The organism is Pseudorhodoferax aquiterrae, from assembly GCF_014652235.1.
Classification (GTDB): domain Bacteria; phylum Pseudomonadota; class Gammaproteobacteria; order Burkholderiales; family Burkholderiaceae_C; genus Pseudorhodoferax; species Pseudorhodoferax aquiterrae.
Genome location: NZ_BMYK01000009.1, coordinates 168,213 through 223,687, shown reverse-complemented (window position 1 = coordinate 223,687; position 55,475 = coordinate 168,213). Strand labels below are relative to the sequence as shown.

54 protein-coding genes (2 of these 54 cut by a window edge) are annotated in these 55,475 nt (G+C 68.7%); 25 read left to right on the top strand and 29 right to left on the bottom strand.

Translation table 11 applies throughout. From position 1 onward, the window contains the following. From fliS to fliE, 8 genes are all read right to left on the bottom strand, one after another. Positions 1 to 187: the 5' end (the start) of a flagellar export chaperone FliS gene (gene fliS, locus IE209_RS16675; protein ID WP_189688070.1), read on the bottom strand. Its footprint begins 233 nt before the window's first position; 187 of the gene's 420 nt are visible here — the first part of the coding sequence; its start codon is at positions 185 to 187; the stop codon falls past the left edge of the window. A gap of 19 nt (positions 188 to 206) precedes the next feature. After that, positions 207 to 1,577, bottom strand: coding sequence for a flagellar filament capping protein FliD (fliD, locus tag IE209_RS16670; RefSeq protein WP_189688069.1), 1,371 nt, complete (start codon positions 1,575 to 1,577; stop codon positions 207 to 209). A 75-nt stretch (positions 1,578 to 1,652) separates the two neighbouring features. Further along, positions 1,653 to 2,087 carry a flagellar FliJ family protein gene (locus IE209_RS16665; RefSeq protein WP_189688068.1) on the bottom strand — a complete coding sequence of 145 codons (435 nt, stop codon included), beginning with the start codon at positions 2,085 to 2,087 and terminating at the stop codon, positions 1,653 to 1,655. Then, positions 2,084 to 3,397: a flagellar protein export ATPase FliI gene (fliI, locus tag IE209_RS16660; protein WP_189688067.1), complete on the bottom strand. Its 1,314-nt coding sequence runs from the start codon at positions 3,395 to 3,397 to the stop codon at positions 2,084 to 2,086. The genes IE209_RS16665 and fliI overlap by 4 nt, the downstream gene beginning before the upstream one ends. Next, positions 3,394 to 4,128, bottom strand: coding sequence for a flagellar assembly protein FliH (gene fliH, locus IE209_RS16655; protein ID WP_308433187.1), 735 nt, complete (start codon positions 4,126 to 4,128; stop codon positions 3,394 to 3,396). The genes fliI and fliH overlap by 4 nt, the downstream gene beginning before the upstream one ends. After that, positions 4,125 to 5,162, bottom strand: coding sequence for a FliG C-terminal domain-containing protein (locus IE209_RS16650; RefSeq protein ID WP_189688066.1), 1,038 nt, complete (start codon positions 5,160 to 5,162; stop codon positions 4,125 to 4,127). Before IE209_RS16650 ends, fliH begins: the two co-directional genes overlap by 4 nt. Beyond that, on the bottom strand, positions 5,146 to 6,849 hold the full coding sequence (gene fliF, locus IE209_RS16645; RefSeq protein WP_373305362.1) for a flagellar basal-body MS-ring/collar protein FliF: 1,704 nt from the start codon (positions 6,847 to 6,849) through the stop codon (positions 5,146 to 5,148). Before fliF ends, IE209_RS16650 begins: the two co-directional genes overlap by 17 nt. 16 nt (positions 6,850 to 6,865) lie before the next feature. Beyond that, positions 6,866 to 7,204, bottom strand: coding sequence for a flagellar hook-basal body complex protein FliE (fliE, locus tag IE209_RS16640; protein ID WP_189688065.1), 339 nt, complete (start codon positions 7,202 to 7,204; stop codon positions 6,866 to 6,868). A 242-nt stretch (positions 7,205 to 7,446) separates the two neighbouring features. Here fliE and IE209_RS16635 point away from each other — a divergent pair, with 242 nt between their 5' ends. Beyond that, entirely contained in the window at positions 7,447 to 8,652 is a 1,206-nt protein-coding gene (locus tag IE209_RS16635) for a hybrid sensor histidine kinase/response regulator (protein ID WP_189688064.1), read from the top strand. Here the strand turns inward: IE209_RS16635 and IE209_RS16630 are convergent. Continuing rightward, entirely contained in the window at positions 8,642 to 9,544 is a 903-nt protein-coding gene (locus tag IE209_RS16630) for a helix-turn-helix domain-containing protein (RefSeq protein WP_189688063.1), read from the bottom strand. The genes IE209_RS16635 and IE209_RS16630 overlap by 11 nt on opposite strands. A gap of 270 nt (positions 9,545 to 9,814) precedes the next feature. On the opposite strand from IE209_RS16630, the gene IE209_RS16625 reads away from it, so the two are divergent. The 11 genes from IE209_RS16625 to IE209_RS16575 all read left to right on the top strand — a co-directional run bounded on the left by IE209_RS16625 (position 9,815) and on the right by IE209_RS16575 (position 19,653). Next, the gene (locus IE209_RS16625) at positions 9,815 to 10,657 is read left to right on the top strand and encodes a FliM/FliN family flagellar motor C-terminal domain-containing protein (RefSeq protein WP_189688062.1); all 843 of its coding nucleotides are present in this window, start codon (positions 9,815 to 9,817) and stop codon (positions 10,655 to 10,657) included. Positions 10,658 to 10,670: 13 nt separating this feature from the next. Beyond that, on the top strand, positions 10,671 to 11,024 hold the full coding sequence (locus tag IE209_RS16620) for a FliM/FliN family flagellar motor switch protein (protein ID WP_189688061.1): 354 nt from the start codon (positions 10,671 to 10,673) through the stop codon (positions 11,022 to 11,024). Between the two features lie 17 nt (positions 11,025 to 11,041). Beyond that, positions 11,042 to 11,803 (top strand): flagellar type III secretion system pore protein FliP, encoded by a 762-nt coding sequence (fliP, locus tag IE209_RS16615; RefSeq protein ID WP_229882894.1) that lies wholly within the window; start codon positions 11,042 to 11,044, stop codon positions 11,801 to 11,803. Between the two features lie 10 nt (positions 11,804 to 11,813). Further along, a complete protein-coding gene (gene fliQ, locus IE209_RS16610; protein ID WP_056668732.1) occupies positions 11,814 to 12,086 on the top strand; it encodes a flagellar biosynthesis protein FliQ in 273 nt (90 codons plus the stop codon). Between the two features lie 4 nt (positions 12,087 to 12,090). After that, the gene (gene fliR, locus IE209_RS16605) at positions 12,091 to 12,864 is read left to right on the top strand and encodes a flagellar biosynthetic protein FliR (protein ID WP_189688060.1); all 774 of its coding nucleotides are present in this window, start codon (positions 12,091 to 12,093) and stop codon (positions 12,862 to 12,864) included. Between the two features lie 162 nt (positions 12,865 to 13,026). Further along, positions 13,027 to 14,160, top strand: a complete 1,134-nt coding sequence (gene flhB / locus IE209_RS16600; protein ID WP_189688059.1) for a flagellar type III secretion system protein FlhB — start codon at positions 13,027 to 13,029, stop codon at positions 14,158 to 14,160. Further along, entirely contained in the window at positions 14,157 to 16,256 is a 2,100-nt protein-coding gene (locus IE209_RS16595; RefSeq protein ID WP_189688058.1) for a flagellar biosynthesis protein FlhA, read from the top strand. Before flhB ends, IE209_RS16595 begins: the two co-directional genes overlap by 4 nt. An 832-nt stretch (positions 16,257 to 17,088) precedes the next feature. Further along, positions 17,089 to 17,703: a hypothetical protein gene (locus IE209_RS16590; protein WP_189688057.1), complete on the top strand. Its 615-nt coding sequence runs from the start codon at positions 17,089 to 17,091 to the stop codon at positions 17,701 to 17,703. 84 nt (positions 17,704 to 17,787) lie between these two features. Beyond that, positions 17,788 to 18,429 carry a hypothetical protein gene (locus IE209_RS16585; RefSeq protein ID WP_189688056.1) on the top strand — a complete coding sequence of 214 codons (642 nt, stop codon included), beginning with the start codon at positions 17,788 to 17,790 and terminating at the stop codon, positions 18,427 to 18,429. Positions 18,430 to 18,507: 78 nt separating this feature from the next. Beyond that, positions 18,508 to 18,927 carry a hypothetical protein gene (locus tag IE209_RS16580; RefSeq protein ID WP_189688055.1) on the top strand — a complete coding sequence of 140 codons (420 nt, stop codon included), beginning with the start codon at positions 18,508 to 18,510 and terminating at the stop codon, positions 18,925 to 18,927. Between the two features lie 339 nt (positions 18,928 to 19,266). Further along, positions 19,267 to 19,653, top strand: a complete 387-nt coding sequence (locus tag IE209_RS16575) for a VOC family protein (protein ID WP_189688054.1) — start codon at positions 19,267 to 19,269, stop codon at positions 19,651 to 19,653. A gap of 56 nt (positions 19,654 to 19,709) precedes the next feature. Here IE209_RS16575 and IE209_RS16570 read toward each other — a convergent pair whose 3' ends face one another. The 6 genes from IE209_RS16570 to IE209_RS16550 form a co-directional block, all read right to left on the bottom strand. Further along, a complete protein-coding gene (locus IE209_RS16570) occupies positions 19,710 to 22,280 on the bottom strand; it encodes a sensor domain-containing protein (protein WP_189688053.1) in 2,571 nt (856 codons plus the stop codon). Between the two features lie 134 nt (positions 22,281 to 22,414). After that, the gene (locus IE209_RS16565) at positions 22,415 to 23,374 is read right to left on the bottom strand and encodes a hypothetical protein (protein WP_189688052.1); all 960 of its coding nucleotides are present in this window, start codon (positions 23,372 to 23,374) and stop codon (positions 22,415 to 22,417) included. A 77-nt stretch (positions 23,375 to 23,451) separates the two neighbouring features. Beyond that, complete coding sequence (locus tag IE209_RS16560) at positions 23,452 to 24,342, bottom strand: flagellin N-terminal helical domain-containing protein (RefSeq protein ID WP_189688051.1); 891 nt, start codon at positions 24,340 to 24,342, stop codon at positions 23,452 to 23,454. Between the two features lie 126 nt (positions 24,343 to 24,468). Next, positions 24,469 to 25,317: a tRNA glutamyl-Q(34) synthetase GluQRS gene (gene gluQRS, locus IE209_RS33890; protein WP_229882893.1), complete on the bottom strand. Its 849-nt coding sequence runs from the start codon at positions 25,315 to 25,317 to the stop codon at positions 24,469 to 24,471. Next, positions 25,314 to 26,393, bottom strand: a complete 1,080-nt coding sequence (locus IE209_RS33885; RefSeq protein WP_229882904.1) for an NAD(P)/FAD-dependent oxidoreductase — start codon at positions 26,391 to 26,393, stop codon at positions 25,314 to 25,316. The genes gluQRS and IE209_RS33885 overlap by 4 nt, the downstream gene beginning before the upstream one ends. Positions 26,394 to 26,451: 58 nt before the next feature. After that, positions 26,452 to 27,405: a LysR family transcriptional regulator gene (locus IE209_RS16550; RefSeq protein ID WP_189688049.1), complete on the bottom strand. Its 954-nt coding sequence runs from the start codon at positions 27,403 to 27,405 to the stop codon at positions 26,452 to 26,454. A 122-nt stretch (positions 27,406 to 27,527) separates the two neighbouring features. Here IE209_RS16550 and IE209_RS16545 point away from each other — a divergent pair, with 122 nt between their 5' ends. The 3 genes from IE209_RS16545 to IE209_RS16535 all read left to right on the top strand — a co-directional run bounded on the left by IE209_RS16545 (position 27,528) and on the right by IE209_RS16535 (position 29,633). Beyond that, positions 27,528 to 28,229, top strand: coding sequence for a pirin family protein (locus tag IE209_RS16545; RefSeq protein ID WP_189688048.1), 702 nt, complete (start codon positions 27,528 to 27,530; stop codon positions 28,227 to 28,229). Between the two features lie 68 nt (positions 28,230 to 28,297). Continuing rightward, positions 28,298 to 28,717: a DoxX family protein gene (locus IE209_RS16540; protein ID WP_189688047.1), complete on the top strand. Its 420-nt coding sequence runs from the start codon at positions 28,298 to 28,300 to the stop codon at positions 28,715 to 28,717. Between the two features lie 37 nt (positions 28,718 to 28,754). Continuing rightward, positions 28,755 to 29,633 carry a pirin family protein gene (locus tag IE209_RS16535; RefSeq protein WP_189688046.1) on the top strand — a complete coding sequence of 293 codons (879 nt, stop codon included), beginning with the start codon at positions 28,755 to 28,757 and terminating at the stop codon, positions 29,631 to 29,633. Positions 29,634 to 29,658: 25 nt separating this feature from the next. Here IE209_RS16535 and IE209_RS16530 read toward each other — a convergent pair whose 3' ends face one another. The 7 genes from IE209_RS16530 to IE209_RS16500 form a co-directional block, all read right to left on the bottom strand. Then, a complete protein-coding gene (locus IE209_RS16530; protein ID WP_189688045.1) occupies positions 29,659 to 30,501 on the bottom strand; it encodes a PhzF family phenazine biosynthesis protein in 843 nt (280 codons plus the stop codon). A gap of 48 nt (positions 30,502 to 30,549) precedes the next feature. Beyond that, positions 30,550 to 31,179 (bottom strand): LysE family translocator, encoded by a 630-nt coding sequence (locus tag IE209_RS16525; RefSeq protein ID WP_189688084.1) that lies wholly within the window; start codon positions 31,177 to 31,179, stop codon positions 30,550 to 30,552. Between the two features lie 199 nt (positions 31,180 to 31,378). Further along, positions 31,379 to 32,890 carry a tripartite tricarboxylate transporter permease gene (locus IE209_RS16520; RefSeq protein ID WP_189688044.1) on the bottom strand — a complete coding sequence of 504 codons (1,512 nt, stop codon included), beginning with the start codon at positions 32,888 to 32,890 and terminating at the stop codon, positions 31,379 to 31,381. A gap of 191 nt (positions 32,891 to 33,081) precedes the next feature. Then, positions 33,082 to 33,567 (bottom strand): tripartite tricarboxylate transporter TctB family protein, encoded by a 486-nt coding sequence (locus IE209_RS16515; protein ID WP_189688043.1) that lies wholly within the window; start codon positions 33,565 to 33,567, stop codon positions 33,082 to 33,084. A gap of 116 nt (positions 33,568 to 33,683) precedes the next feature. Further along, entirely contained in the window at positions 33,684 to 35,051 is a 1,368-nt protein-coding gene (locus IE209_RS16510) for a sensor histidine kinase (RefSeq protein WP_189688042.1), read from the bottom strand. After that, a complete protein-coding gene (locus IE209_RS16505; protein WP_189688041.1) occupies positions 35,048 to 35,737 on the bottom strand; it encodes a response regulator transcription factor in 690 nt (229 codons plus the stop codon). The genes IE209_RS16510 and IE209_RS16505 overlap by 4 nt, the downstream gene beginning before the upstream one ends. Continuing rightward, positions 35,737 to 36,495 (bottom strand): sulfurtransferase, encoded by a 759-nt coding sequence (locus IE209_RS16500; RefSeq protein ID WP_189688040.1) that lies wholly within the window; start codon positions 36,493 to 36,495, stop codon positions 35,737 to 35,739. The genes IE209_RS16505 and IE209_RS16500 overlap by 1 nt, the downstream gene beginning before the upstream one ends. 21 nt (positions 36,496 to 36,516) lie before the next feature. On the opposite strand from IE209_RS16500, the gene IE209_RS16495 reads away from it, so the two are divergent. Further along, entirely contained in the window at positions 36,517 to 37,206 is a 690-nt protein-coding gene (locus IE209_RS16495) for a DUF599 domain-containing protein (RefSeq protein WP_145545937.1), read from the top strand. A gap of 1 nt (position 37,207) precedes the next feature. Here the strand turns inward: IE209_RS16495 and IE209_RS16490 are convergent, their stop codons facing one another. Further along, the gene (locus tag IE209_RS16490; RefSeq protein ID WP_229882892.1) at positions 37,208 to 37,594 is read right to left on the bottom strand and encodes a MarR family winged helix-turn-helix transcriptional regulator; all 387 of its coding nucleotides are present in this window, start codon (positions 37,592 to 37,594) and stop codon (positions 37,208 to 37,210) included. Between the two features lie 118 nt (positions 37,595 to 37,712). Here IE209_RS16490 and IE209_RS16485 point away from each other — a divergent pair, with 118 nt between their 5' ends. From IE209_RS16485 to IE209_RS16455, 7 genes are all read left to right on the top strand, one after another. Further along, on the top strand, positions 37,713 to 38,456 hold the full coding sequence (locus IE209_RS16485; protein ID WP_189688038.1) for a siderophore-interacting protein: 744 nt from the start codon (positions 37,713 to 37,715) through the stop codon (positions 38,454 to 38,456). A 90-nt stretch (positions 38,457 to 38,546) separates the two neighbouring features. Further along, positions 38,547 to 42,068, top strand: coding sequence for a DNA polymerase III subunit alpha (gene dnaE / locus IE209_RS16480; RefSeq protein WP_189688037.1), 3,522 nt, complete (start codon positions 38,547 to 38,549; stop codon positions 42,066 to 42,068). 97 nt (positions 42,069 to 42,165) lie between these two features. Further along, a complete protein-coding gene (gene ppk1, locus IE209_RS16475; RefSeq protein WP_189688036.1) occupies positions 42,166 to 44,265 on the top strand; it encodes a polyphosphate kinase 1 in 2,100 nt (699 codons plus the stop codon). Then, positions 44,265 to 44,726 carry a SixA phosphatase family protein gene (locus IE209_RS16470; RefSeq protein ID WP_189688035.1) on the top strand — a complete coding sequence of 154 codons (462 nt, stop codon included), beginning with the start codon at positions 44,265 to 44,267 and terminating at the stop codon, positions 44,724 to 44,726. Before ppk1 ends, IE209_RS16470 begins: the two co-directional genes overlap by 1 nt. A 77-nt stretch (positions 44,727 to 44,803) precedes the next feature. After that, a complete protein-coding gene (gene clpS, locus IE209_RS16465; RefSeq protein ID WP_189688034.1) occupies positions 44,804 to 45,163 on the top strand; it encodes an ATP-dependent Clp protease adapter ClpS in 360 nt (119 codons plus the stop codon). Positions 45,164 to 45,232: 69 nt separating this feature from the next. Further along, entirely contained in the window at positions 45,233 to 47,572 is a 2,340-nt protein-coding gene (gene clpA / locus IE209_RS16460) for an ATP-dependent Clp protease ATP-binding subunit ClpA (protein ID WP_189688033.1), read from the top strand. A 168-nt stretch (positions 47,573 to 47,740) separates the two neighbouring features. After that, positions 47,741 to 48,826, top strand: a complete 1,086-nt coding sequence (locus IE209_RS16455) for a serine hydrolase (protein WP_189688032.1) — start codon at positions 47,741 to 47,743, stop codon at positions 48,824 to 48,826. Between the two features lie 25 nt (positions 48,827 to 48,851). On the opposite strand, the gene IE209_RS16450 is transcribed toward IE209_RS16455, so the two are convergent. From IE209_RS16450 to aat, 3 genes are read right to left on the bottom strand one after another with little or no spacing between them, the layout of a single operon-like run. Beyond that, entirely contained in the window at positions 48,852 to 49,646 is a 795-nt protein-coding gene (locus tag IE209_RS16450; RefSeq protein WP_189688031.1) for an IclR family transcriptional regulator, read from the bottom strand. Then, positions 49,643 to 50,389, bottom strand: a complete 747-nt coding sequence (locus tag IE209_RS16445) for an arginyltransferase (RefSeq protein WP_189688030.1) — start codon at positions 50,387 to 50,389, stop codon at positions 49,643 to 49,645. Before IE209_RS16445 ends, IE209_RS16450 begins: the two co-directional genes overlap by 4 nt. Beyond that, positions 50,386 to 51,150 carry a leucyl/phenylalanyl-tRNA--protein transferase gene (gene aat, locus IE209_RS16440; RefSeq protein WP_189688029.1) on the bottom strand — a complete coding sequence of 255 codons (765 nt, stop codon included), beginning with the start codon at positions 51,148 to 51,150 and terminating at the stop codon, positions 50,386 to 50,388. Before aat ends, IE209_RS16445 begins: the two co-directional genes overlap by 4 nt. A gap of 276 nt (positions 51,151 to 51,426) precedes the next feature. On the opposite strand from aat, the gene IE209_RS16435 reads away from it, so the two are divergent. Beyond that, positions 51,427 to 53,064, top strand: coding sequence for an HD family phosphohydrolase (locus IE209_RS16435; protein ID WP_229882891.1), 1,638 nt, complete (start codon positions 51,427 to 51,429; stop codon positions 53,062 to 53,064). On the opposite strand, the gene argA is transcribed toward IE209_RS16435, so the two are convergent. Genes argA through IE209_RS16420 form a run of 3 tightly spaced genes read right to left on the bottom strand, consistent with a single transcriptional unit; the run spans position 53,065 to position 55,094 of the window. Then, the gene (gene argA / locus IE209_RS16430) at positions 53,065 to 54,414 is read right to left on the bottom strand and encodes an amino-acid N-acetyltransferase (RefSeq protein WP_189688028.1); all 1,350 of its coding nucleotides are present in this window, start codon (positions 54,412 to 54,414) and stop codon (positions 53,065 to 53,067) included. A gap of 24 nt (positions 54,415 to 54,438) precedes the next feature. Beyond that, the gene (locus tag IE209_RS16425) at positions 54,439 to 54,855 is read right to left on the bottom strand and encodes a PIN domain-containing protein (protein WP_189688027.1); all 417 of its coding nucleotides are present in this window, start codon (positions 54,853 to 54,855) and stop codon (positions 54,439 to 54,441) included. Continuing rightward, a complete protein-coding gene (locus tag IE209_RS16420; RefSeq protein WP_189688026.1) occupies positions 54,852 to 55,094 on the bottom strand; it encodes a DUF6364 family protein in 243 nt (80 codons plus the stop codon). The genes IE209_RS16425 and IE209_RS16420 overlap by 4 nt, the downstream gene beginning before the upstream one ends. A gap of 55 nt (positions 55,095 to 55,149) precedes the next feature. On the opposite strand from IE209_RS16420, the gene hrpA reads away from it, so the two are divergent. After that, positions 55,150 to 55,475: the start of an ATP-dependent RNA helicase HrpA gene (gene hrpA, locus IE209_RS16415; RefSeq protein ID WP_189688025.1), read on the top strand. The gene runs 3,532 nt beyond the window's last position; the window shows 326 of its 3,858 coding nt (coding positions 1-326); the start codon lies at positions 55,150 to 55,152; its stop codon lies off the right edge, out of view.

Genomic DNA, 55,475 nt, shown 5'->3' with positions numbered 1-55,475 from the left:
TGTCCACGCACTTGTCCAGGCTCTGGGCCTTCTCGGTGTAGCGGCGCGCGGCGATGTGGGCGCGCGTACGCGCCAGCTCCTCGAGCAGGCCGTCCAGCAGGATCAGCACCAGTTGCACCGGCGAGGCATTGGCCGTCTGCGCGTGCAGGTTCACGGCGTGGTAGTGGTGGTAGGCGTCGTGGTCCAAGGTCGGTCTCGGCGTGGGTTCAGGTGGTGGTGGTCGACAGCGAGCTGAACAGGTTCGAGGTCTCGCTCATCTGCGCCTGCAGGTTCTGCAACTGGGTGAACTGCGCCAGGTAGCGCTGGTAGGCGTTCTCGTACTGCAGCTCCAGGCGGTCCTGGCGCTGCGTGATGCGCTTCTGCGTGATCTGCACGCTGTCCTGGCGGCGCTTGATCTGGCCCTGGCTGCTGTCGGTCCAGCTGTCGCTGACCGACTGCAGCGCGCCCAGCACGCCCGAGGCAGTGGTCAGGCCGGTGTTGCCGAACAGCGCGTCGAGCTTGTCGGGGTTGGCGGCCAGGGCCTTGTCCAGCTTGGCGCTGTCCAGCGAGATGCTGCCGTCGCGGCTGGTCTTGATGCCGAAATCCGTGAGCCGCACGCCATCGACCTCCAGGCGCAGCGCATTCGCCAGGCGCGAGCGCAGGTTGCGCACGCCGGCATCGGAGGCGAATGCGGCCGAGCCGGCGCCGTCCTTTCCGTAGGCGGTGAGCTCGTCCAGCGCCTTCTCCAGCGCGTTGTAGGCGGTCACGAAGCTTTGCAGCTTCTCGGTGGTGGCGCTGTTGTCGTTGGCCACGGTCAGCGTGGCGGGCGCGCTGCCGCTGGCCATGGGCTGGGCCAGCGTGAGCGTCACGCCCTCGATGGCCGTGAAGGTGTTGGAGGCCTGCTGCAGCCGGATACCGGTGCCCTGGGCGCCGAGCCAGACCACCGCATCCTGCGCCGCCGCGAGGGTGCGGCCGCCGGAGAGGGCGGTCTTCAGCGCGCCGTCGGGCAGGCCGCTGGCGTCCAGCGTGAACGCGCCGGTGGCACCGCTGCTGCCGGCGCTCAGCACCAGGTGCGTCTGGCTGCCGCTGGTGACGGTGCTGGCCACCACTTTGCCGCCGTTGTCCTCGGCCAGGTTGATGGCGCGGGCGATCTCGGCATGCGAGATGGTGCCGTCGCTGTTTTGGTCGGCCATGGCCAGGTCGACCGAGAAGTTGGTGCCGTCGCCCAGTTGCACGACGAGCGGCCCGCCGAGCGCCACGGGCACCGCCGGCAGGTCTTCGAAGGCGACCTGGTGCACGGTCGCGACCTGCTCGACGAAGAGCTGGTGGCTGCCCGGCGCCGCCTTGGCCGTGGCGCTGGCCGCCGTGATGGCGGTGCCGCCGCCGCTCAGCGTTGCGCTGCGCTGCAGCACGCCGGTGCTGCGGCTGGCCAGGCCGCCGAGCGCGGTCTCGAAGGCGCTCAGCGCCGACTGCAGCTTGGTCAGCGCGGTCGACGTGTTCTGGGCGTTCTGGCTCTGGGTGGTCAGCTGCTTCTGGGCGCTGGCCACGTACAGGTTGGCCAGTTGCGAGGCCATGGATGCGGGATCGATTTCGGCCATTTCAGACTCCTTGACGGGGGTTACCCGTGGAGAAGGCGACCGGCGCCCGCCGCGCATGAAGTGCAGATGCGAGGCTCATGGCGCCCTCCGCAGCCAGCTCTGCCGGGCGATCTCGTCCTGGCCCTTCTGTTCGGCGCTGCGCAGCGCGCGGCCGTGCTCCTGCAGGCGCTGCGCCAGCACCTGGTCGATGGCGCCTTGGCGGCGCGCGGCGGCCAGCAGCGCCAGCCGGGCCCGGTCCACGGCCTGTTCCTGGCGCGACAGGTCGCCGCGGTGGCGTTCGGCCAGCTCCATCACGTTCTGCTTGTAGTTGGCGCAGTTCAGCGAGGCCAGCGGCGACAGCGTGCCGCTGGTGGTGCTGGTGCGCCACAGGCTGTCCAGCCGCTCCTGGTTGCGGCGGCGCCGTTCGGCGTCGGCCAACTGCTGCGCCAGCTCGGTCTGGCGACGCTCGACCTCGCGTTCGCGCAGCTCGGCCAGGCGGCTCAGGGACGGGGCAGGGTGGTTCGCGTTCATTGGACCAGGCTTTCCAGTTGCGCCACCGTGGCGGCCATGGGCGCGGCGTCGTGCGTGCCCTGCTGCAGGAAGGCCTCCATGCGCGGGAAGGCGGCCACGGCGCGGTCGGTCGCCGGGTCGGCGCCGGCCACGTAGGCGCCCAGCGGCAGCAGTTCGCGCACCTGGGCGTAGCGGCCCAGCAGTTCCTTGACCTGCAGCGCGGCGCGCTGCTGGGCCGGGCTCGCGACCAGGTTCATGCAGCGGCTGATGGAGGCGCCGATGTCGATGGCGGGGTAGTGGCCGCGCTCGGCCAGCGCACGCGACAGCACGATGTGGCCGTCCAGCACGGCGCGCGCGGTGTCCACCACCGGGTCCTGCTGGTCGTCGCCCTCGGCCAGCACGGTGTAGATGGCGCTCATGCTGCCCTCGGGCCGCTCGCCGTTGCCGGCGCTTTCCACGAGCTGCGGCAGCTGGCTGAACACCGAAGGCGGGTAGCCGCGCGTGGCCGGCGGCTCGCCCAGGGCCAGCGCCACCTCGCGCTTGGCCATGGCGTAGCGCGTCAGCGAGTCGACCAGCAGCAGCACGTGCTGGCCCTGGTCGCGGTAGTGGGCGGCGATGGCGTGCGCCAGCTCCGTGGCGCGCAGGCGCATCAGCGGCGATTCGTCGGCCGGCGCCACGACCAGCACGGCGCGCGCCAGGCCCTCGGCACCCAGCGAGCGCTCGATGAACTCGCGCACCTCGCGGCCGCGCTCGCCGATCAGGCCCACGACGACCACGTCGGCCACGGTCTGGCGCGTGATCAGGCCCAGCAGCACGCTCTTGCCCACGCCACTGCCGGCCATGAGCCCCACGCGCTGGCCCTTGCCCAGCGTGAGCAGGCCGTTGATGGCGCGCACGCCCACGTCCAGCGCCTCGTGCACGGGCTGCTTGCGCAGCGGGTGCACGCGCGGCGGTTGCGCCGGCAGCGGGTGCTCGCCCGACAGCGGCCCAAGCCCGTCCATCGGTTCGCCCAGGCCGTCGACGATGCGGCCCAGCCAGCCCGGGCCGATCAGCGGCAGCCGGCGCTCGGCCAGCGGCAGCACGCGCGCGCCGGTCGCCAGGCCCTCGATGGCGCGGAACGGCATGAGGTAGGCGATTTCCTCGCGGAACCCCACGACCTGGGCCTCGACCCATTCGCCGGCCGCGGTCTCCACGCGGCAGCGCTGGCCGGTGTGCAGCGTGCAGCCCGCGCTTTCCAGCAGCAGCCCGGAGGCGCCGACCAGCCGGCCGGTCGGCCGCGCCACGGGCACCTGGCCGAGCTCCACATCGCGCAGGGCGGCACGCAGGGTCATCGCACCACCTGCAGGGCCGGCGCGGCCGGCAGCTCTTCTTCGTCGTCCAGCGCGCGCGCGGCCTCGGGCCGGCCTTTGCCCTTGAGCTGGGCGCGCACCTGGTCCATCACGGCGGCCTGGCGCTGGCGGCAGCCGGCATCGGCTTCGTGGCGGCCGGCGCGCACATGGCATTCGCCGGGCTCCAGCCGGGTGTCGGGCAGCAGCTTCCACTTCTTGGCGCGCTCGGGGTCCAGGTCGGTGATGCGCTGCAGATCCTCGGGGTGCAGGAAGACCTCGACCTCGCGGGCGCGCACGCGCGGCAGCGTGGCCAGCGTCTCGTCCACCATGGTCAGCAGCTGCAGCGGCTGCAGCGCCAGCTCGCAGCGGATGACCTGGCGCGCGACCTTGCCGACCAGCTCGACCACCTCGTCGCGCAGCGCCTCCTGGTACTCGGCCTGCAGGTTCTTGAGCGCCTCCAGGATCGCGTCGACCGGGCCGGCCTTCTCGTCGAAGGCCTCCATGGTCTCGCGGCGCGCCTGCTCGAAGCCCTGGCGCAGGCCTTCGGCATGGCCGCTCTTGTGGCCCTGGGCCTCGCCGGCCTCGCGGCCGCTGCGCAGGCCCTCGGCATAGCCCTGGTCCATGGCCTGCTGGAAGGCCTGGCTGGCATCGCTGCCGTCGGGCGCGGTGCTGCGCGCCTGGACCTGGGCCAGCGGCGGGAAGCGGTGGGGGCGGGCGTTGCGCAACATCGTCATTCCACGGTCGCCTCGGCGAACAGCTGGATCTCGATCTCGCCGGCATCGGCGAGGGCCTTGACCTGGGCCATGATCTCCTTGCGCGTCTGCTCCACGCGCGACATCGGCACCGGGCCGGCGCGGCGCAGGATGTCCTGGAAGCTCTGCGCCTGGCGCTTGGGCATGGTCTGCAGGATGGCGTCGCGGATGCTGGGCTCGGCACCCTTGAGCGCGATCGCCCATTGCTCCAGCGGCACTTCCTCCAGCAGCCGTGTGAGCACCACCTCGGTCTGGTTGGACAGGATGAAGAAGTCGTACATGCTGGCCTCGATCTTGGAGACCAGCTCGGCGTCGTGCACGCGCAGCGCCTCGATCATCTGGCGCTTGTCGCCCGGCAGGCGGTTCAGGATCTCGGCCACCTGGCGCGTGCCCTCGACGGCCGCGCTCTGCGTGCCCATCTCGTCCAGGCAGCGGCTGACGATCTCGTCCAGTTCGGTCAGCAGCTCGTTGTCGATCTCCTGCAGCCGGGCCATGGCGATCAGCAGCTGGTCGCGGTCCTGCGCGGGCAGGTTCTCGATCACGGTGCCGGCCTGTGGCGGCGGCAGGAAGGACAGGAACACGGCCTGCATGCGCACATGCTCGTGGGCGATGCGCTCGGCCAGCCACTTGGGCGCGGCCCATTGCAGGCGCTGCATCTTCGGGCGGATGGCATCGCCGTAGATGCTGTTGAGCACGCTGCCGGCGATCTGGCTGCCCAGCGCCAGGTCGAGCGAGCGCTTGAGGTAGCTGCGCGAGGCGCCGTGCACGCCGCTTTGCTCGCGGTAGTTGTCGAAGAAGCGCGTCATGGCGTGCTTGACGGCTTCGACCTTGATGCCCGACAGGCGCGACATGACTTGCGTGACCTCCAGCAGTTCCTCGCGCGAGAGGTGGCGCAGCACGGCCGCGGCCGGCTCCTCGCCCATGCACAGGAGCACGATGGCGGCCTGCTCGATCGGGCTGGCCGGGGCGGGCGCCGGCACTTCGGCCAGCGCGGTGGACTCATTCGGGTCGGCCATGCTTTTGCACCCACTGTTTGACGACTTCGGCGACGCGTTCGGGCTCCTTGGCGGCCAGCACGCGCAGGTGGTTGACCATCACGTCCACGGGCGAGCCGGGCGGAGGCAGGTCGTAATCCTCCAGCAGCGGCACCACGGGGATCTGGGTGCTGGCCGCCTGCGGCAGCGCGGCCACGGCGGAGGGGGCGGCCTGCGGGCCGGTGAGTGCGGCCAGCGGCGGCTGGTCGGCGTCCTCGGCGCGCCGGCGCGGCGTGGCCGGCTGCGGCGGCGCCAGGCGCTGCTGCACCGTGCGCAGCAGCGGCCGCGCGAGCAGGAAGTAGGCGAGCAGTCCGCCCAGCAGCCACAGCCCAGGCGTGGCGTAGTCGACCACGCGGTCGGGCTGCTGCCACCACGGCGCCATCTCGGGCGGTGCCGTGAAGGCCAGCGCCGACACCGCCAGCTTGTCGCCACGCTCGGCGCTGATGCCCAGGCCGTTGCGCAGCACGCCTTCGATGCGCGTGAGGTCCTCGGCGCTCCAGCCCTTGCCACCGGGTGCGGCGGCGCTGTTGAGCACCACCGCCACGTTCAGCCGCGCGAGCTGGCCGCGCGCATGGCGGATCTGGCGGATCTGGCGGTCGTAGGCGTACTGGCGCGTGGTGGCGTTGCGGCGTGCCGTGGCGTCGTTGCCGTTCTGCGCGTTGGCCTGGGCCTGGGCGTTCGGGTTCGGCGGGGCCGGATTCGCAGGCGGGGGCGGGCGGTTGGACAGCGAGCCCGGCACGCCCAGTGCGCTCTGCGCGCGGTCCTGCTCGTCGCGCACGGCCTCCGAGGTGATGCGCGGCGTGTCGCCGAGCTTCTCCACGGTCTCGTCGATGCGGTCCTCGCTGACCTCGGCCGTCACGCTGGCCTTGAAGTTGTCCAGCCCGACCACCGGGCCCAGCAGTTCGCGCACGTTGGCCAGCGTGGCTTCCTGGTGGCGGCGCGCGGCGTCGCCGCCGCCCACGGCGTCGAAGCCCTGGCTCAGGTCCACGCGCGCGGACAGCAGGTTGCCGGCCTGGTCCACCAGGCTCACGCGCTGCACGTCCAGGCTGGCCACGCTGCCAGCCACCATGTTGACGATGGCGGCGATCTGCTCGGGCGCGAGCTTGCGGCCGGGCTTGAGCGCCAGCACCACCGAGGCCGAGGCCTTCTCGCCATCGCCCAGCACGAAGGAGGTCGAGCGCGGCATGGACAGGTGCACGCGCGCCGATTCCACGGCGTCCAGCGTGCGGATGCTCTGCGCCAGCTCGCCCTCCAGGCCGCGGCGGAAGCGCACGTCCTGCACGAACTGGCTCACGCCCAACGGATCGCTCTTGTCCATGAGCTCCAGGCCGGCGGGCAGCTGGGCCGTGACGCCCTTGGCCGCCAGCAGCATGCGCACGCGGCCGAGCTGGCTGCCCGGCACCAGCACCTGGCCGCTGTCGGGATGCAGGCGGTAGGGCACGCCCTCGGCATCAAGCACGGCCATCATGTCCGAGGCGGCGATGCGCTCGCGCGCGCCGAACACGGGCTTGTAGCCGGCCTCGTCGCGCCACAGCAGCATCATCACCACGGCCGTCAGGCCGACGGCCAACAGCAGGATGGGCACGAGCGAGCGCGAGAGCCCGGCCGGCAAGGTCGGCATGCCGACGCTGCGCAGGTTCTGGACTCCGGCCTTGAGGGTAGCGATCACGTGGCGGTCCCGGCGGTCAGATGGGCAGCTTGACCAGGTCTTCGACCGCGGTCACGACCTTGTTGCGCACCTGCATGAGCATGGAGAACGACAGGCTGGCCTGCTGGCTGGACAGCATGGCGCCGACCAGGTCGTCGCTCTGGCCGCTGTCCACGGCGGCCATCTGCTGGCCGGCCGCATGGTCCTGCGCGTTCACGCTGTCCACAGCGTCGCGCATGCGCTGCGCGAAACCGCCCGCGGCAGCCGGTTCCGGGCCGTCGTAGGGCGCCTGCGGCAGGATGTTCTGGAGGTCTGCCGCCTGCGCCTTGATGTGTGCCAGATTCGCAGCAATTGCGTTGTTCATGTTGTTTGCCATGACGCATTCCCTCAGCGTTGCGTTGGACTCAATCGATGAGTGTTGAGTATTTCGCACCATCATAAGTCCAATTTTGCAGATTTCGTGATTTTTACGCACCTCAATCTTCGAAGTGCTGCTGGATCCTGATCGGTTGTGAAGAAATTCAGACACTTACCGGCACTTCTTGAAGCAGCGATAGGATGGCGGCTGCGTCGAACGCCATGCGCTTGTGTGGATCCGCACGCAACAGGAGGTGATGCTTGGAGTGGAGCAAGTGGATGGGGGGAGCGCTGCTGGTGCTCGCGGCCGGGGTGCTGCTGGGCATCGCGGTGCTGCGCGTGCGCGAGGCGCGCAAGGCGCTGCAGGAAGCGCGCTCGGCGCTCACGGCGCGCAACCAGTTCCTGGGCATGATGGCCCACGAGATGCTGACGCCGCTGCAGACCATCGTGAGTTCGGTGGAACTCATCGAACTGGGCGGCAAGGTGCCGCACGGCGACGAGACCTTCCGCCGGCTGCGCCGCAGCGCGCAGCAGCTGGAAGCGCAGATGAACGACACGGTGGAGTTCGCGCGGCTGTCGGGCGGGCGGCTGAAGGTCTCGCCCACCTTGTTCCAGCCCGACCTCATGATGGAGCTGATCGCTGCCGAGTTCGACGAAGCGGCGCGCGAACGCGGCGTGGTGCTCAAGGTGCAGATCGATCCGCAGCCCTGTCCGCGCGTGGTGACCGACCCGGCCCGGCTGCGCCAGATCGTGGCCAACCTGGTGTCCAACGCCGTCAAGTACGCGAGTCCCGGCGAGGTGGTCTGCTCGATCCAGGTGCGCGAGGCGCAGCGCGAGGTGACGGTGGCCGTGATCGACCAGGGCCCGGGCTTCGACACCTCGGTCAACATCTGGGAGCCGTTCACGCGCGGCCGCGACCATGTGCAGATGGGCAGCGGGCTGGGCCTGGCGGTGGTCAAGCTGATGGCCGAGCTGCTCGGCGGGCGCGCCTTCGCGGTGAGCCGGCCGGGCGAGGGCTCGGTGTTCACGGTGCGGGTGCCGGCCGAAGTGGAGGCGCGCAAGCCCAGCGCCGTGGCCCAGGGTGGCGGCCGGCACCTGCGCGTGCTGGTGGTGGAGGACGACCCCGACGTGCGCGCCAGCCTGCATGCCATGCTGCTGGCCCTGGGCGCCCAGGCCGACCTGGCCGACTCCGTGCGCGAGGCCCGGCAGCTGCTGGACAAGGACCGCTACGACGGCGTGCTGCTGGACCTGCGCCTGCCCGACGGCTCGGGCTACACCGTGGCCGAGCATGCGCGCCGGCACGGTGGGCTGAACATGGAAACCCCGCTGGTGGCGCTGTCCGCCTACCACGAGGCCGACGCCGCGGCCGATGCGCTGTTCGCGGCCAAGTTCGACAAGCCGATCAGCGCCGGCCGCCTGCGCTCGGCCCTGGCGCTGTTCGGCGACGGGGCCGGACCTAGCGGCTGAGCTGCGCCTGCTCCAGCAGCTGGCGCAGCTGGGAAATCACGAGCGCCAGCCGGAACGGCTTTTCGATGACGGGGATGCGCAGCGTGGTGGCGACCTGCACGATGTCGGCCTCGCCCGCGTGGCCTGCGGCGATGGCGCCGGTGGTCAGCAACATGGGCACGGAGGGCTGGGCGCGGCGGATGGCCTGCAGCACCTGGTTGGCGGTCTGGCCGTTGAGCCACCAGTCCATGAGGTAGCCATCGAACGGCGCCTCGGCGGCGCGGCGCGCCAGCTCGGCGGCCGAGCCGAACAGCTCGACGCGGTAGCCCGAGGCCTCGAAGGCGTCCTTCATGTTGGCGGCCAGGTCGCGCGAATCCTCCAGCACCGCGATGCGCGGCAGCGCCCGCTGCGAAGGCGTGACCACCAGCTGCAGCACACGCCGGCGCGCGATGTGGGGATCGGCCGCGCCATAGGGCTGGATCAGCCATTCCGCGCCTTGCTCGGTGGCCACCAGCTCGCAGTGCTCGCCAGGCTGCAGGGGCGCACCCAGCGTGGCCTTGCAGCTCAGCGCCAGGCTGCCGATCAGCACGCGCGCGTCCTGCACGTCGCCCTCTACACGCGGCGCCGCCATGGCGGGCTCGGCGCTCAGCAGGGCGCTGATGTCGACCTGGAAGTGCTGGGCCAGCGTCTGCAGATCGCTGGCCGAGAACGAGGCGTCCTGGAACTTGCGGAAGGCGCCCGAGCGCGACAGGCCCAGGATCAGCGCCAGCTGCGACGCATGCTTGTGCCGCGGCAGGCCTTGTTCGGAGAAGAAGTCGTGGAGCCGGCGCGCGACCACGCTGTCCTCACTCTCGTCGGTGCTGTCGTCTTCGGACGCGAGGGGGACGCCGGGCAAAGGTTTGCTCACTTGCATGGTGTGGCGACGAAAGGGCTTGTCTCTGGATTAGGCGGCAAAAGTGCGCGTTAAATTAATGTGCCACGAAAAGTGATTAGAAATAGTGGACAATTTCCCAGTCGGTGGTAAAAAATGTGAGAAAAGCGCATCTAACCTGTCGCGCCTGCAGCAACAGCAGGACAAACCCGGGCCACGCGCACTTGTTTCCGGCCATGCCGATTGTGCACATGGTTGCATCCGATTTCAGTGGGAACCCGAGCCATGTCCATGTCAGACGCTAGTCCTCCCGTGCCGCACCGCGTACTGGATCCGCGCACGCTGGGGCGCCCCATGCATTTGCTGGGGGCGTTTGCCGAACGCTTCGGTGCCGACGTGTCGGAACTGTTGCGCCAGGGGCTCAACCGGCGCTATGCCATCGGCCTGCAGGTCGATGGCACGGGCATGCGCCAGCGCCAGCACAACGAAGACCCCGTGCGCTGGAACGTCTACAGCTGTCCGTCCGGCCGCATCGGCCTGGCGGTGCCGCGCGCACTGGTGCTCAAGCTGCTGCTATACCGCTACGGTGGCGGCGAGCCGGCGCCGGTCGAACCCGACGCCGTGGCGGTGACGGCCAGCGAGGAGCGCCTGTCCACCCGGCTCGGGCAGCAGCTGGCGTTGGCGCTGGCGCGGCGCATCGACGCCGGGCTGCCGCCCGTGGGCGTCGCCGCGGAGCCGGCCGCGGCCGACCCGGCCGTGCCCTTCCATTCCGAATCGGCCCTGCCGACCGGCCTGTGGCAGTTGAACCTGACCCTCGTCGAAGCCGACAGCGGGCAGCGCCACGAACTGCGCTTCAGTCTGGACGATGGCTGCATGCACCGTCTGCTGGACCGGCTGGGCCGTGGCCGCACGCTGGTGCGCGAGGGCGCAGCCGCCCCGGCGCTGCCGCTGTCGTCGCGGCTCAAGCTGCGCCTGACGGCGCGCCTGGTGCAGCAGCGGCTGCCGCTGGGCGCCATCCTGGACCTGCAGCCGGGCAGCGTGCTGCCGATTCCGCAACCCACCGCGGTGGTGCTGGTCAAGGACTCGCCCTTGTTCAGCGCCAGCGTGGCCGAACACAAGGGGCGCCTGTGGCTGACGGCGTTCCAGGATCTGTGAAGGATAGAAGACCATGAGCGACAAGCCAGACCCCAACGACGTGGACGCGCTGCTGGGCGACCTGACCGTGGATGCGGGCGCCACCGACGCACCCATCAAACCGCGCCGCGACCTCTCGCTGATGCTGCGCAAGATTCCCGTCACGCTGACGCTGGAGGTCGGCTCGGCCGATGTCTCGCTGGACCAGCTCATGGGGCTGGAGCACGGCAGCGTGGTCGAGCTGGACGCACTGGCCGGCGCGCCGCTGGTGATCAAGGTCAACGGCACGGCCATCGGCCGCGCCGAGGTGGTGGTCTCCGGTGAGAACTACGGCCTCAAGGTGCTGGAACTGTCGGACCTGGACCTGCTCTCGCTCGACACGCGCTGAAGCGCAGGGCCTACACCATGAAGATGCTGAGCGCGTGGCGCCTCTGGCGGAACCGGGCGCTGGCGCCAGTGTGGCTGCTGCTGGCCGGCGCCGCGGGCGCGGCCGAGATTCCGCTGCTGTCCGCCGTGACCGGCAGTGCGCAGACCGATTACACGGTCAAGATGCAGGTGCTGGTCATCATGACCCTGCTCGGGCTGCTGCCCGTGCTGGTGCTCATGTGCACGAGCTTCGTGCGCTTCGTGATCGTGCTGTCGCTGCTGCGCCAGGCGCTCGGGCTGCAGCAGGGCCTGCCCAACCGCATCGTGACCGGCGTGGCGCTGATCCTGACCATCCTCGTGATGCGCCCGGTCGGCGAGCAGCTCTGGGAGCGTGCCTTCGTGCCCTACGACGAGGACCGCATCGGCCTGCAGCAGGCGCTGGTGGAGGCCAAGGAGCCGCTGTCGCGCTTCATGCTGGCGCAGACCAGCAAGGCCGCGCTGCAGCAGGTCAGCCAGCTGGCGCGCGAGCCGGCCGTGGCCGAGCCCGGCCAGCACGCCTTCGCGGTGCAGCTGGCGGCCTTCGTGCTCTCGGAACTGAAGACCGCGTTCCAGATCGGCTGCATGCTGTTCATCCCGTTCATGGTGATCGACCTCGTGGTGTCCTCGGTGCTGATGGCCATGGGCATGATGATGCTGTCGCCACTGGTCATCTCGCTCCCGCTCAAGCTGCTGCTGTTCGTGCTGGTGGACGGCTGGACGCTGACGGTCAACACGCTGGTGACCAGCGTGCGGGCGTTCTAGGAGAGGCCGCATGCTCACGCCCGATGTCGCGGTCGATCTGGTCAGCGCCAGCCTCAAGCTCGTGATGCTGCTGGTGGCCGTGCTGGTGCTGCCGGGGCTGATCGTGGGCTTCGTCGTCGGCATCTTCCAGGCCGCCACGCAGATCAACGAGCAGACGCTGAGCTTCCTGCCGCGCCTGTTGGTCACGCTGCTGGCCATCATCCTGACGGGGGGCTGGATGGCCTCGCAGCTCATGGATTTCTGCGTCGAGGTGTTCCGCCGCGCGGCGGCGCTCGTGGGGTAGGCCCTTGGAAGGCGTCTTCACCACATTGCTGGCCGAGCTGTCGGCCTGGTGGTGGCCCTTCGTGCGGGTGCTGGCCATGCTGAGCGCGGCGCCCATCGTCGGCGACACCTCCGTGCCGCTCACGGTGCGCGTGCTGCTGGCCATGGTGCTGGCCACCATCTTGCTGCCGGTGGCGGCGCCGGCCGTGCCGATCGAAGCGTTCTCGCTGCACGCGCTGGCGGCCACGGCCGAGCAGGTGGCCATCGGCGTGGTGCTGGGGCTGGCACTGCACTTCGTGATGTCGGTGCTGCTGGTGCTGGGCTACATGGTGTCTTCGCAGATGGGGCTGGCCATGGCGCTCATGAACGACCCGCTGTCGGGCGTGTCGTCCGACGTGGTGTCCAGCCTGCTGTCCATCCTGGGCATCCTGGTGTTCTTCTCCATCGACGGCCACCTGGTGCTGGTGCAGGTGATCGGCAAGAGCTTCACGCTGTGGCCCGTGGGCGGCGGGCTGCGCATGGGCGCGCTGCGGGCCGTGGCCTTCAACGTGAGCTGGGTGTTCTCGGCCGCGCTGCTGCTGGCGCTGCCCATGGTGTTCGCGACCATGGTGGTGCAGATGGGCTTCGGCTTCCTCGCGCGCGTGGCGCCGCAGCTCAACCTGTTCGCGCTGGGCTTTTCCGTGATCACGATCTTCGGCCTGTTCATGCTGGCCATGCTGGTGCGCTTCATCCCCGAGCATTACCTGCGCATGACGCGGCAGGTGCTGCTGATGCTCGAACAGACCTTCGGAGCGAGATGAGCTCTCCCCCAGTCTGCGCGCTACGCGCTCCGCCAACCCCCTTCCGGGGGCACATCCTGCGGTCTGGCAGAGCCAGTCCCGCGGATGTTGCTGGCATGGCCTGCTCCGCGGCCTTCGGCACGACTGCTCAGCCGCGGTCGCGATCGTGTTCCCGAGGTGGAAATGGAACAAGGTAGTTCGTCCGCCGACAAGAGCGAGAAGGCCACACCGCACAAGCTGCGCAAGGTGCGCCAGCAGGGCCAGGCCGCGCGCTCCAAGGACGCGGTGACGGCCGTGGGCATCGTGGCCAGCCTGAGCCTGGCCTACTGGCTGGCGCCGGGCTGGCTGCAGGACATGCGCCGGCTGTTCTCGGGCGGGTTGGCCGACCTGGCCGGCACGGGCGCCATGGAAGGCACCTGGTCCACGCTGTTCCGCGACGCGGGCTGGCTCACGGTGCGCATGGTGGCGCCCTTGCTGCTGGTGCCGGTGCTGCTGCTCGTGGCCTCGCTGCTGCCCGGTGGCTGGGCCATGTCGGTGGAGAACCTGCAGCCCAAGCTGGAGCGGTTGAACCCGGTCAGCAACCTCGCCAGGCTGTTCTCGGGCAAGCACCTGGCGGGCGTGGCCGCGTCCATCGCCAAGGCCGTGCTGCTGTGCGTGGTGCTGTGGTTCGTGTGCACCGGCAGCGCACAGCAGTTCCTGCGGCTGCAGGGTCTGCCGCTGCCCGAGGCCATCGCCCAGGGCGTGGGCCTGCTGCTCTCGGGCGTGACGGCCATGGTGCTGGTGTTCGTGCTGTTCGCCTTCATCGACCTGCCGGTGCAGTTGTTCTTCTTCCTGCGCGGCCAGCGCATGAGCAAGCAGGACGTGAAGGAAGAGCACAAGAGCACCGAAGGCCGGCCCGAGGTGAAGAGCCGCATCCGCCAGCTGCAGCTGCAGATGGCGCGGCGCGGCCTGAACAAGACCGTGCCGCAGGCCGACGTGGTCATCGTCAACCCCGAGCACTACGCCGTGGCGCTCAAGTACGACGAGCAGCGCGCCCAGGCGCCCTTCGTGCTGGCCAAGGGCGTGGACGAGATGGCGCTGTACATCCGCCAGCTCGCGCGCACGCATGGCGTGGAAGTGGTGCGCCAGCCGCCGCTGGCCCGCGCCATCTACAAGACCAGCCAGGTGCAGCAGCAGATCCCCGTGGCGCTGTACGCGGCCGTGGCTCTGGTGCTGAACTACGTGCTGCAGCTCAAGGCCTTCCAGGCCGGCCGGCGGCCGCATCCCCCGGGCTTGCCGCAGCAGCTGCCCATTCCTGATTCGCTCGATACGCCATGAAGCTGACCCTCGCCGACCTGCTCGCCGCGCTGCGCCGCACGCGGTCCCTCGCCCCCGTGCTAGTGCTGGCCCTGCTGGCCATGATCATCCTGCCGCTGCCGCCGCTGGCGCTGGACGTGCTGTTCACGTTCAACATCGTGCTGGCGATGATCGTGATCCTGGTGGCGGTGTCGGTGCAGCGGCCGCTGGACTTCTCGAGCTTCCCGACCATCATCCTGGCGACCACGCTGCTGCGGCTGGCGCTGACCGTGGCCTCCACGCGCGTGGTGCTGCTGAACGGCCACGAGGGCACGCACGCGGCCGGCCAGGTGATCGAATCCTTTGGCAACGTGGTGATCGGCGGCAACTTCGTGGTGGGCCTGGTGGTGTTCGTGATCCTCATGATCATCAACTTCATCGTGGTGACCAAGGGCGCCGAGCGCATCTCCGAGGTCTCGGCGCGCTTCACGCTGGACGCATTGCCCGGCAAGCAGATGGCCATCGACGCCGACCTCAACGCCGGTTTGATCAACCAGGAGAAGGCGCAGCAGCGCCGGCGCGAAGTCGCCTCCGAGGCCGACTTCTACGGCGCCATGGACGGCGCCAGCAAGTTCGTGCGCGGCGATGCGATTGCCGGCATCCTGATCCTTTTGATCAACATGGTGGGCGGCGTGGCCATCGGCGCGCTGATGCACGACCTGAGCTTCGGCGAGGCCTTCCGCCAGTACGCGCTGCTGACCATCGGCGACGGCCTGGTGGCGCAGATCCCGGCGCTGCTGCTGTCGTCCGCTGCGGCCATCGTGGTCACGCGCGTGAGCGACACGGGCGACCTGCAGACGCAGATCGGCCAGCAATTGCTGGCTTCGCCGCAGGCCTTGTACAGCGCGGCCGCGCTGATGCTGGTGCTGGGCCTGATCCCGGGCATGCCCTGGGCCAGCTTCATCGGTTTTGCCGCGGTGCTGACCTATGTGGCCTGGCGCCTGGCCAAGCGCCAGGCCCGGCCCAAGGAAGGCGCCGACGCGGGCGCGCTGGGCGCCGCGCTGCTGACCGCCGAGCCGCCGGCCGAGCTGGACTGGCGCAGCCTGCCGCGCGTGGACGCGTTGACCGTGACCCTGGGCTACCGGCTCGTGGCCATGATGGACCAGGGGCAGGGCGCGCCGCTGGTCAAGCGCCTGCAGGGCCTGCGCCAGACCATGAGCGAAAGCCTGGGCGTGCTGCTGCCGCCCGTGAGCGTGCGCGACGACCTGGGCCTCAAGCCCACGCAATACCAGGTGCTGCTGCGCGGCAGCGTGCTGGCGCGTGCCGAGCTGCAGGCCGACCGGCTCATGGCCGTGCCATCGCCCAACCTGTACGGCCAGATCGACGGCGCGCCGGGCGTGGACCCGGCCTATGGCCTGGCGGTGGTCTGGATCGAACCCGACCAGAAGGCCCATGCGCTGGGCCTGGGCTACCAGGTGGTGGACGGCCCCAGCGTGATCGCCACGCACGTGAGCAAGCTGCTGCGCGAGAACCTGCCCGAACTCTTCAACCACGAGGACGCCGGCGAGATCATGGAGCGCCTGGCCGGCCAGGCGCCGCGCCTGGCCGAAGCGCTGGGCAAGGCCATGACGCATGTGCAGCTGCTCAAGGTGTTCCGCACGCTGCTGGCCGAGAACGTCTCGCTCAAGGACATCGTGCCCATCGCCACCAGCCTGCTGGAAACCTCGGAGACCACCAAGGACCCGATCCTGCTGGCGGCCGAGGTGCGCTGCGCCGTGCGCCGCCAGATCGTCGAGCAGCTGGCCGGCCAGCGCAGCGAGCTGCAGGTGTTCAGCCTCACGGGCGACCTGGAGAACATGCTGCTGGGGGCCTTGAACCAGGCGCGGCAGGGCGGGGCCAAGGTGGCGCTGGACAACTTCCCGGTGGACCCGAACCTGCTGTCGCAACTGCAGACCCACATGCCGCTGGCGCGGGACCAGATGAAGCAGCAGGCGGCGCCGCCGCTGCTGCTGGTGATGCCGCAGATCCGGCCATTGCTGGCGCGCTATGCGCGGCTGTTCGCGCCGGGACTGGCGGTGCTCTCGTACAACGAGATTCCGGAGCAGCGGGAGGTGAGTATTGTGGGGACGGTGGGGTAGCGGCGCGCCGGAAGCCGGCATCCGCAAGACTGGGGAAGATCCCAGGGGTGGGATTTGTAACTGGCGCGGGTTTTGTCGGATTTTTTAGTAGGGTTGCCGTTCTGGTTGGACACGAGGAATTGGCATGAAATCAATAACTTACGTGTTGAGCCGCGGGCGTGATATCACGACGGCGGCTGTGATATCTCGCGTTGGCGTGCGTGATACAACAAGTTAGACAACATGAGCAAAGGTGCGTTCAAGAGAAGGCTGAAATGGGCTCCAGGCGATGTGTTCGCTGTGCCTCTTTGCGATGGCAGCTTTGCATTTGCTCAAGCTGTGGCTCCAGTTCAATCACACGGAATCGACTTTGCGCTGCTCGATACGCGAACTCCTTCAGGTTCAGTTCTTGTCTGTCCCTCCAGCGGGTACGTTCCGATTTCGGTGCTTGCCACTTGGCGAACCGTGGTAACGGGTGGGCACTGGGGATTCGTAGGGCACCTTCCACTCGTTGTCGAACAACAGGCATGTCCAAATCAGCGCCTTGTTGCGACTGGCAGCGTCCATGTAGAGCATGCTTCATGGGGACTCGTCGAGAGATTCCTGTCTGCTTACCATGGCCTTTTTCCATGGAATATGTATCCGGCGTTTGACTTCGATTCGTACCTATTGCCGGGAGTTGGCCGGCCTACTGTGGCAAAGGTGCTTAGGCAAGATCAGGTAGTCTTGGCAAAATCACAGGAGAAAGGGCGTGCGTATGTTGCCTAACATTCCGCTGCATCGGACGGCTTCGCCGCCCGCTGAGCTTGCACGTTAGCTCTGGACTGCCACCGAATCGCATCTAGGACGTGCCATGAAGCATCTTTGGGACTCTGAGCTTTCCGAACGAGAAATTTACTTCATTGGGGCGATCTTCGTTCAGTGGGGTGCGCTCGAGCACGAGATTTTCTTACAGACGTTAAGCACCTTTGAGCCGGATAAATTTTCAACTGAGATTCCAGTTCTGCCCAAAGAAATGAACAACCTGCAGTTCTCGGGGGTGCTCGAACTATGGAATGAAAGAGTGGCAATACCCCTCCGCGGAAAGCGCGGAAAGGTTCTGCAGCAACAGTTTGAGGAGATAAGAAAGCTCAAGGACGCGCGCGATGCCATTGCACATGGAATGTGGCATTGGAAATCCGTTAATCCAATCGAGATCCGGACAGTTCGGATCAGGAAGCAGGAGATTATAACTTCCCGCTTCTCTGCGGACTTCCTGGGCGAGATGGCGAGCAAGATCGGCGAGATCAATTTCGGGATCCGCTTTCCAGGTGGCCTGATCGATCTTACGAGGCACAGAGTGCAGAATGGGGGGTATATGAGTCGTCGGTGGTTAGAAATGGTCACTAGCGGCCCAGACAATGCAAACGGCTATCCAACGTCTCATCCGGCGCAGGGCACGGCATCGTCCGACGAGGCAGGGGGCTAACATGGCTGTGGACGCGGACATTCAACTTCGTACGCTCGCGGCGCTCGGCCCGGTTGGGCCCCGGTCACCTCCACGTTAGGTTCCATGGACAGTTTCCTTCGCCTCTACCGAATCTATCGGACTGTCTCTCGATCATGGGTCGCGAGACAGATCTACAAACGCGCCACTTTCGGATGGAAGGTGGGCCTGTGGATAGGGGTACTCGGCTTTCTTGTGTTTGCAGTCAGCCAGTTCTACTACCGCCCGATGGGGGCTCACTTTGCCGCGATGCTCTTGTCGGCATGCGCGTGGGGGTTCTGCTTCGATCGTGCGCGCAGATCGGTGTTCGCCGAGGAATATAGGCTCTACCCGGAGCGGATCAACTACTTCCAACGAGACTATCAGTATCTACGATACCTAGAGTTCCGCAGTCGTCTGCAGAGCGGACCCTACGTAGGCGACATAGGTGACGCAATCGACTTCCTGGGCAGGCACATCGAGACCGATTCGCAGAACGCGATCTCGTCCCATCCACTCATGGCAGTTCTGATCGGAACGCTTCTGTCAGTTCTTGGAGCCGCTGCAGGTCAATGGCAAGCGAAGTACATTGTCTATACCTTGCTTGGGTTGCTTGTCACTATGTATTTCTCCGCGATGGTCCTTGGCATGTTGCAGACGAAACAAGCCGACTTGCGAGAATTCAAGCGCTTCTTGCTATGGGCTGCCGACGAACCGAATGAAAGCTAGCCTTTCTATCGGGCGGACATTCAAAAGCGCGCTGCGCGCTTTTAGACGCCGCCCATGTCAAATGTTGGGCATTCAAGAATGAGCACGCCGCTTAGCAAGTCTTCTAAAGCACTCGCATGGTTCAGCATAGTGACTGGTGCTTTGACCGTGGCAACGCCAATATTGCTCCCTATGCTGACGGCACATTCATTGCGGACGCCTGGGATGGCAATATTTTTTGCTCTCGGCATTGGTAGCCTAGTCGCCGGGTTCTACGGTCTAAAGGCACAGCCCTGGGCCTTCTGGCTCCTCTTCGCAACATTTCTTGTTCAGTGTTTCGAGTACTTCTCTGAGGTGTTTTTCGTTTCGTTTATCGGTCCCTTTTCATTGAAGATTGGATGGGGATGGCACTCTCCGCCTCGTCACTTCAATCTCAATGTCTTAGCTATTGCGGTTTGTATTCTCGCGATGCGCACGGCCAAGCAGCTTTCAAAAGAGCGGGCTTGTGATAGACGCTGAGCAGGCCAAAGCCGTTGTTTTCTCGGAATGCCAGAGCTGGTCTCAAGGAGGAGGCGAGAGATTCGCAATGTGTCCTCTCGAAGCGCGGTGACCATGGAATTGTTCTCGCCAGCAGCGAAGACTTCGTGGTGCGAGCATTCAAAAGCGGCCGATCAGCTCCGAGAAGACAAGGCCGCAATGGTTCAGCTCGAAAGAGGCTGGGGTGCACTCTGCAAAGAGCAGTCCATCTCACATCGGCAGGATATCGGGGGTTGGTATCCCCCCCACAAAAAGAACTGAACTGCGCATCGCAGTTTGGACGGCCACGTTACCAACCAACATCAACGCCTGACCAACCCCATGATCGACCACACCGGCATCACCGTCAGCGACTTCGCCCGCAGCAAGTCCTTCTACACATCGGCTCTGGCCCCGCTGGGCTACGCCATGGTCATGGAACTGTCAGCGGCCGTCACGGGCCACACCGACACGGCGGGCTTCGGCGAGCCGCCCAAGCCGGAGTTCTGGATCAGCGCCGGCCATCCCAACCAGCCGCCGATCCACATCGCTTTCCGCGCGGCGTCGCGTGCCGTGGTCGACGCCTTCTACGCCGCAGCCATCGCGGCGGGTGGCCGCGACAACGGGGCGCCCGGCATCCGGCCGCATTACCACCCGAACTACTACGGCGCCTTCGTGCTCGACCCGGACGGCCATAACATCGAGGCCGTTTGCCACGCACCCGGGTAGGGCCTGGTCACCGGCCCCCTGGGACGGCGGGGCGCTAATGCGGGGCCCCGCAGCCATCAACGCTGTGCCGCGCCTGCCAGCCAGCGGCCCAGCGCCTCCCCCGCCATCGGCCGCGCCACCAAATACCCCTGCGCCACCCCGTACCCCTGGGCCCTGAGCAGCGAATCCTGCGCTGCCGTTTCCACGCCTTCGGCCACCACCGTGAGCTTGAGGCTGCGCCCGATCTCCAAAATCGCGTTGCTCAGCGCGCGCGCCGCGCCGTCGCTCTCCAGGTCGGCCACGAAGCTCCTGTCCAGCTTGATCTCGTCCACCGGCAACCGGCGCAGGTAGCTCAGGCTCGAATAGCCCGTGCCGAAGTCGTCCATGGACATGCGCACGCCCAGCGCGCGCACCTCGGCGATGGTCTCCAGCGTGCTGGGATGGGCGTCCAGCAGCACGCTCTCGGTCAGCTCCAGCAGCAGATCCTGGGGCGCCAGTGCGTGCTGTGCCAGCGTCTGCGCGATGCTGCGCGCCAGTTCGCGGTCGTGGAAGCTGGTGGGCGAGAGGTTGACCGAGACAGAAGGGACGGCCAGCCCCTCGCTGCGCCACTGGGCGAGCTGGCGGCAGGCTTCGCGCAGCGCCCAGTGGCCGATCTCGGCGACGAGGCCGCAGTCCTCGGCCAGCGGGATGAAGCGCGCCGGCTCGATCTCGCCCAGCACGGGATGGGTCCAGCGCGCCAGCGCCTCCACGCCGTGCAAGCGGCCGCTGGCCATGTCGATCTGCGGCTGGTAGTGCAACTGCATCTGCGCAGTGCCCATGGCCTGGCGCAGCGCGGTTTCGAGCGCCATGCGCTGCTGCACCACGTCGTTCATGCCGGCACTGAAGAAGCAGAAGCGCCCGCGGCCGCCGGTCTTGGCCTGGTACATGGCCATGTCGGCGCGCTGCAGCAGCGCGTCCATGGTGCGGCCGTCCTCCGGGAACATGGCCACGCCCACGCTGGCCGTGACCGACAGCATGGAGCCGCCCACGGCCAGCGGCACGGCCAGCAGGGCCTGCAGCCGCGCGGCGATCTCGGCCGCGTGGCCGGCGTCGCACTGCGGCAGCACGACGACGAACTCGTCGCCCGACAGCCGGCCGGCGATGTCCGAGGCGCGCAGCTCCAGCTGCAGCTGGGTGGCGGCATGGCGCAGCACGGCGTCGCCGGCCGGGTGGCCGAGCGAGTCGTTGATTTGCTTGAAGCGGTCCAGGTCGACGAACAGCACGGCCAGCGTCTCGCGGCTGCGCGCGGCCGCGGCGATGGCCTGGTCGGCCCGGGCGTGAAGCAGGCTGCGGTTGGGCAGGCCGGTCAGGCTGTCGTAGAAGGCCAGCTGGCGGATGTGCTGGCGGGTGCGTTCGCGCTGCAGCGCCAGCGCGCACAGGTTGGTGCAGCTGTCCACCAGGCGCTGGTGGAAGGCCGCGCTGGCCTGGTTGCGCGGCTGGCGGAAGTAGAAGGCGAAGGTGCCCAGCACGCCGCCCTGGCTGTTGCGGATGGGGGTCGACCAGCAGCCCGTGAAGCCCAGCGGCAGGACCAGCTCGCGGTAGGGCGCCCACAGCGGGTCGGTGGCGATGTCGTCCACCATCACGGGCGCGTTGCGCCAGGCGGCCGTGCCGCAGGAGCCGCCGATGGGGCCGATGGCCAGGCCGTCGAGCTGGCGCGAGTAGTCGGCCGGCAGGCTGGGCGCGGCCAGCGGGTGCATGCGACCTTGCTCGTCCACCTCCAGGATGCTGGCGCTGACCTCGGGCGCTAGGTGCTCCACCTGGCGGCAGATCAGCTCCAGCACCTCGGCCAGCGGCCGGTCGCGGGCCATGGCCTCCAGCACGCGGTGCTGCAGCGCGGCGTGGACCTTGGCCTGCGTGATGTCGGTGTAGACGGAAACCGTGTAGCGCCGGCCGTCCAGCTCGTCGAAGATCGGATGGCTGATGACCTTGACCCAGTGGCTTTGCCCGTCCTTGCCCAGCGCGATGCGCTCGCGCTCGACCGGCCGGCCGCTGCGCAGCGTGGCCCGAAAGGCCTCGATGGCCACGGCATCCTGGTTGGACAGCAGCCAGGCCACCGCGTCCTGGCCCGCCACCTCGTCGGCACGCCAGCCCAGCAGCCGCGTGAAGCCCGCGTTGACGTAGAGGATGCGGGCCTGCGCATCGGTCACGACGATGGCCGCGTCGGTGGTGTCCGTGGCCAGCGAGAGGCGGCGCAGGTGGGCCGCATCGGCGCGCTCGCGCAGCAGGCGTTCGGTCACGTCGGCTGCCACTTCCAGCACCTCGGTCACCTGGCCGTCGGCGTCCAGCACGGGGGCGTAGGTGGATTGCAGCCAGCAGCTGCTGCCGTCCATGCACTCGCGCTCGAGCGGACCGGCCTGGGCCTGGCCACGCCGCAGCGCCTGCCACAGCGCGGCGTAGTCGGCGCTGGCGGCCGTGGCGGGCGTGCACCAGCGGCTGTGGTGGCTGCCCACGGCCACGTCGGCCGTGCAGCCCAGCAGGGCCAGGTAGTGCGCGTTGGCGCGGCGCAGCGTGCCGTCGGGTGCGAATTCGGCAATGGCCATCACATCGTCCAGGGCACGCAGCTGCGCCAGCTGCTGCGCAGCAGGGTTCCGGCCTGCCCCGTGGTCCATCGCACCTCCCGCTGGTGCCGGCACCGCCGCCAGGCGTTGCCAGGGCGGCGGTCGTGACGGCAACTTTTGTGTTGTGATGTTATGCGATGCCACTGCAGGGCCTTGCGGGGCGGGGTCTGGCGCAGCCCGAGGGTTCATGGGGCGCCGCGGCCGACGTGGCGGCGCAACGCCTCCAGCGCCTCGGTGCCGGCGCGGAACAGGGCCAGCGGCAGCTCGTGGCTGCCGATGGCGGGCAGGGTTGTGGCCGCGGCGGGCACGGTGAAGCCGGGGTCGTGGCGCACATGGCAGCGCATGAGGCGCAGGCCGGCGCGCGCCATGCGCGCGGCGATGGCGCCGACCTGGGCACGCAAGGGCGCAACGCTGGCGGCATCCGCCACGGTCAGCGTGAGGCCGACCTGCACGTCCAGCACGTCCAGCACCAGGCCGACCTGGCCCAAGGGCGCCAGCGCCACCGACAGGCACAGGCGCGTGGCCGCGCGGCGGCGGGCGCGGCGGTTGGGGCCGCCGGTCCAGCGCCGCTGCTCCAGCCACAGCGTGAGCGGCCAGCCATGCCAGGGCAGCACGCGCAGCAGCAGGGCGGCCTCGCCCGCGTTCGGCGTGGCCGGCATGTCGGCACCGGACACGCTGGAGTGCGCGGGTGCCAGCGTGGCCGCCTGTTGCAGCGCGGCCAGCGTGCGCTGGCGCCAATGGGCGGCCAGCGCCATGGTGTCGTTGGCGGCCGCGGACAGGCGCAGGATGGCGGCCTGGTCGGGACGCAGGGCAGGCGGCTCGGCATCCCAGCCCTCGTGCAGACCGGCGGCCGCGCTGCCATCGGGCGCCAGCACGCCGAGCACGCGCACTTCCAGGGGCGGGCCGGCGCGCAGCACCTGCACCAGCATCGTCTGGCCTTCGCGCCACTGCGGCAATCCGTCGCCTCCGCCGAGACGGTAGACCTGTCCATGCTCTCCGCGTGCGAGCTTCTCGCCCGCAGCACCGGAACCGAGCACCAGGCGCAGCGTCAGCGCCGGGTCGGGCGGGGCGCGTTCCTGCGGGCCGGACACGGCGGCACGCACCACGGCGGCGCGGCTGGCGGCGGAGACCGGCTCCAGGCTCATGGATGGGACGGGTGGGTGCGTTCGGGCATGAAAAAGCCAACCGGATCGCGGTTGGCTTCAGGGGAGGGTGCGGCCGCTTATTGCAGCAGCGACAGTGCCAGCTGCGACATGCTGTTGGACTGCTTCAGCATGGAGGTGCCGGCCTGCATCAGCATCTGCTTGGTGGTCATGTTGGCCGACTCGGAGGCGTAGTCGACGTCCATGATGCGGCCGCGGGCGGCCTCGGTGTTGATGCTCATGTTGGACAAGTTGTTGTAGACATGGTCCAGGCGATTGGAGGCGGCGCCGAGGCTGGCGCGGAGGGCGCCGACGTCGTCCAGCAGGTCCGCCAGTTCGGTGATCTTGCCGTTGGCGGCGGTACCGTCCGTGCCGGCGATCTCGGTGCCCGGCGTACCGGCGGTGACACCGGCAGTGAAGGAGGCGACCAGACTGTCCAGTGCGGTGTTCAAGTCGCCAGCCGCGGTGCTGATGTCCAGGTCCATGGTTTCGTCGGCCGTGGTACCGATCTGGAACGTCATGGCCGCGCCGAACTTGCCATCAGGGGTCGTCGCCTTGCCGAACAGCTTCTCGCCGGCGAACGTCGTGTTCTCCATGATGTTGCCCAGCTCTTCGCCCAGCTGGTCGAACTCTGCCTGCATGGCATCGCGGTCGGCTTCCGAGGCGGAGGCGGTTGCAGCTTCCGTTGCCAGATCCTTCATGCGCTGCAGGATGTTGGTCACTTCGTTGAACGCGCCTTCCGCCGTCTGCATCATGGAGATGCCGTTCTGGGCGTTGCGCTGGGCCACGGCCATGCCGCGCGTCTGCGCGTTCAGGCGGGTGGCGATCTGCAGGCCGGCGGCGTCGTCCATGGCGGAATTGACGCGGTAGCCGGTGGACAGGCGGGTCAGCGAGGTCGACAGCGCCTTGTTGGTCGCGTTCAGCGCGTTCTGACCGGACAGGGATGCTGCGTTGGTGTGCAGGCTCAGCATGGTGGTTTACTCCTTGCGGTTGATGGGGTACAGGCCACTGTTGCGCCCGTACCTGCACAAGGCGGTCAGCCGCACAAAAAAACTAAATCGAGTTTTTTGGACTGCCCGCACCGGGCGTGAAATCCGTCACGGAAAGGGCCAGGCGGCGGTCCACTGTGCCAGGCGCTCGGCCGGGCTGCCGGCGGCCTCGGGCAGGCCCAGCATGCGGGCGGCCGCCTGCAGCGCGGCCGCCGGATCGGCCAGGTCCAGGGCCTGGGCGCCGTTCTGCTTGGACAGCTTCTCGCCATTGGCGCCCAGCACCAGCGGGGTGTGCAGGTAGCGCGGCGTGGGCAGTCCCAGCGCGCGCTGCAGCAGCAGCTGGCGCGGCGTGTTGTCGGCCAGGTCTTCGCCGCGCACCACGTCGGTGATGCCCTGGTCGGCGTCGTCCACCACCACGGCGAGCTGGTAGGCCCACAGTCCGTCGGCGCGGCGCAGCACGAAGTCGCCCACGGCCTGCTCCACGTCCTGCTGCTGCGGGCCGAGCCGGCGGTCCGTCCAGTCCACGGGCCCAGCCTGGTCGGTGCGCAGACGCCAGGCGCGGGCGGGCCGGCCGTGCAGGCCGTGTCGGCAGGTGCCCGGATAGATGAGTTCGCCATGGCGCCGGGCCGGCTGCGCCAGGGCGATCTCGCTGCGCGAGCAGGCGCAGGGGTAGGCGTGGCCGGCGGCCACGAGCCGGTCGAGCGCAGCCTCGTAGAGCGCGCCGCGGCGCGATTGCCAGACGGGCTCCTCGTCGGGCAGCAGCTGGCAGGCGGCCAGCTGCGACAGGATCAGCGCATCCAGGCCGGGCGGGCAACGCGGCGCGTCCACGTCCTCGATGCGCACCAGCCAGCGGCCCGCGTGGGCGCGGGCATCGAGCCAGCTGGCCAGCGCGGCGACCAGGGATCCGGCGTGCAGCGGCCCGGTGGGCGAGGGCGCGAAGCGGCCGGTATAACTCACGCCATCCGCAGCGCCAGCTCCAGGCCCGAGACGAAGGCGTCCTCCACGCGGTGGCCCAGGCACCAGTCGCCGGCCACGCCGATGCGCAGGGCCTCGTCCCAGACGTGGCTCTCGCCCAGCGGCACCAGGGTCTGGGCCTGGTGCCACAGGTGGGCCGTGGCGAAGGCCGGCTCGGCGCGGATGCCGGTGACTTCGGCGAAAGCGCGCAGCAGCTTGGCCTGCACGCGTGCCGGCTCGTCCTGCAGGTGCTCGGCCGACCAGGCGGTGGAGGCCTGCACGGTCCAGCGCTCGATGGCGCCGCGGCCCGGCTTGGAGTTCTCGCGCGCCAGCCAGGCGATGCGGTGGTGCGTGCTGCGCGCCGCGTTCCACTGCGGGCCCAGGTGCGGCAGGCCGGCCTGCTGGGCCTGCGGGAAGGCCAGCAGCAGCGTCCAGCACGGGCCCACGCTCACGCCGGCGATGCGCTGCTGCAGCGCGGGTGCCAGGCCGCTGGCGCGCAACAGCTGCAGCGCCTGGGTGCTGGGAACGGCCAGCACCACGGCGTCGAAGCCTCCGAACACGCGCTGCGCGTCCGGCGTGCCGAGCATGCCTTCGGTGGCGAGCTGCCATTGGTCCGGCTGCAGACGGTCGGGCGCGATGCCGGTCACGCGTGTGCCGCATTCGATGGGGGCGAGCGGGGCGGCCCAGTGCGCCGGCAGCGCCTGCATGCCGGGCGTGGGCACCCAGTGCCGCTCGCCCGTGGGCAGCGCGGCGGCGGCCACACGGCCGTAGGGATCGAGCACATGCACCGTGTTGGCGCTCCAGGGCTTGCACAGGGGCTTGGCGGTCTGTTCCAGCGCCTGGGCGAAGCGGCCGTCGCGCACCGTGAAGTACTGGGCGCCGTGGTCGAAGCCGCCGAACGCGGTGTCGGCCGTGGCCATGCGACCGCCGGCGAGGGCGTTGGCTTCGAACACCTGCACGCCGTGGCCGGCCTGGGCCAGTGTGCGGGCACAGGCGATGCCGGCCATGCCGGCGCCGATGACGGCGATGCGCCGCGCAGGCGCGGCAGATGTCGTGGATCTTGTGGGCCGGGTGCGCATGTTCATGGCCTGACTCTACACGGTGGGCAGCGGCCGCCGCGCAGGCGGCACACCCGCATCAACCCGCATGCGGTGCATTGAGCAGGGCCGCGCGCGTGGCCGGGCTTTCCAGCTGCTGCAGCCACCATTGCACGGCGCGGCCCAGGCCCAGGCCGCTGGAGGGGGCATGCCAGGCGTAGCCCACGTCGACCACGCGCTCGGGTTGCTGCACGCGGCGCGCCACGAGGCGGCCGGTTTCGATGTAGGGGCGGGCCAGGTTCTCGGGCAGGAAGCCGCAGCCCAGGCCGCGCAGCTGGGCCTCGAGCTTGGCGCGCATGGTGGGCACGGTCAGCACGTCCTGCCCGCCCAGGAGGCCCAGCGTGACGTTGGCGCGCTGGGCCGAATCAGCCACGGCCACGGCGCGGTGCTGCTGCACCAGCGCGTCGGGCAGCGGTTCGTCGGCCTGCGCCAGCGGGTGGTGCGGGGCCATGGCGTAGACGAAGCGCATCTTGCCCAGCGGTCGGACCTGCAGGTCGCGGATCGCGCCGCCCTGGGTCACGACGCCGATGGCCAGGTCGGCCTGGCCGGTGACGAGGGCCTCCAGCGTGCCGGACAGCACTTCCTCGCGGATCTTCAGCCGCGTGGGCGGCGCGATGGCGTAGAAGGCCTCGCACAGGTCCAGCACGGTGGTGCGCGAGATCACGCTGTCCACGGCCAGCGTGAGCTGCGGCTCCCAGCCCGTGGCCACGCGGCGCACGCGGTTGGCCACGGCGTCGATCTCGTGCAGCAGGCGCTGGCCCTCGCGCATGAGCTCGGCGCCGGCCTCGGTCAGCCGGGCCTGGCGCGAGCTGCGGTCGAACAGCAGCACGTCCAGCGCGTCCTCGATCTGGCGCACGCGGTAGGTCAGCGCGCTGGGCACGAGGCCCAGCACACGCGCGGCCGCGGCGAAGCTGCCGGAGCTGGAGATGGCCTGCAGCATGGCCAGGGCGTCGGGTGTCAGCACGTCGCGCGGGCTGGGGGTCTGGCTGGGCATGGGCGATTCAGTTGGTTTGAACGATGACGCGAATTCACGTGCATTGTCTTTGAATGGACGCCACCTAAAGTTCTGTCCATGCGCCGCTCGTGGCGCACGTCGAAGAACCGAAGGAGTCCACCATGCTGACACTGCGCAAATCCGCCGACCGGGGCCATGCCGACCACGGCTGGCTCAAGTCCCACCACAGCTTCTCGTTCGCGGGCTACTACGACCCGGCGCACATGGGCTGGGGCAACCTGCGCGTGATCAACGAAGACCGCGTCGCCCCGGGCAAGGGCTTCGGCACGCACGGCCACCGCGACATGGAGATCATCAGCTATGTGCTGCAGGGCAACCTCGCGCACAAGGACACGCTGGGCAACGTCAAGGGCATCCCGCCCGGCGACGTGCAGCGCATGAGCGCCGGCACCGGCGTGATGCACAGCGAGTTCAACCACGCGCCGGACCAGACCACGCACTTCCTGCAGATCTGGATCGAGCCCGCGAAGAACGGCATCGCGCCGAGCTACGAGCAAAAGCACTTCGATGCCGCCGACAAGCGGGGCCGGCTGCGGCTGGTGGCCTCGCCCGATGGGGCCGACGGCTCGGTCACGGTGCATGCCGATGCGGCGCTGTACGCCGGCCTGTTCGACGGCGCCGAGGCGGCCACGCTGGCGCTGGACCCGGCCCGCAAGGGCTACGTGCACCTGGTGCGCGGCGAGTTGACCGTCAACGGCCAGCGCCTGTCCGGCGGCGATGCGGCGCTGCTGGCCGGTGAGTCGCAGGTGCGCCTGACCGACGGCAAGGATGCCGAGGTGCTGGTGTTCGACCTGGCGGCCTGATACTGCGCGGGCCCGCGCGCCGTGGGGTGCGCGGGCCGTCTTCCCGACCCATTGCCAAGGAGTACGCCATGAGCACCCATCCCATCCCCCCGAGCCCGGCGCAGGACGCGCTGGCCCTGATCGGCCGCATCCTGATCGCGGTGCTGTTCATCCCGGCCGGCTTCGGCAAGCTGACCGGCTTTGCCGGCACCGTGGGCTACATCGGCTCGGCCGGGCTGCCGCTGCCGCAGCTGGGTGCGGCGCTGGCCATCGTGGTCGAGCTGGGCCTGGGGCTGGCGCTACTGGTCGGCTTCAAGACGCGGCTCGCTGCGGCGGTGCTGGCGGTGTTCACGCTGGCGGCCTCGTTCTTCTTCCACAACTACTGGGCGCTGCCGGCCGACAAGGCCATGGTGCAGCAGCTCATGTTCATGAAGAACGTGGCGATCACGGGTGGCCTGCTGGCGTTCGTGGCCTTCGGTGCCGGGCGCTTCAGCGTGGACCGGCGCTGACTACACTGGCGCGATCCACGATCCAGGGAGCGACCACATGGCCATCGAACTGCTGCTGAACGGACACGACAAGGACCTCGGAGGCGGCTTCACCGTGCGCCGTCTGTTGCCGGCGGCCAAGCGCCAGGCCGTCGGCCCCTTCCTGTTCTTCGACCACTTCGGCCCGGCCGAGCAGCGGCCCGAGGACAACCACGATGTGCGGCCGCATCCGCACATCGGCCTGGCCACCGTGACCTACCTGTTCGAAGGCGCGATCTTCCACCGCGACAGCCTGGGCTCGGAGCAGGAGATCCAGCCCGGCGCCATCAACTGGATGACGGCCGGCCGCGGCATCGCGCATTCCGAGCGCCGGCCCGCGCGGCTCGCGCAGCAGTCCTATGTCAACCACGGGCTGCAGCTGTGGGCGGCGCTGCCGGAGGAGCACGAGCGCACCGAGCCCCGCTTCGAGCACACGCCGGCCGCGAGCATCCCGGCGCTGGAGGTGGACGGCGTGCAGGTGCGCGTGCTGATCGGCCATGCCTTCGGCAAGGTCTCGCCGGTGACCACCTTCTCCGAGACCGTGTACCTGGACGTGTCGCTCAAGGGCGGCACCAGCTTCGTGCTGCCGCCGCTGGCGCCCGAGCTCGCGGTCTATGCCGTCGACCATGCGCTGACCGTGGACGGCGAGGCCGTGGCGCCGCGCCAGCTGGCGGTGCTGCGGCCCGGTGCGGGCGTGGCCATCCACAGCACGGCGCCCGCGCGCGTGGCCGTGATCGGCGGCGCGCCGCTGGGCCACCGCCACATGTGGTGGAACTTCGTCGCCAGCCGCAAGGAGAGCATCGTGCAGGCCGCCGACGACTGGGAGGCCGGCCGTTTCGGCCGCGTGCCGGGCGAGACCGAGTTCATCCCCTTGCCCGAGCGCCGCTTCACGGCCTGAAGGAGACCGGCGCGGCGGCGCGCCATCAGAGCTGCAGCACGCCCTGGACGTGGCTGCGCGTCGCACCGCCGACCCAGACCTGGCCGGCCGCATCGCGGCCCAGGTGGATGCGGCCCTGGCGGCCCAGCCGCGTGCCCTGCGCCGCGACATAGTCGTGCTGCACCACGCCGCTGGCGAACAGCCACTGCGCCAGCGACGCGTTGAGGCTGCCCGTCACGGGGTCTTCGACGATGGCGCCAAGGTGGTCGGAGAAGAAGGCGCGCACCTCGAAAGCCGCGTCCGCGCCGGCGGGGTGCGGGCCGACCACGCCGACATCGATGCGCTCGGGCCAGCGCCGCGCCGGTTCCAGCGCCAGCACCTGCTCGGCCGAGGCCAGCCGGATGCCCAGCCAGCCGGGCCCGTTGTCGATCCAGGCCGCATCGAGCACCTCGGCGGCGCCGATGCCGAGCATGCGCAGCGCCGCGTCGAGCGCAGCCGGCGCCGGCGCGCCGCTGCGCAGCAGCGGCGGGGCGGCGAACGCGAGCCGCCCCTGGTCGCGCCGGACGGGGACCAGGCCCGCGCCGCACTGCTGGACGACCGTTGCATCGCCAGCCGGCGCGCCATGCGCGGCGAGCCAGGCGTGGCAGCTGCCCAGCGTGGGATGGCCGGCGAAGGGCATCTCGCGGTCCAGCGTGAAGATCCTGACCCGGTAGTGCGCCTGCGGATGCGTGGGCGCCAGCAGGAAGGCGGTCTCGGAGAGGTTGAACCAGCGCGTGAGGCGTTGCATGTCATCCGTGCCGAGGGCATCGGCGCCGGTGACGACGGCCAGCGGATTGCCCGACAGCGGGCCGGTGCCGAACACGTCCACGAAATGGATGGCCTGCGTCATGTGGGTCCTTCCTTGGTGGAGGAGGGTGGTGGCCCCGGAGCCGGCGCCTCAGCGGCGCCCGAACAGCAGCTGCAGCCCGGCGAGTGCGAACACCGCCGAGAGCGTGCCTTCGATCCAGCGTCGCCACCGCGCGTGCAGGGCGACCACGGCGGCCGTCGAGAAGGCGATGGCGTAGCCGCCGAAGACCAGGACACCGAGGCACAGGCAGCCGCCCACGATGGCCGGCAAGCCGCCTGCGGGCGCATCCGCCTGGACGCCCAAGGAGATGATCGCGGTCCAGGACAGGATCGCCTTGGGGTTGCCGATGTGCATGAGCATGCCCTGGCGGTAGAGCGCGCCGTCGCGTGGCGGCCTGCGGTCCGCGTGCGGCGCCGGCATGCCGCAGGCCGGGCCCATGGCCGAACGGCCCGCGCGCCAGGCCAGGTAGAGCAGATAGACGCCGCCGGCCATCTTGACGAGCCAAAGCGCCTGGGCATGCGCGGCCAGCACTGCGGACACGCCGGTTGCCGCGAGGACGGCCCAGAACAGGGAGCCGCTGACCACGCCGGCCGCCAGCGCCAGCGCGGGACGGCGGCCGTCGCGCATCGCCGTGCCCGCGATGGCCATGTTGCTCGGCCCCGGGCTGGCAGTGGCGAGGAGGTAGGTGGCGTAGACGAGTGCGGTCTGGCTGACGGCCATGCGGTTGAACTCCATCGGGTCGCGGTACGCCAGCGTCTGGGCAGGATCGCCGCTCGCGGGCACGGGCGCCAACGATACTGCCAGAAGCGCGCAGGCGGGCCATCGTGGACATCTGCCGTCAGGCAGGCGCACGGATCATCGAAGACGGTGTCCATGCGAGCGCCGGCGCTCGGCGCCCGGCGCCCGGAACGGGGGACCGTCAGTCCTCGACGAAGGCTTCCTCGCGCTTGGCCTTGACCGAGGGCAGCAGCACCACGACCAGCAGCAGCGCCGCCAGCGCCAGCAGCGTGGCCGACAGCGGCCGCGTGACCAGCACGCTCCAGTCGCCCCGCGAGAGCAGCAGCGCGCGGCGCAGGTTCTCTTCCATCATGGGCCCCAGGATCAGCCCCAGCAGCAGCGGCGCCGGTTCGCAGGCCAGCTTGTGGAACAAATAGCCCACCACGCCGAAGATGGCGACCATCCAGATCTCGAAGCTGTTGTTGTTCTCCGAGTACACGCCGACCGCGCAGAACAGCACGATGGACGGGAACAGCCACTTGTAGGGCACCGAGAGCAGCTTGATCCAGACGCCGATCAGCGGCAGGTTCAGGATGATCAGCATCAGGTTGCCGATCCACATCGAGGCGATCAGGCCCCAGAACAGCTCGGGGTTGCTGGTCATGACCTGCGGGCCGGGCTGGATGTTGTGGATGGTCATCGCGCCCACCATCAGCGCCATCACGGCGTTGGGCGGGATGCCCAGCGTCAGCAGCGGGATGAAGGAGGTTTGCGCGCCGGCGTTGTTGGCCGACTCGGGGCCGGCCACGCCGCGGATGTTGCCCTGGCCGAACGGCACCTCGCCCGGCTTGAGCTTGGTGCGCTTCTCGATGGTGTAGGACGCGAAGGCCGACAGCAGCGCGCCGCCGCCCGGCAGGATGCCCAGGGCCGAGCCCAGCGCCGTGCCGCGCAGCACGGCAGGCGTCATCTGCTTGAAGTCGTCCTTGGTCGGCATCAGGCCCTTGACCTTGGCCGTGAAGACCTCGCGCTCGCTGGAGGGTACGGCCAGGTTGGCGATGATCTCGCCGTAGCCGAACACGCCCATGGCGATGGCGATGAAGCTGATGCCGTCGGTCATCTCAGGGATGTCGAAGCTGTAGCGCGCCACGCCCGAGTTGACGTCGGTGCCGACCAGGCCGAAGGCCAGGCCCAGCAGGATCATGGCGATGGCCTTGAGCAGCGAGCCCGAGGCCAGCACCACGGCGCCGATCAGGCCCAGCACCATCAGCGAGAAGTACTCGGCCGGGCCGAACTTGAAGGCGATCTCGGTCAGCGGCGGCGCGAAGCCGGCCAGGATCAGCGTGCCCACGCAGCCCGCGAAGAACGAGCCCAGACCCGCCGCGGCCAGCGCCGGTCCGGCCCGGCCTTTGCGCGCCATCTGGTAGCCGTCGATGACGGTCACCACCGAGGATGCCTCGCCGGGCAGGTTGACCAGGATGGCCGTGGTGGACCCCCCGTACTGCGCACCGTAGTAGATGCCGGCCAGCATGATCAGCGCCGCCACCGGGGGCAGGGCGTAGGTGGCGGGCAGCAGCATGGCGATGGTGGCCACCGGCCCGATGCCGGGCAGCACGCCGATCAGCGTGCCCAGCAGACAGCCCACGAAGGCGTAGGCCAGGTTCTGCAGCGTGAAGGCGACGCCGAAGCCGGTCGCCAGGTTGTCGATCAGATCCATGTCAGTGATTGATTGCGCTGCGTGCAGCTTGGAACGATGGAAGCGACGGCACGCGACAAGCGGTGCCGAAGGCCGCGGAGCAGGCCATGCCAGCGGACGCCGCGGAACTGGCTTTGCCAGGCCGCAGGCGGCGCCCCCTGGGGGGATGGACGGCCACACGGAGTGAGGCCGTCAAACGGGGGTGGTTCATGTCACGCGAGGAAGGTGGGCCAGATCTGGAAGTTCAGCTTCAGCGCGAGTTCGAACGCGATGTAGCTGCCGATCGCCAGCACGGTGGCCAGGATGGCCACGCTCCTGGCGTTGAACTGGTCGCCGGCCAGGCTGGCGATGAAGGTCAGCACGTAGATGGCGACGATCAGGCCCATGGCCGGAATGCCCAGCGAGGGCAGGCCGGCCAGCAGCACGCCGAAGGCCAGGTTGGCGCCGATGATGAACACCAGCGGCCGCCAGGCCACCTTGCCGATCGGGTCGCCGTCCGGCCCGCCGTGGCGTGTCGCGTTGAACATGATCAGCGACCCGAGGATGGCGATCAGCACGCCCACCAGCAGCGGGAAGTACCCCGGGCCCATGCGGGCCGAGTCGCCCACCGTGTAGTTGGTCGCGCCCCAGGCGAACGCGACGCCGAACGCGCTGAACATCGCGCCGGCATAAAAGTCTCTCTGGCTCTTGATTCCCAAAACTGCCTCCTTCTGGTGGGGAACGGCGCCATGGCGGCGCGCGGGGCGATGCTAGGAACGCCGCCGGCGCCCGTGCATGACCAGAAGATGAACGTTTGGTTAGGTGGGCGCCGCGGTCAGCTGAGCGCCAGGGTCAGCCGTGCGCGCAGGCCCGGCGCGGCGTCCTCGAACCGCAGCTCGGCGCGGTGCAGCTGGGCGATGGCGCGCACGCTGGCCAGGCCCAGGCCAGTGCCGGGCAGGCGTTCGTCGAGGCGGAAGAAGCGCTGGCCCAGCCGCGCCAGTGCCGCGTCCGGTACGCCGGGGCCGTTGTCGCGCACCGCGAGTTCGACCTGGCCGTCCCGTGTGCGCACCGACACGTCGACGCGCGCGCCGGGCGTGCCCGCCGTGTACTTGAGCGCGTTGTCCACCAGGTTGGCAATGGCGCTGGCCAGCAGGTCGCGGTCGCCCAGCACCTGGCCCGGCCCGTCGCCCGCGAGCTGCAGCTGGCAGCCCTGGTCTTCCGCGACGGCGGCGTAGAGCTCGACCACGTCGGCTGCGATGGCGCGCAGCGACTGCGGCGTGAACTGCTGGCGTTGCGACCCGGCCTCGGCCTCGGCGATCTGCAGCAGCTTGTGGAACACGGTGTTGAGCTGCTCGAGTTCGACGATGGCACCGGCGCAGGCGTCTTGCAGGGCCGCAGGCGGGGTGCCCGGGCGCTGCGCCGCATGCAGGCGCGCCAGCGCGCGCGTGAGCGGCGTGCGCAGGTTGTGGGCGATGGTGTCGGAGACGTGGCGCACACCCTGCATCAGGTGTTCGATGCGGTCCAGCATGCGGTTGATGTCGTGCTCCAGCAGCGCGAACTCGTCGTCGCGGGCGGCGGGTTGCACGCGCTCGGCCAGGCGGCCGGCCGCGACCCGCGCCGCGGTGGCGCGCAAGGCCCCGATGCGCTGCTCCAGCACGTCGCGGAACAGGTAGGTGCCGCCCACGACCAGCAGCAGCGCGAGAAAGGTGGCGGCCTGGATCGCATCGCCCACGAGTTCGGCCATCTGCAACTGCTCGCTGCGGTCGTGGCCGACCACCAGGCGCGAGCCGTCGGGCAGCTTGCGCGTGGTCAGGTAGCCGGGGGAGGGGTGGCCGCTGCGCAGCAGGGTCTGCTCCTCGATGTCGTCGCCCGAGGCCGGCGGGTCGGCATAGCGGGTGCTGCCGGCCAGGCGGTGGCCATCGGCGTCCAGCAGCACCAGCAGTTCACGGTCGGAATCCTGGCCGTCGCCCAGGGATTCTTCGATGGCCTGCACCAGGGCTTCGCGGCCGCCCTGCTCGAAGCGCGCCTGCAGCTGCTGCGTGGTGGTGGCGATCTGGCGCAGCGTGCGCTGCTCCAGCAGCACCACGGTGCGGACGTAGAACACCGCCAGCGTGATGAGCACGACCAGCATGCTCATGCCGGCGAAGCCCAGCGCGAGCCGGAAGGCCGCGGAATGGCGCCAGGGCCACAGGCCGCGGCTCATGGGCCGGGGCTGGCCGACAGCAGATAGCCGGCGCCGCGCACGGTGTGGATCAGCGGCTGACCGAAGCCATGGTCGATCTTCTTGCGCAGGCGGTTGATGTGCACGTCGATGACGTTGGTCTGGGGATCGAACTGGTAGTCCCACACCGACTCGAGCAGCATGGTGCGCGTGAGCACCTGGCCGGCGTTGGACACCAGGAAGGCGAGCAATCGGAACTCGCGCGGCTGCAGCGCGATGGGCTGGCCGCCGCGCTCGACGCCGCGCGTCATGAGGTCGATGCGCAGGTCGGCCACCTGCAGGTGCCGCACCTCGGGCGCGCTGCCGGATCGGCGCACCAACGCTTCGAGCCGGGCGGCGAGCTCGGAGAAGGCGAAGGGCTTGGTCAGATAGTCGTCGCCGCCGGCCTTGAGGCCGCGGATGCGCTCGTCCACGGCCGACAGTGCGCTGAGCACCAGCACGGGCGTCTTCTTGCCGAGCCGGCGCAGCGTGGCGAGGATGGCCAGGCCGTCCACGTCGCCGGGCAGCATGCGGTCGAGCACGACCACGTCCCAGTGTTCTTCCACCGCGCGGGCCAGCCCGGTCACGCCGTCGCGGCAGTGCACGACGGCATGGCCCAGCTCACGCAGGCCGGTGGCGACGTAGCGGGCGTGTTCGGGCTCGTCCTCGATGACCAGGCAGCGCCACATCAGGCGGCGGCCGAGGGCTTGGCCTGCAGCGCGCTGTCCACGGCGCGCCGCTCGTCGAAGACGAAGCAAGCGCCGCGGTAATGCTTGCCGTCGGTCTCTTCGAAGTACTTGAGGATGCCGCCTTCAAGCTGGTAGACGTGCTTGAGGCCTGCGGCGCGCATGAGCATGGCGGCCTTCTCGCAGCGGATGCCGCCCGTGCAGTAGCTCACCACGGTCTTGCCTTCGAGCTCGGCCTGGTGCGCGGCCAGCGCGGCCGGGAACTCGCTGAACTTGGCGATGCGCCAGTCGATCGCGTTCTCGAACGCGCCGCAGTCCACCTCGAAGGCGTTGCGCGTGTCCAGCGTGACGACCGGGCGGCCCTCGTCGTCGTGGCCCGCATCGAGCCAGCGGCGCACGGTGGTGGCCGGCACGGCCGGCGCGCGGCCGCCATCGGCGCTGAAGTCGGGGCGGATCTGCGGCTGGTCCATGCGGATGATCTCGCGCTTGACCTTGACCAGCATCTTGCGAAAGGGCTGGGCCTCGGACCAGCTTTCCTTGGGTGCGATGTCGGCGAAGCGCGCGTCCGCATGCAGCAGCGCCACGAAGGCGCGCACGTCGGCCTCAGGGCCGGCCACGAACAGGTTGATGCCTTCCTCGGCCAGCAGCACGGTGCCCTTCAGGCCGCGCGCGGTGGCACAGGCCAGCAGCCGCTCGCGCAGTTCGGCAGCATCGGGCAGGGGAACGAATTTGTAGGCGGAGATGTTCAGGATCGCAGGCACGGGCGCGATTATCCTAGGCCGATGGCCGCACTGAAGTTTCTGCCCTGGTACGACTGGCTCGCCCTGCTGTGGTTCTTCGGCCTGTGGCTGGGCTATGCGCGGTTCTCGGGCAGCACCCAGCAGGCCACGCTGCTGCAGACCACCAACCGCTACCGTCGCTACTGGATGGAGCAGGCCACGGCGCGCGACCCGCGCGTGCTGGACGGCATCATCGTGCAGGGCCTGTCCAGCAGCCCCTCGTTCTTCGCATCGACCACCATCATCATCATCGGCGGCCTGCTGGCGCTGCTGGGCGCGACCGACAAGGCCTCGGAGTTCGTGCGCGAGATCCCGTTCGCGGTGCGCACCTCGGTGCTGGTGTTCGACCTCAAGGTCATGCTGCTGACCGGCATCTTCGTCTACGCCTTCTTCCGCTTCACCTGGTCGATGCGGCAGTACACCTTCGCCGCGCTCGTGATCGGCTCCATGCCCGACCCGGCCGACTTCTCGGCCGGCAAGTTCGACCGCAAGCACTTCGCCGACCGCGCCGGCAAGATGCTGGGCATGGCGGCCGAGACCTTCAACGGCGGCGTGCGCGCCTACTACATGTCGTTCGCGGCCACGGCCTGGTTCTTCTCCTCGCTGGCCTTCGCCGTGGCCACGGCCGCCGTGGTGCTGGTGCTGTACGCCCGGGAGTTCCGCTCCGAGGTGCTGCACGTGCTGCGCGACTGAATCAGCGGTCCAGGTTGTCCTGCACGCGTTGCAGCAGCGCGATCAGCCGGGCCTTCTCGTCTTCCGACAGTCCCTCCACCGCCCGCTTTTCCAGTGCGTCGGCCTGCTCGCGCAGAGCGCGCTGGATGGCCAGGCCCTCGGCCGTGGGCTGCAGCCGCACGTTGCGCCGGTCGGCCGCGTCGGCCTCGCCCTGCAGCAGGCCACGTTCGCGCAGGCCCTTGATGAGCCGGGCGAGCTGGGCCTTGTCGCGGCCCGTGTGCTGCACGAGGTCGCTCTGCGTGGCGCCGGGCCGGCGGGCGAAGAAGCCCAGGACCTTGCTTTCCATGTGCGTGAGTTCGTGCTGCCCCTGGCGCAGGGCCTGGAACAGCCGCGAGCGGAACTGGTGCATGACCTGGTGCACCCGCTCGAGAACCTCGTCGTCGGCAGGGTCTTGCCGGCTGTGACGGTTGACTTTATCAACTGATTCGCGCATGATTGAGGACATTATCAACCATCAGTAACAAGCAATGGAAGCTCCAGTCAATGCACCGCGCCAGGTCCAACGTGTGCGCCACGAAATCAAGCGCCGGGAACTGCGGGTCGCCCGCGTCGAGACCCTGAGCCCGCAGATGCGGCGCGTGGTGTTCCAGGGCGAGGCGCTGGCCGATTTCATGAGCGCCTCCTACGACGACCACGTCAAGGTCTTCTTCCCCACGCCTGAGGGCGCCGTGGCGCGCGACTACACGCCGCGCCGCTACGACAACGCAGCGCGCGAACTGACGATCGACTTCGCACTGCACGGCGACGGTCCGGCCGCCGACTGGGCGCGCCAGGCGCAGGCCGGCGATGCGCTGACCGTGGCCGGCCCGCGCGGCTCCTTCGTCGTGCCGCTGGACTTCGACTGGTATCTGCTGGTGGGCGACGAGACCGCTTTGCCGGCCGTGGCCCGGCGCCTGGAGGAACTGCCCGCCGGCTGCCGCGCGATCGTGCGCCTGCATGTGGCGGCCGCCGATCGGCAGGCGCTGGCCAGTGCCGCCGCGCTGGATCTGCAGTGGGTCGACAGCGAAGACGCCTTGCTCGATGCCGTGCGCGCGATCGACCTGCCCGCGGGCCATGGCTACGCCTGGTGCGCGGCCGAGGCGGGCGTGGCGGCCGCCGCCCGCCGCATCCTCGTGGACGAAAAGGGCCACGACCGCAAAGCGATCCGCGCGGCCGCCTACTGGAAGCGCGGCGCGATCGCCCACCACGAGAACCTGGAAGACGCCGGCTGAACCACACGGCCTCGCCCACGCCTTGCCTGGCGGTCTCAGGAAGCGGCGCGGGGCCATGCCCAAGCCCGACAGCCTCCTAGAATCCGGTCGATGTTCGTTCATCTGCGCATCCACACCGAATTCTCCGTCGTCGACGGCACCAACCGCATCGACGAGCTGGTCCCCAAGGCCGCGGCCGACGGCCAGCCCGCACTGGCCATCACCGACCTGAACAACCTGTTCGGCGGCATCAAGTTCTACAAGGCCGCGCGCGGCAAGGGCGTCAAGCCCGTGATCGGCGCCGAGGTGCAGATCGAGGGCATGGGCCAGGACCCGGCCGCCACTTCGCGCGTGCTGCTGCTGGTGCAGGACCGACAGGGCTACCTGAACCTGTGCGAGCTGCTGGCACGGGCCTGGACGCAGAACGTGGTCCGTACCCAGGCTGTGGCCAAGCTGGCCTGGCTGCAGGAACTCAACGCCGGTCTGATCTGCCTGTCTGGCGCCCAGGCCGGGCCCGTGGGCCAGGCCCTGGTGCAGGGCGACGCCTCGCGCGCGGGGGCATTGGCCTTGCAGCTGGCAGGGATCTTCCCGCACCGGTTCTACATCGAGATCCAGCGCGCCGGCCGCGCCGACGACGAGGCCCATGTGGTGGCGGCGGTCACGCTGGCCGGGCGCCTGAACCTGCCCGTGGTGGCGACCCATCCCGTGCAGTTCATGGGCGAGGAGGACTACGAAGCCCACGAGGCGCGCGTGTGCATCGCCGAGGGCGAGATCCTCGCCAACCAGCGCCGCGTTCGCCGTTTCACGCGCGAGCAGTACTTCAAGAGCGCGGCCCAGATGCAGGCGCTGTTCGCCGATGTGCCCACGGCGCTGGCCAACACGGTGGAGATCGCCAAGCGCTGCAACCTGACGCTGGTGCTGGGCAAGCCGCAGCTGCCGAACTTCCCGATTCCGCTGGTCGACGGCAAGCAGATGACGGTGGAAGAGTACTTCCGCCACGTCTCGCACGAAGGCCTGGAAGAGCGCCTGGCCCATCTGTACAAGGACCCGGCCAAGCGCGATGCCGAGCGGCCGCGCTACGTGGAGCGGCTGGAGTTCGAGATCAACACCATCCTCAAGATGGGGTTCCCGGGCTACTTCCTGATCGTGGGCGACTTCATCAACTGGGCCAAGCTCAATGGCTGCCCGGTGGGCCCGGGCCGGGGCTCGGGCGCAGGCTCGCTCGTGGCCTATGCGCTGAAGATCACCGACCTGGACCCGCTCCACTACAAGCTGCTGTTCGAGCGCTTCCTGAATCCGGAGCGGGTGTCCATGCCCGACTTCGACATCGACTTCTGCCAGAGCAACCGCGACCGCGTGATCGACTACGTGAAGCAGAAGTACGGCAAGGAGGCGGTGAGCCAGATCGCCACCTTCGGAACCATGGCGGCCAAGGCCGCCATCCGCGACGTGGGCCGGGTGATGGACATGAGCTACACCTTCTGCGACGGCATCTCCAAGCTGGTGCCGGCCAAGCCGGGCATGTCCTACACGCTGGCCTATCCGCCCGAGCCCAAGAAGGAGGGCGACAAGAACAACTACGCGCTGGAGCTCGAGCCCCAGCTGTACGAGCGCGTGCGCAACGAGGAGGACGTGAAGAACCTCATCGAGATGGCGCAGGCGCTGGAGGGCATGACGCGCAACATCGGCATGCACGCCGGCGGCGTGCTGATCGCGCCGGGCAAGCTCACGGACTTCTGCCCGCTCTACCAGCAGCCCGGCAGCGAGTCGGCCGTGAGCCAGTACGACAAGGACGACGTGGAGGCCATCGGCCTCGTGAAGTTCGACTTCTTGGGCTTGGCCACGCTGACCATCCTGGAGATCGCGCGCGAGTTCATCGTCAAACGCCACAAAGGCCAGGAGAACTTCGACTACGCCAACATCCCGCTGGACGACAAGCCGACCTACCGGCTGTTCCAGGAGGGCAAGACCGAGGCCGTGTTCCAGTTCGAATCGCGCGGCATGCAGGGCATGCTGCGCGACGCCAAGCCCACGCGGCTGGAAGACCTGATCGCGCTGAACGCCTTGTACCGGCCGGGCCCGATGGACCTGATCCCCAGCTTCGTGAACCGCAAGCACGGCCGCGAGGAGGTCGAGTACCCGCACCCCATGGTGGCCGAGATGCTCAGCGAGACCTACGGCATCATGGTCTACCAGGAGCAGGTCATGCAGACCGCGCAGATCCTGGGCGGCTACTCGCTGGGCGGCGCAGACATGCTGCGCCGGGCCATGGGCAAGAAGAAGGCCGAGGAGATGGCCGAGCACCGCGAGATCTTCCGCAAGGGTGCGGCCAAGAACGGCATCTCGCAGGACAAGGCCGACGAGGTCTTCGACCTGATGGAGAAGTTCGCGGGCTACGGCTTCAACAAGTCGCACGCGGCTGCCTACTCGCTGCTGGCCTACCACACGGGCTGGCTCAAGGTGCACTACACGGCCGAGTTCTTCTGCGCCAACATGACCGTGGAAATGGACGACACCGACAAGCTCAAGGTGTTGTACGAAGACGCGCTCAAGATGGGCCTCACCTTCGAGTTTCCGGACGTCAACCGCGGGCGGTACCGCTTCGAGCCCGTCACCGACAAGGTCATCCGCTACGGCCTGGGCGCCATCAAGGGCACGGGCCAGCAGGCCATCGAAGCCATCGTCGCGGCGCGCGAGGAGGGCGGTGCGTTCACGAGCCTGTACGACTTCTGCCTGCGCGTGGACCGCACCCGATTGAACAAGCGCACGCTGGAGGCGCTGATCAAGGCCGGCGCCTTCGACAGCCTGCAGCGCAACCGCGCCGCGCTGGTGGCGTCGATCGACCAGGCCTTCGCGTTCGCCAACGTGAGCGCGGCCAATGCCAACCAGCACGGCCTGTTCGACATGGTGGATTCGCACGCGTCCAGCACGCAGGAGCCCGAGCTGGTCGAGGCCACGCCCTGGGGCATCAAGGAGCAGCTGGTCTACGAGAAGACGGCCATCGGCTTTTACCTCTCGGGCCACCTGTTCGACGAGGTCGCGCGCGAGGTGCGCCAGTTCGTCAAGCGCGGCCTGGGCGACCTCATCGACACGCGCGAGCCGCAGCTGTTCGCGGGCATCGTGACCGATCTGCGCGTGATCAACGGCCAGCGCGGCAAGCTCGCGCTGTTCAAGCTGGACGACAAGTCGGGCGTGATCGAAGCGCGGGCCGACGAAGCGCTCATCAACCAGCACAAGGACCAGCTCAAGGACGACGAGCTCATCGTGGTCATGGGCAAGCTCATGCCGGACCGCTTCAGCGGCGGCCTGCAGATGACGGTGCAGCAGATCTGGGACCTAGCCGGCGCGCGCTGCCGCTTCGGCAAGTTCCTGCGCATCCGGGTCGATCGCACGAATGGCCACAAGCCGCCGGCCATCGGGCAGCTGCTGCAGGACTACCCGGCCCGGACCGAGGTGTCCGAGCATGGCGAGCTGCAACGCGGCCTGCCGCTGCGCCTGTCCATGCTGTTCCCGGGCTTCGTGGCCGAGGACGTGGTGCGGCTGGAGGACAGGCGCTGCTTCCCGACCGACGCAGCCCTGGCCGGCCTGCGGGCCCAGGCGCACGAGGGCCAGGCCGCCGTCGTTTACGAATGAGGCATGTCCATGACGGTTTCATGAATGACATCAAACCGTCACGAACAGACCAGACACTCGGGCGCCATCCGCTGCCCTTTTTGAGTGCCTGAGCGCCATGCCTCCTTCCTCCGATTCGAGCAAGCCTGAAGCTGCCCCAGCCCCGTTGGCCCTGCTCGACCGCGACCACAGCATCCTGGCCTTCAACGAACGCGTGTTCGACTGGGCGCGCCGGGAGGACGTGCCCCTGCTGGAGCGGCTGCGCTACTTGTGCATCGTGTCGTCCAACCTGGACGAGTTCTTCGAGGTGCGCGCGGCCGCGCACCTGGAGGCGGCTGGCGGCCGGGGCAGCGACGGCGCGTACACGCCGGCCTCGTTCCGCGCCTTGTCCGAGGCCGCCCATGACCTCGTGACGCGCCAGTACGCGCTGTTCAACGACGTGCTGATGCCGGCCTTTGCGCGCGAGCGGATCCAGATCCTGTCCCACTCCGAGCGCGATGCGGCCCAGCGCGCCTGGGTGCACCAGTACTTCGAGCGCGAGGTGCGGCCCTTGCTCGTGCCGACGGGCCTGGATCCGGCCCATCCATTTCCGCTGGTCGCCAACAAGTCGCTGAACTTCATCGTCCAGCTGAACGGGCGCGACGCCTTCGGCCGCGAGAACGACATCGCCATCGTCAAAGTGCCGCGCGTGCTGCCGCGCGTGATCCGCATGCCGGACAAGCTCTCGGGCGGTCGCACGCTGGCGGTGCTGCTGTCCAGCGTCATCCGCGCCCACCTGTCCGAGCTGTTCCCGGGCCGCCAGGTCGGCCAGTTCTCGCAGTTCCGCGTGACGCGGCATTCCGATCTGGCCGTGGACGAGGAGGAGGTCAACAACCTGCGCACCGCGCTGCGCCAGGGCCTGGAGTACCGGCACTACGGCCAAGCCGTGCGGCTGGAGGTCTCGGCCAGCTGCGACGTGCACCTGGCCGATTTCCTGCTGCAGCAGTTCAAGCTGCCCGAACTGGCGCTGTACCGCGTGCATGGCCCGGTCAATCTGGCGCGGCTGACCCAGCTGGTCGACCTGGTCAACGAGCGCCGGCTCATGTTCCCGGAGCACAAGCCGGTCTGGCCGCTCGGGTTCCCGGTCGACGGCTCGCTGTTCGAGCGGCTGCGTGAGGGCGACGTGCTCGTGCACCAGCCCTTCGAGAGCTTCGACGCCGTGCTGGCGCTGCTGCGCGAGGCCGTGCACGACCCGGCCGTGCTGGCCATCCGCCAGACCATCTACCGCACCGGCAGCGATCCCGAGCTCATGGGCCTGCTGCGCGAGGCCGTGCGCCGCGGCAAGGAGGTCATGGTCGTCGTGGAGCTCAAGGCCCGCTTCGACGAGGAGGCCAACATCAACTGGGCCGAGATGCTGGAAGGCATCGGCGCGCAGGTGGTGTACGGCGTGGTGGGCCTGAAGACCCACGCCAAGATGCTGCTGATCACGCGGCGCGAGGGGCGCAAGCTGCGCCGTTACGGCCATTTGTCCACGGGCAACTACAACCCGCGCACGGCGCGGTTGTACACGGATCTCAGCTACTTCACGGCCGATGGCAAGCTGACCGAGGACATGGAGCAGGTCTTCGTGCACATCGCCGGACAGAGCCGGCTGGCGCCCATGGCCAAGCTGCTGGTGGCGCCGTTCCATCTGCAAAAGGCCATGCTGGAGCGCGTGGCCGCCATGGGCGAGGCCGCCGCCGCGGGCCAGCCGGCCCGCATCATCGTCAAGACCAATGCGCTGACCGACGAGCAACTCGTGCGCGCGCTGCTCAAGGCCGGCCAGCAGGGCGCGGTGATCGACCTCATCGTGCGCGGCGCCTGCATCCTGCCGGCCCAGCTGCCGGGCGTGTCGGACAACATCCGCGTGCGCTCGGTGGTCGGCCGCTTCCTGGAGCACACGCGGGTGTTCTATTTCCGCCAAGGTGAGGAAGAACAGCTGTTCCTGTCCAGCGCCGACTGGATGAGCCGCAACATGCTGCGCCGCATCGAGCTGGCCTGGCCGGTGAGCGATCCGGCGCTGCGCCAGCGCGTCATCGACGAATGCCTGGTGCCTTACCTGCACGACGGCTGCGACGCCTGGACGCTGGGGCCGGACGGCCGCTACACGCGCGCCGAGGACTGCATCGGCCCGGACGGCCTGCGCCACAGCGCGCAACTGGCCCTGGCCCAACGTTTCGCCTACCCGAGGGGGCTGTGATGGACCTGATTTTCTGGCGCCACGCCGAAGCGCACGACGAGAGCGCCGACGGCACCGACCTGGCGCGCGAACTGACGCCGCGCGGCCACAAGCAGGCCAGCCGCGTCGCCAACTGGCTGGATCGCCAGTTGCCCGATGGTGCGCGCATCATCTGCAGCCCGGCGCAGCGCGCGCTGCAGACCGCCGACGCGCTGGGCCGCAAGTACAAGGTGCGGCCCGAGATCGCGCCGGACGCCTCCGCCCAGGCCCTGCTGGACGCCGTGCAGTGGCCGCATGGCAAGGGCGTGGTGGTAGTGGTCGGCCACCAGCCGACGCTGGGTCAGGCCGTGGCCCAGCTGCTGCAGGCGCAGATCGGCGAGATGCCCATTCGCAAAGGCGCCGTCTGGTGGCTGCGCACCCGTGAACGCGACGGCCAGCGCCAGACCGTCGTCGTCGCCGTCCAGGCCCCCGAGACCGTCTGAGCGTCCTTCACGCCCGTCCGCCGGGTCGTGAATTCCTCTGCCAGCGTGGCCGTTTTGCGACCGATAGAATGGTTCGCATGGCCACCAAAATTCCCTCCAAACCTGCGCAGCCGGGCGTGAAGCCCTCGGCGCCGGACGACGGCGGATCGGTCGTGCTCGAGCGGCGCACCCAGAAGGTCAAGCCGCCGCAGATGTACCAGGTCGTGATGCTCAACGACGACTACACCCCGATGGAATTCGTGGTCGTGGTCATCCAGGAATTCTTCAGCAAGGACAAGGAGACGGCGACGCAGATCATGCTCAAGATCCACCTGGATGGGAAAGCAGTCTGCGGCGTGTATTCGAAAGACGTGGCGGCCACCAAGGTCGACCAGGTCCTGGAGGCGGCTCGTCAGGCGGGTCACCCGCTCCAATGCGTCAGCGAGCCTGTGGAATGACGGGTTGAAAAGCCCGCACCCACACCCAAGTAGAGCGCACGTTATCAGCATGGTGTCAAAGGAATCTTCATGATCGCCCAGGAATTGGAAGTCAGCTTGCACATGGCCTTCGTGGAAGCGCGCCAGCAACGCCACGAGTTCATCACGGTCGAACACCTGCTGCTTGCCCTGCTGGACAACCCCAGTGCCGCCGAGGTGCTGCGGGCCTGCTCGGCCAACATCGACGATCTGCGCAAGTCGCTGACGAACTTCATCAAGGACAACACGCCGCAGGTGGCGGGCACCGACGATGTGGACACTCAGCCCACGCTGGGTTTCCAGCGCGTGATCCAGCGCGCCATCATGCACGTGCAGTCCACCGGCAGCGGCAAGAAGGAAGTCACCGGCGCCAACGTGCTGGTGGCCATCTTCGGCGAGAAGGATTCGCACGCCGTCTACTACCTGCACCAGCAGGGCGTGACGCGCCTGGACGTGGTGAACTTCATCGCCCACGGCATCAAGAAGAGCGATCCGCCGGAGCCGACCAAGGCCAACGACGCCCAGCCCGAGAGCGAGGAGGGCGGTTCCGAGAAGAACGAGAAGGCCTCGCCGCTGGAGCAGTTCACGCAAAACCTGAACCAGATGGCCAAGGACGGCAAGATCGATCCGCTGATCGGCCGCGAGTACGAGGTCGAGCGCGTGATCCAGATCCTGTGCCGCCGGCGCAAGAACAACCCGCTGCTGGTCGGCGAGGCCGGTGTCGGCAAGACCGCCATCGCCGAGGGCCTGGCCTGGCGCATCACGCAGAAGGACGTGCCCGAGATCCTGGCCGAAGCGCAGGTCTACTCGCTGGACATGGGCGCCTTGCTGGCTGGCACCAAGTACCGCGGTGATTTCGAGCAGCGCCTGAAGGGCGTGCTCAAGTCGCTCAAGGACAAGCCGAACGCCGTGCTGTTCATCGACGAGATCCACACGCTGATCGGTGCCGGCGCGGCCTCGGGCGGCACGCTGGACGCGTCCAACCTGCTCAAGCCGGCGCTGTCCAGCGGCCAGCTCAAGTGCATCGGCGCGACCACCTTCACCGAGTACCGCGGCATCTTCGAGAAGGATGCGGCGCTGTCGCGGCGTTTCCAGAAGGTCGACGTGGTCGAGCCCACGGTCGAGCAGACGGTGGAGATCCTGAAGGGCCTGAAGTCGCGCTTCGAGGAGCACCACAGCGTCAAGTACGCCAACGCCGCACTGCAGGCGGCTGCCGAGCTGTCGGCCAAGTACATCAACGACCGGCACCTGCCCGACAAGGCCATCGACGTGATCGACGAGGCCGGCGCGGCCCAGCGCATCCTGACGGCGTCCAAGCGCAAGAAGACCATCGGCAAGACCGAGGTCGAGGAAATCGTGGCCAAGATCGCGCGCATCCCGCCCGCGAACGTGTCCAACGACGACCGCAGCAAGCTGCAGACGCTGGAACGCGACCTCAAGAGCGTGGTGTTCGGCCAGGACAAGGCGCTCGAGGTGCTGGCGTCCTCGGTCAAGATGGCACGTTCGGGCCTGGGCAAGGGCGACAAGCCGATTGGCAGCTTCCTGTTCAGCGGTCCGACCGGTGTCGGCAAGACCGAGGCCGCCAAGCAGCTGGCCTACATCATGGGCATCGAGCTCATCCGCTTCGACATGTCGGAGTACATGGAGCGCCATGCCGTGAGCCGCCTGATCGGCGCGCCTCCGGGCTACGTCGGGTTCGACCAGGGCGGCCTCTTGACCGAGGCCATCACGAAGAAGCCGCACGCGGTGCTGTTGCTCGACGAGATCGAGAAGGCGCACCCGGACATCTTCAACGTGCTGCTGCAGGTCATGGACCATGGCAGCCTGACGGACAACAACGGGCGCAAGGCCGACTTCCGCAACGTCATCATCATCATGACGACGAACGCGGGTGCCGAGACCATGAACAAGGCGACCATCGGCTTCACGAACCCGCGCGAGGCCGGCGACGAGATGGGCGACATCAAGCGCCTGTTCACGCCCGAGTTCCGCAACCGGCTGGACGCGATCGTGAGCTTCAAGGCGCTGGACGAGACCATCATCCTGCGCGTGGTCGACAAGTTCCTGCTGCAGCTGGAGACCCAGCTGGCCGAGAAGAAGGTCGAAGTCACCTTCACCGACGGCCTGCGCAAGTACCTGGCGCGCAAGGGCTTCGACCCGCTCATGGGGGCGCGGCCGATGCAGCGCCTGATCCAGGACATGATCCGGCGTGCGCTGGCCGACGAACTGCTGTTCGGCCGCCTGACCGACGGTGGCCGCCTGGTCGTCGACATCGCGCTGTCCAAGGACGACAAGGGCGTGGAGACCGGCGAGGTGCAGCTGGACATCCAGCCACTGCCCAAGAAGGAAGGCCGGGCCAAGCCGGAAGCCGAGGAAGCGACGGCAGGCTGAGGCGCCAGGCCCCGAGAAGCCGACCCGAAAGGGTCGGCTTTTTTGTTGCCGCGAGGCAACGGCCCCGCCGTCCATCACATTAACTTGACCGCGCAAGTCTTTGATGTTGTGTGAGCTTTTTGGAGTGGCTACACTCCCGCATCCTCGGCGGTTTCAGTAGGTGGGCGCATGACTTCTTTTCGTATTTCCGGCTTGCATCGGTGGATGCAGGCGCTCGTCGTGTTCTCGTGTGTTTTCATGCTGGCCTTGCCCCAGGCCGATGCCGCTCCGCGCAAGAAAAAGGTGGTGGCCGAGAAGCGCCAGGCCGCCGAGCGCAAGACCGCCGCTGTGACGCCCAAGCGCCGTGTCAAGGTCAGCGTCCAGGGCCGCCAGCGCATCGAGACACCGCGCGCCGCGATCATTCCGATCAAGCCCTCGTTCGGCCAGCTGGCCGGCCTGCACGCCGCCGACGATCCGCTGGACCTGAAGTCCAGCGTGGCCCTTGTCATCGACCAGGAAACCGACGAAGTCCTGCTGCGCAAGAACGAGAACGCCGTGCTGCCGATCGCCTCGCTGACCAAGCTCATGACGGGCGTGATCATCAACGAGGCACAGCTGCCCATGGACGAGGTGCTCACCATCACCCAGGATGACGTGGACACCGAAAAGTGGAGCCGCTCGCGCCTGGTCGTCGGGGCGAGCCTGACCCGCGGCGAACTGCTGCACCTGGCGCTGATGTCGAGCGAGAACCGCGCCGCCCACGCGCTGGGCCGCACCTTTCCGGGCGGCATGGCCACCTTCGTGAGCCGCATGAACGCCAAGGCCGAGCAGCTCGGCATGAAGGACACGCGCTACGTCGAACCGACCGGCCTGTCGCCCAACAACCAGTCCAGCGCGCACGATCTGGCCCTTCTGGTGGGCGCCGCCTACCGTGAGCCGCTGATCCGCGAGCTGTCGACCTCGCCGAGCTATGCCGTGGACGTGGGCCGCCGCACGCTGCAGTTCAACACCACCAACCGACTCGTGAAGAATCCGGACTGGGACATCGGCCTGCAGAAGACCGGTTTCATCAACGAAGCCGGCCAGTGCTTGGTCATGCAGGCCAGCATTGCGGGTCGCAAGCTGATCATGGTGTTCCTGGACTCGGCCGGCAAGCTGAGCCGCCTGGGCGATGCCGAGCGCGTGCGCAAGTGGGTCGAGTCCACGACGGCCGCCGCCATCACCGCCGGCGGCCACGGCGCGGCGGCGCTGGTGCCGGTCTCCACGCGCCGCTGAGCCGGGCGCGCCAGGGCGCGGCCGCTCAGCGGTCGTCGTTCTGGTTGCCGCGGTAGCCCAGCGCTGCCGAGATCTCGTTGGCCGTCTGTTGCAGCTTGGGCAGCCAGGACTCGTCCAGCCGGTCCGCTGGCGAGGAGATCGACAGGCCCGCGACGAGCCGGGCTTGGTCGTCGTAGATGCCGGCCGCCATGCAGCGCACCCCCAGTTCCAGTTCCTCGTTGTCGCGTGCCACGCCGGTCACGCGGGCCTTGGCCAGTTCGCGCTCGAGCAGCGGCAGCTGCGTGAGGCTGTTGCGCGTGTGGCCGGCCAGGCCGGTGCGCGTGGCGTAGGCGCGCACGCGCTGTGCGTCATCGGCCGCCAGGAACAGCTTGCCGACCGAGGTCAGGTGCAGCGGGGCGCGGCCGCCGATGGCGCGCACCACCTGCATGCCCGAACGTTCGGACAGCGCGCGCTCGATGTAGACGATCTCGTCGCCCTGGCGCAGGCTCAGGTTCACGGGCTGCTGGATCAGACGGTGCAGCTCGCGCATGGGCGCCAGGGCCGCGTCGCGCACGCTCAGGCGGCTCTTGACGATGTTGCCCAGCTCCAGCAGGCGCATGCCCAGGCGGTAGGTGCCCGGTTCCGGCCGGTCGACGAAGCGGCCCGTGGCCAGATCGTTGAGGATGCGGTGCGTGGTCGAGGGGTGCAGGCCGGTCTTCTCGCTGATTTCCTTGAGCGACATGGCCTCTTCGCGCGAGGCCAGCACGTCGATCAGCGCGAAGATGCGCTCGATGACCTGGACCGTAGGGGTGCCGCCGGCTGGTTGGTCGTTCTTCTTCATGGCTGGGCAGGGCCGTCCTGCCAATGGCCATCGATCAGAAGTTGGTGGGGTTGGAAGCGGGCTTTGTAGTTCATCTTGTCGCTTTGGCCGATCCAGTAGCCCAGGTAGACATGCGCCAGGCCCAGGCTGCGGGCCTGCTCGATCTGCCACAGCACGCTGTAGGTGCCGTAGCTGGCATGGGCTTCGGGTTCGTAGAAGGTGTACACGGCCGACAGGCCGTCGTTGAGGATGTCCAGGATGGACACCATCTTCAGGCGCGGCGGCTCGCCGTCCGCCCCCGGCGCGTGGAATTCGACCAGCCGCGAGTTGACGCGGCTTTGCAGCAGGAACTGCGTGTACTGGTCGATGCTGTCGTGGTCCATGCCGCCGCCGGCATGGCGGCCGTTCTGGTAGCGCAGGTACAGCTGGTAGTGCTCGGGCACGAAGCACAGCTTGAGCACGCGCACCTGCAGCGCGGCGTGGCGCGCCAGGGCACGGCGCTGGCTGCGGTCGGGACGGAAGCGGTCGACCAGCACGCGCAGCGGCAGGCAGGCCTGGCAGCCGTCGCAATGCGGTCGGTAGGTGAACATGCCGCTGCGCCGGAAGCCCTTCTGCACGAGCTCCGAGTAGGTGTCGCTCTGGATCAGGTGCCCCGGCGTCGCCACCTGCGACCTGGCCTGCCGGTCCGCCAGATAGCTGCACGGATAGGGCGCGGTCGCGTAGAACTGCAGCGTCTGCAGTGGGAGATCGTTCAGGTGGGTCACGCCGTACGGGACACTGGAGTGAACAGTGCGGACCAGTATACGGGGTCGAAACACCAGGGTGGATCGGGCTCCAGCGCGTCCTGGCGCAGCCGCGACACGAAGTCTGCGCGCGGCATTTCGGCCGCGCCCAGGGAGGCCAGGTGGCGGGTGTTCTGCTGGCAGTCGATCTGCGCCACGCCGTGCACCCGGCACCAGGCCACGAGGGCCGCCAGCGCGATCTTGGACGCGTCGGTGGCGCGCGCGAACATGGATTCGCCGAACACCGCCCGTCCCAGCCCCACGCAGTACAGGCCGCCCACCAGCGCACCGTCGACCCAGGTCTCCACGCTGTGGGCGCTGCCGGCGGCGTGCAGATCCTCGTAGGCACGCACCATCTCGGGCACGATCCAGGTGCCGGACTGGCCTGCGCGCGGACTGGCGGCGCAAGCGCGCACCACGTCGCCGAAGGCGCTGTCGAAGCGCACCTCGCAGCCGGGCGTGGCGATGAAGCGCTGCAGCGTCTTGCGCAGCGAGCGGTGCAGCCGGAAGGCAGGGGTCTGCAGCACCATGCGCGGATCCGGGCTCCACCACAGGATGGGTTGGCCCTCGCTGAACCAGGGGTAGACACCGCGGCCGTAGGCGGCACGCAGGCTGTCCACGTCCAGGCTGCCGCCAGCGGCCAGCAGGCCGGGCGCGGGATCGTCCGGCCCCCAGGCCTGGGTGACGGGCGGCAGCGCCTCGCCGGGCGCAAGCCAGGGCAGGGTGGGACGGCGCGGTTTCATGGCAGGGCTGCGCCCGGCGGAAGTGCGGGCTGGACGAATGGCATTGCGGTCAGCCGCACAGGCGCCACCCGCGGTCGATGATGGACGGATTGATGCTCACTTGTGTTGAGGTAGTCGCGCCAAAGTGCGGTCACGGCTGCGTTGTGGCTTGGTTCTGCACAAATAATGGCACATCGCATCACGCACCAGTGCGCAGTACATGCGGTGCACGCTTCATTTTCCGTGACGGCCGGTCGCCGGTATGGAGTGCGCAGCGCAGGACAAGGACGAAGACCAATGGCGATGGACCTCGTGGGGGATCTGCTGGCCCGGCTGGACCAGCTCAATGCAATCGGCGCGGCCCTGTCCAAGGAGCGCAACACGGATGCCCTGCTCGAAGGCATTCTGATCGCGGCCAAGAACATCACGCATGCCGACGGCGGCACGCTGTACCGCATGACGGAGGACGGCAGCGCGCTGCGCTTCGAGATCATGCGCACGAACTCGCTGGACATCTTCCTGGGCGGGACCACCGGCCGCCCCATCGAGTTCCCGCTCCTGCAGCTCGTCAACGCCGACGGCAGCTTCAACGACAGCATGGTGGCCACCTACGCCGCCATCCACGACCGCACCGTCAACATCGCCGACGCCTATGCCGAGGAGGGCTTCGACTTCTCGGGCACGCGCGCCTTCGACCAGCGCACCGGCTACCGCTCGCAGTCCTTCCTGACGGTGCCCATGAAGAACCACGACGGCGAGGTCATCGGCGTGCTGCAGCTCATCAATGCGCAGGAGCCGGACCTGGGGCGGGTGGTCACCTTCTCCGAAGCCGACCAGCGCTTGGTGGAGTCGCTGGCCTCGCAGGCCGCGATCGCGCTGTCGAACCGGCAGCTCATCATCCAGCTGGAAGAACTGTTCGAGTCCTTCATCCATCTGATCAACATGGCGATCGACGACAAGTCGCCATACACGGGCGGGCACTGCAACCGCGTGCCCGAGCTGACCATGATGCTGGCCGACGCCGTGGACGCCACCGACGACGGGCCGCTCGCCAGCTTCAAGATGACCGAGCGCGACCGCTACGAGCTCAAGATCGCCGGCCTGCTGCACGACTGCGGCAAGATCTCCACGCCCGTGCACGTGGTCGACAAGGCGACCAAGCTGCAGACCCTGTTCGACCGCATCGCGCTGGTCGACACGCGCTTCGAGGTGCTGCGGCGCGACGCGGAGATCGCGGCGCTCAAGCGGCAGCTGGCACAGCGCCCCTGCGTGGACCCGGTCGCCGAAGCCCAGGCCGCCGCAGCCTGCACCACGGAGCAGGCCGCGCTCGACGAAGAGCGCGAATTCGTCCGCAAGCTCAACCGCGGCACCGAGTACTTCAACGAAGGCACGCTGGTGCGGCTGCAATCGCTGTCCGAGCGGCGGCGCTGGTCCGGCCCCGAGGGCCAGGATCTGCCCTTCTTCACCGACGACGAGATGGAGAACCTGTCGATCCGGCGCGGCACGCTGACCGCGAAGGAGCGCGACATCATCAACTACCACATCGTCGCGACCAACCGCATGCTGGAGCAGGTGCCCTGGCCCAAGCACCTGCGCAACGTGCCGGAGTTCGCTGGCGGCCACCACGAGCGCATGGACGGGCGCGGCTACCCCAAGGGCCTGATGCGCCACGAGATGTCGCTGCAGGCGCGCATGCTGGGCATCGCCGACATCTTCGAGGCGCTGACGGCCGTGGACCGGCCCTACAAGCCCGGCATGAAGGTTTCCAAGGCGCTGGAGATCATGGTGCGCTTCAAGAAGAACGGCCACATCGACCCGGACCTGTTCGACGTGTTCATGAACCAGGCGGTGTACCGGCGCTACGCGGAGCGCTTCCTGGACCCGGACCAGATGGACGTGGTGCCGGCCCCCGCGCCCGAGCCGGCGGCCGGCTGATCAGCCGAGCTTCTTGACCAGGACCTGGCTGCGCCGGTCCCAGTTGTACTTGCGCTTGCGCGCCTCGGGCAGCCAGTCCGGGTCCACCGGCTGGAAGCCGCGCTTGATGAACCAGTGCATGGTGCGCGTGGTCAGCACGAAGATGCTGGTCAGGCCCGCCTGGCGCGCGCGGTGCTCGATGCGCTTCAAGACCTTCTCGCCATCGCCCTGGCCCTGGCTCTGCGGCGACACCGTGAGCGCGGCCATCTCGGCCGTCTTGGCCTCGGGGTAGGGGTACAAGGCCGCGCAGGCGAAGATCACGCCGTCGTGCTCGATCACCGTGTACAGGTGCGCGTCGCGCTCGATCTCGGTGCGGCTGCGCTTGACCAGCGTGCCGTCCTTCTCGAAGGGCTCGATGAGCTGCAGGATGCCGCCCACGTCGTCGCTGGAGGCCTCGCGCACGCTCTCCAGCTTCTCGTCGATGACCATGGTGCCGATGCCATCGTGCACGTAGATCTCCAGCAGCAGCGAGCCGTCCAGTGCGAAGGGCAGGATGTGGCTGCGCTCCACGCCGGCCTTGCAGGCCTTCACGCAGTGCTGCAGGTAAAAGCCCGTGTCGGTCGGCTGCTGCGGCGTGGGCAGCGTAGCCAGCAACTGCTCGGCCGCGGCCAGCGGCAGTTCGGTGTCGATCGGGTTGTCCTCGGACTCGGGCTCGCCCGGCTGCATGCGGATGCCCGGCACCTCGGTCAGGAAGATCAGCTTGTCGGCCTGCAGCGCCGTCGCCACGCTGGTCGCCACCTCTTCCATGGTCAGGTTGAACGCCTCGCCTGTGGGCGAGAAGCCGAACGGCGAGAGCAGCACCAACGCGCCCATGTCCAGCGTGCGCAGCAGTCCGGCCACGTCGACCTTGCGGATCGAGCCCGAATGCTGGAAGTCCACGCCGTCCACGATGCCCACCGGCCGCGCCGTGATGAAGTTGCCCGAGATCACGCGCACCGTCGCGCCGGCCATGGGCGTGTTGGGCAGGCCCTGGCTGAATGCGGCCTCGATCTCGTAGCGCAGCTGGCCGGCGGCCTCCTGGGCGCAGTCCAGCGCCACCTCGTCCGTGATGCGGATGCCATGGGAATAGCGGGCCTGGTGGCCCTTGGCGCGCAGCTGCTCGTTGACCTGGGGCCGAAAGCCGTGCACGAGCACGATGCGCACGCCCATGGCCTGGATCAGTGCCAGGTCCTGTGCGATGGACTGGAGCTTGCCCGCGGCGATGGCTTCGCCGGCCATGCCGACCACGAAGGTCTTGCCACGGTGGGTGTGGATGTAGGGCGCGACCGAGCGGAACCAGGGGACGAAGGTGAAGTTGAAGACGGCGGACATGGTTGGGGGCGGACTGTAGCCGGATCAGGCGAGGAAGGGATTGACGATTTCCAGCGACCCGAAACGGCGGCCATGCTGGCCATCCTCGCTGTACAGGCGCTCGGCGCCAGCGCGCAACGCGGCTTCCAGGATCAGGGCGTCCCACCACGACAGCCGGTGATCGATCGTCAGCGCGGTGGCTGCCAGGGCACTTTGCGCGCTCGCGCCCATCACCTGGAACTGCGAGAGGTGGCGCAGCTGTTCGACTGCCTCACGCGCGCTGAGCGGCGGCTTGAGCTTGCGTGTGACCGTGTGAAAGAACTCGTGCAGCACCTGGGTGCTGATGACCACGGTGTCCTCGCGCACCGTGCGCTCCAAGCAGGCCAGCGCCTGCTCGCGCCTGGTGGCGTCGGTGGCGTCGTAGCCGTACGCCAGCACATTGGTGTCGAAGAAGCAGATCATTCCTGGCGGTAGGGGCGGTCGTACAGGGCTTCGCGGTTCCAGCCGCCTTCCAGCCGGCTGTTGCTGGCGCGCGCAGCCGCCAGGAAGGCCTCGCCGGCCGCCTGCTGCCGGCTCTGCCCCTGCGCGTATTCGGCCAGGAACTCGCGCACCTTGGCGCTGACCGAGGTGCCTTCCTGGATGGCGCGGATGCGGGCCTGGCGGATCACGGTTTCGTCGAGCGCGATGGTCAGGTTGGTCATGGCTTCCCCCTTGAGACGAAAACCAGTGTAGCACGTGAACTCGTGCTGCACGTGAATGTGGGACAATCGCTGCGTGCTCCAGATCCAGTTCCCCGAATCCCTGCCCGTCTCCAGCCGCCGCGCCGAGATCGAGGCCGCCATCGCGGCCCACCAGGTCGTCATCGTCTGCGGCGAAACAGGCTCGGGCAAGACCACGCAGCTGCCCAAGATCGCGCTGGCCATGGGCCGTGGCAAGGCCAACGCACCGGCGGGCCAGGGCCGGCTGATCGGCCACACCCAGCCGCGCCGCATCGCCGCCAGCTCGGTGGCCAAGCGCATCGCCGAGGAGCTCAAGACGCCGCTGGGCGAGGTCGTGGGTTTCAAGGTGCGCTTCCAGGACCG

Coding starts and splice junctions, on each gene's coding strand:
- fliD (WP_189688069.1), bottom strand. CDS start 1,577: ATGGCCGAAATCGATCCCGCATCCATGGCCTCGCAACTGGCCAACCTG.
- IE209_RS16665 (WP_189688068.1), bottom strand. CDS start 2,087: ATGAACGCGAACCACCCTGCCCCGTCCCTGAGCCGCCTGGCCGAGCTG.
- fliI (WP_189688067.1), bottom strand. CDS start 3,397: ATGACCCTGCGTGCCGCCCTGCGCGATGTGGAGCTCGGCCAGGTGCCC.
- fliH (WP_308433187.1), bottom strand. CDS start 4,128: ATGACGATGTTGCGCAACGCCCGCCCCCACCGCTTCCCGCCGCTGGCC.
- IE209_RS16650 (WP_189688066.1), bottom strand. CDS start 5,162: ATGGCCGACCCGAATGAGTCCACCGCGCTGGCCGAAGTGCCGGCGCCC.
- fliE (WP_189688065.1), bottom strand. CDS start 7,204: ATGGCAAACAACATGAACAACGCAATTGCTGCGAATCTGGCACACATC.
- IE209_RS16630 (WP_189688063.1), bottom strand. CDS start 9,544: ATGCAAGTGAGCAAACCTTTGCCCGGCGTCCCCCTCGCGTCCGAAGAC.
- IE209_RS16620 (WP_189688061.1), top strand. CDS start 10,671: ATGAGCGACAAGCCAGACCCCAACGACGTGGACGCGCTGCTGGGCGAC.
- fliP (WP_229882894.1), top strand. CDS start 11,042: ATGAAGATGCTGAGCGCGTGGCGCCTCTGGCGGAACCGGGCGCTGGCG.
- fliQ (WP_056668732.1), top strand. CDS start 11,814: ATGCTCACGCCCGATGTCGCGGTCGATCTGGTCAGCGCCAGCCTCAAG.
- flhB (WP_189688059.1), top strand. CDS start 13,027: ATGGAACAAGGTAGTTCGTCCGCCGACAAGAGCGAGAAGGCCACACCG.
- IE209_RS16595 (WP_189688058.1), top strand. CDS start 14,157: ATGAAGCTGACCCTCGCCGACCTGCTCGCCGCGCTGCGCCGCACGCGG.
- IE209_RS16590 (WP_189688057.1), top strand. CDS start 17,089: ATGAAGCATCTTTGGGACTCTGAGCTTTCCGAACGAGAAATTTACTTC.
- IE209_RS16585 (WP_189688056.1), top strand. CDS start 17,788: ATGGACAGTTTCCTTCGCCTCTACCGAATCTATCGGACTGTCTCTCGA.
- IE209_RS16580 (WP_189688055.1), top strand. CDS start 18,508: ATGAGCACGCCGCTTAGCAAGTCTTCTAAAGCACTCGCATGGTTCAGC.
- IE209_RS16575 (WP_189688054.1), top strand. CDS start 19,267: ATGATCGACCACACCGGCATCACCGTCAGCGACTTCGCCCGCAGCAAG.
- IE209_RS16570 (WP_189688053.1), bottom strand. CDS start 22,280: ATGGACCACGGGGCAGGCCGGAACCCTGCTGCGCAGCAGCTGGCGCAG.
- IE209_RS16565 (WP_189688052.1), bottom strand. CDS start 23,374: ATGAGCCTGGAGCCGGTCTCCGCCGCCAGCCGCGCCGCCGTGGTGCGT.
- IE209_RS16560 (WP_189688051.1), bottom strand. CDS start 24,342: ATGCTGAGCCTGCACACCAACGCAGCATCCCTGTCCGGTCAGAACGCG.
- IE209_RS33885 (WP_229882904.1), bottom strand. CDS start 26,393: ATGCGCACCCGGCCCACAAGATCCACGACATCTGCCGCGCCTGCGCGG.
- IE209_RS16550 (WP_189688049.1), bottom strand. CDS start 27,405: ATGCCCAGCCAGACCCCCAGCCCGCGCGACGTGCTGACACCCGACGCC.
- IE209_RS16545 (WP_189688048.1), top strand. CDS start 27,528: ATGCTGACACTGCGCAAATCCGCCGACCGGGGCCATGCCGACCACGGC.
- IE209_RS16540 (WP_189688047.1), top strand. CDS start 28,298: ATGAGCACCCATCCCATCCCCCCGAGCCCGGCGCAGGACGCGCTGGCC.
- IE209_RS16535 (WP_189688046.1), top strand. CDS start 28,755: ATGGCCATCGAACTGCTGCTGAACGGACACGACAAGGACCTCGGAGGC.
- IE209_RS16530 (WP_189688045.1), bottom strand. CDS start 30,501: ATGACGCAGGCCATCCATTTCGTGGACGTGTTCGGCACCGGCCCGCTG.
- IE209_RS16525 (WP_189688084.1), bottom strand. CDS start 31,179: ATGGCCGTCAGCCAGACCGCACTCGTCTACGCCACCTACCTCCTCGCC.
- IE209_RS16520 (WP_189688044.1), bottom strand. CDS start 32,890: ATGGATCTGATCGACAACCTGGCGACCGGCTTCGGCGTCGCCTTCACG.
- IE209_RS16510 (WP_189688042.1), bottom strand. CDS start 35,051: ATGAGCCGCGGCCTGTGGCCCTGGCGCCATTCCGCGGCCTTCCGGCTC.
- IE209_RS16505 (WP_189688041.1), bottom strand. CDS start 35,737: ATGTGGCGCTGCCTGGTCATCGAGGACGAGCCCGAACACGCCCGCTAC.
- IE209_RS16495 (WP_145545937.1), top strand. CDS start 36,517: ATGGCCGCACTGAAGTTTCTGCCCTGGTACGACTGGCTCGCCCTGCTG.
- IE209_RS16490 (WP_229882892.1), bottom strand. CDS start 37,594: ATGCACCAGTTCCGCTCGCGGCTGTTCCAGGCCCTGCGCCAGGGGCAG.
- IE209_RS16485 (WP_189688038.1), top strand. CDS start 37,713: ATGGAAGCTCCAGTCAATGCACCGCGCCAGGTCCAACGTGTGCGCCAC.
- dnaE (WP_189688037.1), top strand. CDS start 38,547: ATGTTCGTTCATCTGCGCATCCACACCGAATTCTCCGTCGTCGACGGC.
- ppk1 (WP_189688036.1), top strand. CDS start 42,166: ATGCCTCCTTCCTCCGATTCGAGCAAGCCTGAAGCTGCCCCAGCCCCG.
- IE209_RS16470 (WP_189688035.1), top strand. CDS start 44,265: ATGGACCTGATTTTCTGGCGCCACGCCGAAGCGCACGACGAGAGCGCC.
- clpS (WP_189688034.1), top strand. CDS start 44,804: ATGGCCACCAAAATTCCCTCCAAACCTGCGCAGCCGGGCGTGAAGCCC.
- clpA (WP_189688033.1), top strand. CDS start 45,233: ATGATCGCCCAGGAATTGGAAGTCAGCTTGCACATGGCCTTCGTGGAA.
- IE209_RS16455 (WP_189688032.1), top strand. CDS start 47,741: ATGACTTCTTTTCGTATTTCCGGCTTGCATCGGTGGATGCAGGCGCTC.
- IE209_RS16450 (WP_189688031.1), bottom strand. CDS start 49,646: ATGAAGAAGAACGACCAACCAGCCGGCGGCACCCCTACGGTCCAGGTC.
- aat (WP_189688029.1), bottom strand. CDS start 51,150: ATGAAACCGCGCCGTCCCACCCTGCCCTGGCTTGCGCCCGGCGAGGCG.
- IE209_RS16435 (WP_229882891.1), top strand. CDS start 51,427: ATGGCGATGGACCTCGTGGGGGATCTGCTGGCCCGGCTGGACCAGCTC.
- argA (WP_189688028.1), bottom strand. CDS start 54,414: ATGTCCGCCGTCTTCAACTTCACCTTCGTCCCCTGGTTCCGCTCGGTC.
- IE209_RS16425 (WP_189688027.1), bottom strand. CDS start 54,855: ATGATCTGCTTCTTCGACACCAATGTGCTGGCGTACGGCTACGACGCC.
- IE209_RS16420 (WP_189688026.1), bottom strand. CDS start 55,094: ATGACCAACCTGACCATCGCGCTCGACGAAACCGTGATCCGCCAGGCC.